The sequence below is a fragment of the Actinoplanes sp. NPDC048988 genome (assembly GCF_043197815.1).
GTDB lineage: Bacteria > Actinomycetota > Actinomycetes > Mycobacteriales > Micromonosporaceae > Actinoplanes.
In genome coordinates this window covers 168,097-225,767 of the sequence record NZ_JBICTW010000006.1, presented here as the reverse complement: position 1 = coordinate 225,767, position 57,671 = coordinate 168,097, and the positions used below count along the sequence as shown (strand labels likewise).

At 71.1% G+C, this 57,671-nt stretch carries 46 protein-coding genes and 2 pseudogenes (2 of these 48 only partly in view); 29 read left to right on the top strand and 19 right to left on the bottom strand.

Annotated elements, in window-relative coordinates; genetic code table 11:
• The 3 genes from ACGFJ7_RS21710 to ACGFJ7_RS21700 form a co-directional block, all read left to right on the top strand.
• Positions 1-715 carry the 3' portion of a M6 family metalloprotease domain-containing protein gene (locus ACGFJ7_RS21710; RefSeq protein WP_360256339.1) on the top strand. It extends 1,277 nt beyond the left edge of the window, so the window shows 715 of its 1,992 coding nt (coding positions 1,278-1,992); the start codon falls outside the window, past its left edge; it ends in the stop codon at positions 713-715.
• 129 nt (positions 716-844) lie between these two features.
• The gene (locus ACGFJ7_RS21705; RefSeq protein WP_360256336.1) at positions 845-1,216 is read left to right on the top strand and encodes a DUF1622 domain-containing protein; all 372 of its coding nucleotides are present in this window, start codon (positions 845-847) and stop codon (positions 1,214-1,216) included.
• Entirely contained in the window at positions 1,213-1,485 is a 273-nt protein-coding gene (locus tag ACGFJ7_RS21700; protein WP_392643392.1) for a hypothetical protein, read from the top strand. Before ACGFJ7_RS21705 ends, ACGFJ7_RS21700 begins: the two co-directional genes overlap by 4 nt.
• On the opposite strand, the gene ACGFJ7_RS21695 is transcribed toward ACGFJ7_RS21700, so the two are convergent.
• Positions 1,470-2,240, bottom strand: a complete 771-nt coding sequence (locus ACGFJ7_RS21695; protein WP_392643390.1) for an FkbM family methyltransferase — start codon at positions 2,238-2,240, stop codon at positions 1,470-1,472. The genes ACGFJ7_RS21700 and ACGFJ7_RS21695 overlap by 16 nt on opposite strands.
• Positions 2,241-2,305: 65 nt before the next feature.
• Between ACGFJ7_RS21695 and ACGFJ7_RS21690 the strand changes: the two genes are divergently transcribed.
• The 7 genes and pseudogenes from ACGFJ7_RS21690 (at position 2,306) to ACGFJ7_RS21660 (ending at position 12,540) form a co-directional block, all read left to right on the top strand.
• On the top strand, positions 2,306-6,571 hold the full coding sequence (locus ACGFJ7_RS21690; protein ID WP_392643388.1) for a hypothetical protein: 4,266 nt from the start codon (positions 2,306-2,308) through the stop codon (positions 6,569-6,571).
• Positions 6,472-6,684, top strand: a pseudogene (locus ACGFJ7_RS21685) (hypothetical protein); the annotation flags it as partial. The gene ACGFJ7_RS21690 and the pseudogene ACGFJ7_RS21685, both read left to right, overlap by 100 nt.
• Positions 6,685-6,798: 114 nt before the next feature.
• Complete coding sequence (locus ACGFJ7_RS21680; protein WP_360256630.1) at positions 6,799-7,065, top strand: hypothetical protein; 267 nt, start codon at positions 6,799-6,801, stop codon at positions 7,063-7,065.
• Positions 7,062-8,597, top strand: coding sequence for an MFS transporter (locus ACGFJ7_RS21675; protein WP_392643387.1), 1,536 nt, complete (start codon positions 7,062-7,064; stop codon positions 8,595-8,597). Before ACGFJ7_RS21680 ends, ACGFJ7_RS21675 begins: the two co-directional genes overlap by 4 nt.
• A 107-nt stretch (positions 8,598-8,704) precedes the next feature.
• Complete coding sequence (locus ACGFJ7_RS21670; RefSeq protein ID WP_392643385.1) at positions 8,705-9,790, top strand: CinY protein; 1,086 nt, start codon at positions 8,705-8,707, stop codon at positions 9,788-9,790.
• 34 nt (positions 9,791-9,824) lie between these two features.
• A complete protein-coding gene (locus tag ACGFJ7_RS21665; protein WP_392643384.1) occupies positions 9,825-12,041 on the top strand; it encodes a putative bifunctional diguanylate cyclase/phosphodiesterase in 2,217 nt (738 codons plus the stop codon).
• A gap of 97 nt (positions 12,042-12,138) precedes the next feature.
• A complete protein-coding gene (locus ACGFJ7_RS21660; RefSeq protein ID WP_392643382.1) occupies positions 12,139-12,540 on the top strand; it encodes a GntR family transcriptional regulator in 402 nt (133 codons plus the stop codon).
• On the opposite strand, the gene ACGFJ7_RS21655 is transcribed toward ACGFJ7_RS21660, so the two are convergent.
• The 9 genes from ACGFJ7_RS21655 to ACGFJ7_RS21615 all read right to left on the bottom strand — a co-directional run bounded on the left by ACGFJ7_RS21655 (position 12,527) and on the right by ACGFJ7_RS21615 (position 23,940).
• Positions 12,527-13,567, bottom strand: coding sequence for a sensor histidine kinase (locus ACGFJ7_RS21655; RefSeq protein ID WP_392643380.1), 1,041 nt, complete (start codon positions 13,565-13,567; stop codon positions 12,527-12,529). The two genes, ACGFJ7_RS21660 and ACGFJ7_RS21655, sit on opposite strands and share 14 nt — an antisense overlap.
• Positions 13,567-14,229 (bottom strand): response regulator transcription factor, encoded by a 663-nt coding sequence (locus ACGFJ7_RS21650; protein WP_360256314.1) that lies wholly within the window; start codon positions 14,227-14,229, stop codon positions 13,567-13,569. Before ACGFJ7_RS21650 ends, ACGFJ7_RS21655 begins: the two co-directional genes overlap by 1 nt.
• Positions 14,230-14,270: 41 nt before the next feature.
• Positions 14,271-15,449, bottom strand: a complete 1,179-nt coding sequence (locus tag ACGFJ7_RS21645) for a mannosyltransferase family protein (RefSeq protein ID WP_360256312.1) — start codon at positions 15,447-15,449, stop codon at positions 14,271-14,273.
• Positions 15,450-15,497: 48 nt separating this feature from the next.
• Positions 15,498-15,890 (bottom strand): ester cyclase, encoded by a 393-nt coding sequence (locus tag ACGFJ7_RS21640; RefSeq protein WP_392643378.1) that lies wholly within the window; start codon positions 15,888-15,890, stop codon positions 15,498-15,500.
• Between the two features lie 9 nt (positions 15,891-15,899).
• Complete coding sequence (locus tag ACGFJ7_RS21635) at positions 15,900-17,969, bottom strand: restriction endonuclease (RefSeq protein WP_392643376.1); 2,070 nt, start codon at positions 17,967-17,969, stop codon at positions 15,900-15,902.
• 157 nt (positions 17,970-18,126) lie between these two features.
• Positions 18,127-19,482 (bottom strand): glycoside hydrolase family 43 protein, encoded by a 1,356-nt coding sequence (locus tag ACGFJ7_RS21630; RefSeq protein ID WP_392643375.1) that lies wholly within the window; start codon positions 19,480-19,482, stop codon positions 18,127-18,129.
• Positions 19,479-20,720, bottom strand: coding sequence for a cellulose binding domain-containing protein (locus tag ACGFJ7_RS21625; RefSeq protein ID WP_392643373.1), 1,242 nt, complete (start codon positions 20,718-20,720; stop codon positions 19,479-19,481). The genes ACGFJ7_RS21630 and ACGFJ7_RS21625 overlap by 4 nt, the downstream gene beginning before the upstream one ends.
• Positions 20,721-20,794: 74 nt before the next feature.
• Positions 20,795-22,168, bottom strand: a complete 1,374-nt coding sequence (locus tag ACGFJ7_RS21620) for an endo-1,4-beta-xylanase (protein WP_392643371.1) — start codon at positions 22,166-22,168, stop codon at positions 20,795-20,797.
• Positions 22,169-22,314: 146 nt separating this feature from the next.
• A complete protein-coding gene (locus tag ACGFJ7_RS21615) occupies positions 22,315-23,940 on the bottom strand; it encodes a glycoside hydrolase family 27 protein (RefSeq protein WP_392643369.1) in 1,626 nt (541 codons plus the stop codon).
• Between the two features lie 204 nt (positions 23,941-24,144).
• Between ACGFJ7_RS21615 and ACGFJ7_RS21610 the strand changes: the two genes are divergently transcribed.
• Positions 24,145-26,175, top strand: coding sequence for an RICIN domain-containing protein (locus ACGFJ7_RS21610; RefSeq protein ID WP_392643367.1), 2,031 nt, complete (start codon positions 24,145-24,147; stop codon positions 26,173-26,175).
• 71 nt (positions 26,176-26,246) lie between these two features.
• Positions 26,247-27,680 carry a non-reducing end alpha-L-arabinofuranosidase family hydrolase gene (locus ACGFJ7_RS21605; protein ID WP_360256618.1) on the top strand — a complete coding sequence of 478 codons (1,434 nt, stop codon included), beginning with the start codon at positions 26,247-26,249 and terminating at the stop codon, positions 27,678-27,680.
• A gap of 27 nt (positions 27,681-27,707) precedes the next feature.
• Here the strand turns inward: ACGFJ7_RS21605 and ACGFJ7_RS21600 are convergent, their stop codons facing one another.
• On the bottom strand, positions 27,708-29,288 hold the full coding sequence (locus ACGFJ7_RS21600; RefSeq protein ID WP_392643365.1) for a sigma-70 family RNA polymerase sigma factor: 1,581 nt from the start codon (positions 29,286-29,288) through the stop codon (positions 27,708-27,710).
• 284 nt (positions 29,289-29,572) lie between these two features.
• Here ACGFJ7_RS21600 and ACGFJ7_RS21595 point away from each other — a divergent pair, with 284 nt between their 5' ends.
• Genes ACGFJ7_RS21595 through ACGFJ7_RS21575 form a run of 5 tightly spaced genes read left to right on the top strand, consistent with a single transcriptional unit; the run spans position 29,573 to position 35,811 of the window.
• Positions 29,573-31,039 carry an endo-1,4-beta-xylanase gene (locus ACGFJ7_RS21595; protein WP_392643363.1) on the top strand — a complete coding sequence of 489 codons (1,467 nt, stop codon included), beginning with the start codon at positions 29,573-29,575 and terminating at the stop codon, positions 31,037-31,039.
• Between the two features lies 1 nt (position 31,040).
• Complete coding sequence (locus ACGFJ7_RS21590; RefSeq protein ID WP_392643362.1) at positions 31,041-32,717, top strand: glycoside hydrolase family 43 protein; 1,677 nt, start codon at positions 31,041-31,043, stop codon at positions 32,715-32,717.
• Between the two features lie 12 nt (positions 32,718-32,729).
• Positions 32,730-34,016, top strand: coding sequence for an extracellular solute-binding protein (locus tag ACGFJ7_RS21585; protein ID WP_360256287.1), 1,287 nt, complete (start codon positions 32,730-32,732; stop codon positions 34,014-34,016).
• Positions 34,017-34,021: 5 nt separating this feature from the next.
• Entirely contained in the window at positions 34,022-34,993 is a 972-nt protein-coding gene (locus ACGFJ7_RS21580) for a sugar ABC transporter permease (protein ID WP_360256285.1), read from the top strand.
• A 2-nt stretch (positions 34,994-34,995) separates the two neighbouring features.
• Entirely contained in the window at positions 34,996-35,811 is an 816-nt protein-coding gene (locus ACGFJ7_RS21575; RefSeq protein ID WP_360256283.1) for a carbohydrate ABC transporter permease, read from the top strand.
• A gap of 6 nt (positions 35,812-35,817) precedes the next feature.
• Here ACGFJ7_RS21575 and ACGFJ7_RS21570 read toward each other — a convergent pair whose 3' ends face one another.
• The gene (locus tag ACGFJ7_RS21570; RefSeq protein WP_392643360.1) at positions 35,818-36,897 is read right to left on the bottom strand and encodes a polyprenyl synthetase family protein; all 1,080 of its coding nucleotides are present in this window, start codon (positions 36,895-36,897) and stop codon (positions 35,818-35,820) included.
• A gap of 59 nt (positions 36,898-36,956) precedes the next feature.
• Here ACGFJ7_RS21570 and ACGFJ7_RS21565 point away from each other — a divergent pair, with 59 nt between their 5' ends.
• The 3 genes from ACGFJ7_RS21565 to ACGFJ7_RS21555 are packed head-to-tail and all read left to right on the top strand — an operon-like array spanning position 36,957 to position 39,184.
• Positions 36,957-37,418: a MarR family transcriptional regulator gene (locus ACGFJ7_RS21565; protein ID WP_360256279.1), complete on the top strand. Its 462-nt coding sequence runs from the start codon at positions 36,957-36,959 to the stop codon at positions 37,416-37,418.
• Positions 37,419-37,421: 3 nt separating this feature from the next.
• Positions 37,422-38,123, top strand: a complete 702-nt coding sequence (locus tag ACGFJ7_RS21560; RefSeq protein ID WP_392643358.1) for a ThuA domain-containing protein — start codon at positions 37,422-37,424, stop codon at positions 38,121-38,123.
• On the top strand, positions 38,093-39,184 hold the full coding sequence (locus tag ACGFJ7_RS21555; protein WP_392643356.1) for a Gfo/Idh/MocA family protein: 1,092 nt from the start codon (positions 38,093-38,095) through the stop codon (positions 39,182-39,184). The genes ACGFJ7_RS21560 and ACGFJ7_RS21555 overlap by 31 nt, the downstream gene beginning before the upstream one ends.
• Positions 39,185-39,190: 6 nt before the next feature.
• Here the strand turns inward: ACGFJ7_RS21555 and ACGFJ7_RS21550 are convergent, their stop codons facing one another.
• The 3 genes and pseudogenes from ACGFJ7_RS21550 to ACGFJ7_RS21540 form a co-directional block, all read right to left on the bottom strand.
• Positions 39,191-39,559: a nuclear transport factor 2 family protein gene (locus ACGFJ7_RS21550; RefSeq protein ID WP_392643355.1), complete on the bottom strand. Its 369-nt coding sequence runs from the start codon at positions 39,557-39,559 to the stop codon at positions 39,191-39,193.
• Positions 39,560-39,781: 222 nt separating this feature from the next.
• A pseudogene (locus tag ACGFJ7_RS21545) lies at positions 39,782-40,053 on the bottom strand (methyltransferase).
• 238 nt (positions 40,054-40,291) lie between these two features.
• On the bottom strand, positions 40,292-40,840 hold the full coding sequence (locus tag ACGFJ7_RS21540) for an EF-hand domain-containing protein (protein WP_392643353.1): 549 nt from the start codon (positions 40,838-40,840) through the stop codon (positions 40,292-40,294).
• A gap of 43 nt (positions 40,841-40,883) precedes the next feature.
• On the opposite strand from ACGFJ7_RS21540, the gene ACGFJ7_RS21535 reads away from it, so the two are divergent.
• From ACGFJ7_RS21535 to ACGFJ7_RS21525, 3 genes are all read left to right on the top strand, one after another.
• Positions 40,884-41,345, top strand: coding sequence for a GNAT family N-acetyltransferase (locus tag ACGFJ7_RS21535; protein WP_360256268.1), 462 nt, complete (start codon positions 40,884-40,886; stop codon positions 41,343-41,345).
• A 165-nt stretch (positions 41,346-41,510) separates the two neighbouring features.
• Positions 41,511-41,684 (top strand): hypothetical protein, encoded by a 174-nt coding sequence (locus tag ACGFJ7_RS21530; RefSeq protein ID WP_392643352.1) that lies wholly within the window; start codon positions 41,511-41,513, stop codon positions 41,682-41,684.
• A 107-nt stretch (positions 41,685-41,791) separates the two neighbouring features.
• A complete protein-coding gene (locus ACGFJ7_RS21525; RefSeq protein ID WP_392643351.1) occupies positions 41,792-43,024 on the top strand; it encodes a hypothetical protein in 1,233 nt (410 codons plus the stop codon).
• A gap of 221 nt (positions 43,025-43,245) precedes the next feature.
• Here ACGFJ7_RS21525 and ACGFJ7_RS21520 read toward each other — a convergent pair whose 3' ends face one another.
• The gene (locus ACGFJ7_RS21520) at positions 43,246-43,656 is read right to left on the bottom strand and encodes a MarR family winged helix-turn-helix transcriptional regulator (RefSeq protein WP_392643349.1); all 411 of its coding nucleotides are present in this window, start codon (positions 43,654-43,656) and stop codon (positions 43,246-43,248) included.
• Between the two features lie 54 nt (positions 43,657-43,710).
• On the opposite strand from ACGFJ7_RS21520, the gene ACGFJ7_RS21515 reads away from it, so the two are divergent.
• From ACGFJ7_RS21515 to ACGFJ7_RS21505, 3 genes are all read left to right on the top strand, one after another.
• Positions 43,711-44,514: an alpha/beta fold hydrolase gene (locus ACGFJ7_RS21515; RefSeq protein ID WP_392643347.1), complete on the top strand. Its 804-nt coding sequence runs from the start codon at positions 43,711-43,713 to the stop codon at positions 44,512-44,514.
• A gap of 107 nt (positions 44,515-44,621) precedes the next feature.
• Positions 44,622-46,568, top strand: a complete 1,947-nt coding sequence (locus ACGFJ7_RS21510; RefSeq protein ID WP_360256260.1) for a translation factor GTPase family protein — start codon at positions 44,622-44,624, stop codon at positions 46,566-46,568.
• A gap of 39 nt (positions 46,569-46,607) precedes the next feature.
• Positions 46,608-48,806: an EAL domain-containing protein gene (locus tag ACGFJ7_RS21505; RefSeq protein ID WP_360256258.1), complete on the top strand. Its 2,199-nt coding sequence runs from the start codon at positions 46,608-46,610 to the stop codon at positions 48,804-48,806.
• Between the two features lie 10 nt (positions 48,807-48,816).
• On the opposite strand, the gene ACGFJ7_RS21500 is transcribed toward ACGFJ7_RS21505, so the two are convergent.
• Positions 48,817-51,189, bottom strand: coding sequence for a ricin-type beta-trefoil lectin domain protein (locus ACGFJ7_RS21500; protein WP_392643344.1), 2,373 nt, complete (start codon positions 51,187-51,189; stop codon positions 48,817-48,819).
• Positions 51,190-51,322: 133 nt separating this feature from the next.
• Between ACGFJ7_RS21500 and ACGFJ7_RS21495 the strand changes: the two genes are divergently transcribed.
• Positions 51,323-52,423 (top strand): ricin-type beta-trefoil lectin domain protein, encoded by a 1,101-nt coding sequence (locus ACGFJ7_RS21495; protein WP_360256254.1) that lies wholly within the window; start codon positions 51,323-51,325, stop codon positions 52,421-52,423.
• A 4-nt stretch (positions 52,424-52,427) separates the two neighbouring features.
• Here the strand turns inward: ACGFJ7_RS21495 and ACGFJ7_RS21490 are convergent, their stop codons facing one another.
• The gene (locus tag ACGFJ7_RS21490; RefSeq protein WP_392643343.1) at positions 52,428-54,089 is read right to left on the bottom strand and encodes a polysaccharide deacetylase family protein; all 1,662 of its coding nucleotides are present in this window, start codon (positions 54,087-54,089) and stop codon (positions 52,428-52,430) included.
• Between the two features lie 164 nt (positions 54,090-54,253).
• On the opposite strand from ACGFJ7_RS21490, the gene ACGFJ7_RS21485 reads away from it, so the two are divergent.
• Positions 54,254-55,912, top strand: coding sequence for a phosphatidylserine/phosphatidylglycerophosphate/cardiolipin synthase family protein (locus tag ACGFJ7_RS21485; RefSeq protein ID WP_392643342.1), 1,659 nt, complete (start codon positions 54,254-54,256; stop codon positions 55,910-55,912).
• Here the strand turns inward: ACGFJ7_RS21485 and ACGFJ7_RS21480 are convergent.
• The gene (locus tag ACGFJ7_RS21480) at positions 55,903-56,493 is read right to left on the bottom strand and encodes a hypothetical protein (protein WP_392643340.1); all 591 of its coding nucleotides are present in this window, start codon (positions 56,491-56,493) and stop codon (positions 55,903-55,905) included. The genes ACGFJ7_RS21485 and ACGFJ7_RS21480 overlap by 10 nt on opposite strands.
• A 141-nt stretch (positions 56,494-56,634) precedes the next feature.
• Here ACGFJ7_RS21480 and ACGFJ7_RS21475 point away from each other — a divergent pair, with 141 nt between their 5' ends.
• Positions 56,635-57,671 carry the 5' portion of a sensor histidine kinase gene (locus ACGFJ7_RS21475; RefSeq protein WP_392643338.1) on the top strand. The gene runs 79 nt beyond the window's last position, so only the first 1,037 of its 1,116 coding nucleotides appear in the window; its start codon is at positions 56,635-56,637; the stop codon falls past the right edge of the window.

The window sequence follows — 57,671 nt, the reverse complement described above, 5'->3', positions numbered from 1 at the left end:
CGACGGGGGCGACCGGTCCCCGGCCTGCGACACCGCGACCGACCCGTTCTGCGACGGCGGCGGCTACGACAACTACACCCTCGAAGTGGTCGACCGGATGGGTTTCGACTCGTTCACGCCCGACTCCGGCGTCCTGCTGGCCAAGACGAAGAACCAGGACGCCGCCCCCTTCATCTGGACGATCGACGCCAACCCGCAGGACATCGACAAGGTCGACTTCGTCCTGCCCGACGGCACCCCGCAGAAGATGACGATCGGCGACTACCGCCAGCTCTCCGACGCCCTGTTCCACGCCGGCACGAATTCCGGGAGCGCTTTCGAGTACGTCGACACGGCCAACCGCCTGCACTTCTACGTCCTGGACCGCAAGCGGAACAGCAAGGGCGTGCTTTCGTACGAGGTGGCCGTCCGCTCCCTCGACGGCGCCGGCCCGGCCGTCCGCGGCGTCCGCGCCTACCCGGACACGGCCCGCCCCGACAAGTCGGGCTGGGCTCGCTGCACCATCCCCGTCCGCAACACCGGCCGAGCCGCCGACGTCTTCCGCGTCACCGCCCCGGGCGCCTCGCTCCCCCGCACCGTGATCGGCGTCCCGGCCGGCCGCACCTCGTCGGTGGAGGTCTGGCTGAAGGACACCCGTCGCACCACGGTGGCTTTGACCTCGGAAAGCAACCCGGCCGCCCGGTCCACCACCTCCTGCACGGCCCGCCGCGGGTAGCGATCCGCCAGGCTCAGCCGACGTTGAGGCCGATGGCCGGCGTCCCGGCCGTGGTGCCGGCCGCCGGCCGCCGCCTCGAACAGGGCCAGCCTCAGGTCTTCTTGGTACACCGCGTATTACCTTGACCGCATGAACGAGATCTTCAGCGAGCGCTGGCTGTCCGAGGCCGTCGACCTGATGGTGCGTCTGGTCGAGGCGGCCGGAGCGCTGATCATCTTCGTCGGGGCCATGGTGGCCTTCGCCCGGTTCGTCGTGGTCGGCCTGCGGGAGAGGCGGGCGGAGGCCTTCGTTCCGGTACGCCTGGAGCTGGGCCGCTTCCTCGCCCTCGGCCTGGAGTTCCAGCTGGCCTCGGACATCCTGCGCACCGCTATCGCGCCGACGTTGCGGGAGATCGCCGAGCTGGCCGCGGTGGCCGCCATCCGCACCGCGCTCAACTACTTCCTGAGCCGCGAGATCAAGGAGGAACGGGCCGAACTGGCCAAGCGGGAGCCCGCACAGTGACCACGCTGATCCAGTACGCGTCCCTGATCTGCGTCACCGCCGGGCTCGTCTGCGGCGTGCTGGTCCTGGGCACCACCCGCGACCTCAGGACCGCCCTGCGGACGGCCCTGGACTTCTGGCTCGCCGCCGGCCTGCTCCGCCTGGCCCTGCCCAACTCCGCCACCCAGCTGCTGGCCATCGTGGCCATCATCGCCGTCCGGCAGCTGGTCAGCCGGGCCCTGTCGGCCCACCCACGGCCGGCCCCGGACACGGCTCAGGGCAGGCAGTAGATGTCGCCGGAGTTGGCCTCGTGCGGGAGGGCCAGCACGTGGGCGGCCATCTCCTCGCGGGACAGCCACCGGTCGAACTCGAGCGTCATCGACTCGCCCATGGCGACGTTGAAGGTGGTGAAGCCCAGCGCCGCGACCCGGTCGAGGCAGTTCACGGCCACGGCCCGTTCGATCGTCGTGAACTCGAACGACAGCGCCGGCAGGGACTGGCTCAGGCCGGCCAGGACCGAGCCTTCGAAGCCCTCGACGTCGATCTTGGTGAAGGCGGGAATGCCGTACGTCTTGATCAGGTGGTCGAGGGTGGTCGCGGGAACCTCCATCTGCTCGTCCCACACCTGGTCCTGCCAGCCGGACGCGCCGTCGGCGGCCTTGACGAAGTCGGTGGAGGCGGTCGAGACGGTGGGATTCGTCGAATTGACGTAGAACTGCAGGGTGCCCTCGGCGGGCCCGCACACCGCCTCGACCGGGATCACGTCCCGGTCACCGGCGTAGATCTCACGGATCGCGCGCACGCACAACGGCTGCGGTTCCACCGCCACCACCCGGGCACCGAGCCGGCGGAAACTGCCGATGCGGTCGCCGACGTGGGAGCCGACGTCGAAGACCAGGTCACCGGGGCGGACGAACTGGGCGTAGAAGGCGTCCAGCGCCGCGTCGTGCTCGTCGTTGCCGTAGTAGAAGCCAAGCGACCGGTGGATGGCGGACGCCGCGGGATCGACTTTCAGCGATTCGACGGCTTCACGATTGACTCCCATGCCGGGCAACACTACCGACCTTTTGTCCGGTGACCACGCCGTCGCCGTCCGCCATGATGCTTGGCGTGAGGCAAAGGCTGGCACCACCGGAGATGCGGGCGGAGCAGTACCTCGCGGATCTCGCCGTGATGGTCGAGCGCGTCTGGGCCGAAGAGGTGAGGGCGCGCGGTATCGACGATCCGTTCCCGCTCGCGATCCGCTGGTCGATGATCGTGCCGCCGTCCGGCTGGCGTGTGGAGCGCCGCGAGGGGTACGCCCGGGGCGACGAGCTCGCCGCGATGATGCGGACCGTGCCGTCGGGCCAGCTGGCCATCGTCGGCAAGCCGGGCACCGGGAAGACCGTCGCCGCCATTCTCCTGACCCTCAGCCTCTGTCGCGCGCGCGACGACGTCGATCGGGTTCCGGTCCTGCTCGCGGCCGGTTCCTGGGATCCCGGCGTGGAATCTCTGACCGACTTCGTGACGCGCCACCTCGTGGAGCGGTACGGCATGCCGCCGGCGGTCGCACGGCACCTGGTGGTGATCGGCCAGATCCTGCCGATCCTCGACGGCCTCGATGAGCAGCATGATCCGGCCCGGGCGTTGCGGTCGGTCCACGAGTACGGCGTGCACGGCTGGCCGATCGTGGTCACCTGCCGCAGGCGTGAGTACGAAGAGGCCGTCGCCCGCTCGGGACCGGTCCCCGGGTTCGTCGTCGTGGCGCTGCTGCCGCTCCGGCGTGAGGACGTCGCCGACTACCTCGCCCGCACGGTGCCCTCCTCCGACCGGCGCTGGACACCTCTGATCGACACGATCCAGACCGGAACCCGAGGGCCGCTGGCCACCGTCCTGTCCCGGCCCACCTACCTTCAGGTGCTCCGCACGATCTATTCGCGGGCGGACTCCGCGCCGAGCGAGCTGCTGGACACGGCGCGCTTCCCGACCGCCGGGGCCATCGAAGCCCACCTGCTCGACAGCTTCATCCTGTCGAGTTACGCAACGGACGATCGGATCCACGAGTCGCCCGGCTCCATTCGGTGGCTCGAGTGGCTCGCCACCTGGTTGCAGGGACGGCAATCCCCCGACATCACGCTGCCGGATCTGGCGAAGGCGGCACCGGCCTGGCTGAACGGCATCGCCGCCGCCTTCGTCGCTCTGGTCGTGGGGTGGCTCGCCGTGCCGGCGCCGGGCACGTGGCTCGCGGGAACCCTGTTCATCGCTGTCATGCTGACCGGCCTCAGTGCCGGCGAGCCGGCCCCGTTCCGCGTGATCGGACCGGGCCTGCGCCTTGCCGCGTTCATGCCGCGCCCGCTCTGGACCGGTGTCGCCGCCGCCGGCGCCGCGACCGGCGTGGGACTGGTGTTCGGGGGTTCGGCCACCTGGCCGAGCGTGGTGGCCGTCGGTCTCGGTGTCGCGGTCATGACGGCGCTGAAGGCGGCGACCGGGATTCCGGTCGACGATCGCCGGGCGACCTCACCCCGGGCGGTCAGTCGCGGGGACGCCAGTTACACCGCACTTGCCGCGCTGCTGTGCACGGCGGTCGGCGCCTTCGCCGCGGCCGACACGGGCAGCTGGAGCGCCATCGCGGCGGTGGCGCTGGCCGGCGCGTTCGTCGGCGTGACCGGCACCGGCACGTACCGCCTGTTCCTGAGCCGCCTCTGGCTGGCGGGGCGCGGCCACGCACCGTTCCGCCTGTTGCGATTCCTCGACGACGCGTACCGGCGCGGCGTGCTGCGCCAGGCCGGGGGCGCCTACCAGTTCCGCAACCTGACCCTGCAGCAGTATCTGGCCGATCGGGGCGAAGTGGTCGACGTGGTCCGCGCGCCCGGGCAGACGCCGGCCGGCACCGCGATCACCCATCTCCGGGCCGTTCTCGTGGAACGGGCCTTCGAGCAGACCTCGGTCCGCCAGCTGGTCGAGGCCGATCGGGTCGGCCGGCTTCGCGACGAGATCGGGGCGGAACTGCGCAACAGCAACGAGATCGTGGCCGCCGCCGCGACCGCGCAGTGGGACCGGCTGGCCGACGCCCGCGCCCGCTACACGGCCCAGGTCGGCGTCCCGCGCCTGGCCCGCGTCTCCGCCGCCTACGGGTGGGCGGCCGGCGCGGTCGCGGCCTTCGCCGTGGCGACCATGGTAAGGCGAGCGTGGAACCAGTACGACCCGAGCGTCCTGGTCGGATTTGTCGGCCTCATCATCGTCGGCTCCGTCACCCTGTCTCATCTGGAAACCGCACGGCGGGATCTCCTGGCCCGGATCGCCGCCCACGAGGCGGAGCAGGAGGCGGAACCGGACGAGGCCGAGGCACGAGAGTGGGTCCGTCGGCGCCGGCTCGGGCGCCTCCTGCGGGTCCCGATCTTCCCGCCGGGGTGGTCACGGTGGATCCCCGTCGCCGCACGATGCCTCCTTGTCCTCATTGTCGCCGGGGTCACAGCCTCACTGGCGACGACCCCGCTCGTGGCCTCGGCGATCCCGGGCGACGACGACACGTACCAGCTGATGGCGCCCCGGATCGCCGGTGCCGTCGCGGTGGTGCTGGGGGTGCTCTGGTGGTGGTCGCGGCCGTGGTTCCGGCGCCTTCAGGGCCTCCGGTCGGTCGACATGCACCGGTGGCCGCCCGCCGACGAGACGCCGTGGGCGGCGGCGTCGCGGCGTCTGGCCGTACGGGCGTGGGAGGAGTGGGCCGCCACGGTCGTCGACCTCGGTGTGCTGCCTCTGGTCAGCGCGAAGGTCGAACCGCTGACCCGGCGCAGTTACGACACCGCGCTGCCGCCCATCTCGGTGGACCGGCTGGGCGACATCACCGAGGGCGTCCAGTTCGTCAGCACCGACGAGAGCGACCGGCTCAGCCGCATGCTCGCCTCCACCCTCACGGCGGCGATCGGGATCAGCGGCCCGCGCGGCGTCGGCAAGACCACTCTGCTGCGGCGCTTCGGCGACCAGCGCATCGGTTCCAGCGCCGACAACCTCATGCTGGTCGTGCCGGCCCCGACCAACTACAACGGCCGCGACTTCCTGGTGCACCTGTTCGCCCGGCTCTGCCTCGCGGTCCTGCCGCCCGGCGACGCCACCACCGAGCCCGGCCACGCCCGCCGCCGGATCCGGCACTGGTGGCCCTGGGTCTCGGGCGCCGCCGGGGTCGCCGTCGTCGCCACCGCCTACTGGTGGAGCACCGCCAGCGAGCTGCCGTCCTGGCTGCGCGAGCACACCCGGCCGGTGGCGATGGTGGCCGGTGGGCTGCTCGTGCTCGTTCCGCTGGCCCACGCCGGGTTCCGGCTGATCCGGCGCCGGCGGCGGCCGCAGGACACCTCGGTGGTCGACCTGGCCCGGCAGCACCTGCGCCGCCTGCGCTACCTGGAAACGCTAACGGTGACCCGCGGGACCACGCTCAAGGCGCCGCCCACGATCGACCTCACCGGCTCGATGGCCCGGGCCCGGGCGGAGCACGTCCGCACGTACCCCCAATTGGTAGGCGATTTTCGCGACTTTCTCGGCCTGGTCGCCCTGCATCTGCGCAGCCGGCCCGGGCGCTCGTACTCCCGGGTCGTGATCTGCATCGACGAACTCGACAAGATCTCCAGCGCGGAGCAGGCCGAGCAGTTCCTCAACGACATCAAGGCCGTCTTCGGTGTGGACGGCTGCGTCTTCCTGGTGGCCGTCTCCGAGGACGCCCTGTCGAGTTTCGCCCGGCGGGCGCTGTCGGCCCGGACCACTTTCGACACGGCGTTCGACGACGTTCTCACGCTGCGCCGGTTCGGCCTGGCCGACACGCGACGGCTGCTGGTGCAGCGCGTGCTGCGCCTGCCCGAACCGTACGTGTGGCTCTGTCATTGCCTTTCCGGCGGTCTCCCCCGGGATCTGAACCGGACCGTCCGCCTGCTCTACGACGTGTACGCGCATCGCGGCCCGACCGAATTCGCCGAGCTGGCCACCGAGCTGGTGCGGCAGGATCTGGAGTCGGTCGCCTACGGCCAGGCGCTGCGGCTGACCGACCGTGCCGACCAGGCGACGGCCGAGCTGGCCCGCTGGCTGATCGGCGCCCGCCGGCTCACCCTGGACGCGGCGACGGTGCGTGAGTACGCCGCGACCGCCCCCAAACACGACGCCGGCACCGGCCCGGACGTCGTGCTGTCCACCGAGCAGTTCACGGCCTACCTGGAATACCTGGCGGCGGTGCTGGACCGCTTCTGCGAGCACACTACCGAGACGATCGGCCGTCTCCGCGCGCACGACGACGACGTGACCCATCCCGCGCTGTGGCTGGCCGAGGCCCGGGCCGCGCTCTCCACCGACCCCTTCACGGCCCGGGCCGCGGTCGAGGAATTCGTCCGTACGGCGTCTCCTCCTCCGATCTGAAAGACTCTTGCAGGTTTTCCCTCGACGGGCCGGCCACGGCCTCCGCCTGCGCGCGGGCCGTCGGGGACACGCCGTCGAACTGCAGCTACCACCTCCGGGTACTGGCGGCCCACGGTCTCGTCGAGCCGGACGACTCCGGCGACGGGCGCTCCCGTCCGTGGCGGGCCACGCTCACCGGGTTCACCGTCGGCGCCGACACCCCCGACGCCGCGGCCGGCGCCGGCCGCGTGCTCGCCGCCGCCGTGGAGCTGGACCACCACCTCGCCCGCGAATACCTGCGCCGCCAGCCCGATCTGCCCGAGCCCTGGCGCGAGGTCGACTCGCACGCCAGCTTCGGCCTGGCCCTGTCGCCGGACGAACTCGCCACCGTGCTGAGCCGGATCGACGCCGTGGTACGGCCGTACCTCGCGCCCACCCGGACCGACGCCCCGGCGGACGCCGAGCACGTCCATCTGTCGCTCATGGCCTTTCCCCGGCCGGGATTCGGGCGGTGACCACGTCGGCCCTGGCGGTGCCGGCCTTCCGGCGGCTCTGGATCGCCGGGCTGGTCTCCGACGCCGGCGACTGGCTGATGTTCATCGCGCTGCCGCTGGTCGTCCTCGAGCTGACCGGATCGGCCCTGGGCACCTCGTTCGCGTTCCTGCTCGAGCTGGCGCCGGCCGTCCTGCTCGCGCCGGTCGCGGGCCGCGTCGCCGACCGGGTGCCGCGCCGGCTCGTCATGCTCGTCGCGATGCTGGCCCAGGCCGGCTCGCTGCTGCCGCTGCTCGCCGTGCACGACCGGTCCGACCTGCCGCTGCTGTACGGCGTGATCGTCGCGCACGCCACCCTCGCCGCGTTCTTCGAGCCCGCCAAGAACGCGATGTTGCCGGCGCTCGTCGGACCCGACCGCGTGGTGTCCGCGAACGCCCTGGCCGGGCTCAACAACGACCTCGGGCGGATCGTGGGTGGCCCGCTCGGCGGCGTGCTGCTCGCCGTCGCCGGGCTCGGCGGTGTCGTCCTGGCCGACGTCGCGACCTACCTGGTCGCCGCCGTGCTGGTCGCCACCCTGCCGCGAGGATCCGTGTCGCGGACGGCCGGGACGCCCGGCCCGGCCCGCGGCGGCCTGCTCGGTGTGCTGGCCGACCCGGCGAGCCGCGCGCCGATCGTGGTGGCGTTCGCCGCCGCCGTCGCCCAGGGCCTGTTCGTCCTGCTGTTCGTCTTCTTCGTGACCGACGTTCTCGGCGGGGCGGCGGCGGACGTCGGCGTCCTGCGCGGTGTGCAGGCCATCGGGGCGATCGCCGCCGGCGTCGTGCTCGGCGTGCTCGGTGCGCGCCTCGACATCTTCCGGCTCACGATCACCGGCAGCGTCGTCTTCGCCCTGCTCACCGCGCTGACATGGAACCTGTCGTTCCTGACGCACACCATCGCGGTCTACGCCGTGCTCTTCGCCGTCGTCGGCGCGCCCGGCGTACTCATGGGCGCGGGCCTGACCAGCCTGCTGCAACGGGCTTCCCGCGACGACCGCCGGGGCAGCGCCTTCGCGGCGTTCGGCCTGACCCAGGCCACCGGCCAGGCGCTCGGCCTGCTCGCCGGCGGCCTGCTGCAAGGCGCCGTCGGCACGCTGCCGTTGCTCGAGGTCCAGGCCGCCTCGTACGCCGTGGCCGCGACGCTCGCGCTGATCCTGCTCCGCAAGACCGGCCGCCCAGCGGCGAACCCGGCGTCAGCGCGCGGCGGGGTAGCCGGGAATCTGCCGGCGCTGCGTCGCGCTGGCCGCCCAGTGCCCGAGGTCGAGGATTCCCGCCACCACGACCCAGAACCACTCCCAGCCGGTGAGGCCGATGCCCGGCGTGTACAGGACGACGTAGATCAGGGTGGCGAACGGCAGGAAGACGATGCCGAGCAGCGGGAAGATCCACGTGTCGAAGGCCGCGTTGACGAACGCCGGCCGGGCGACCCAGATGATGAACAGGCCGAGCCGGGGAAAGACCCCGGCGAACAGCGCGAACAGACAGCCCATGGTCGTCCTCCTGTCGACAGCCGCACTTGATGGTCGCGGCCGCGCCGCCGGCGGGCCTCACCCGGGCCGGATGAGGACGCCGGGACCGGCGGGCCGCACGCTGTGGTGCGGCGGCCGTCATGCGGGAGGGCTGGGTGATGCGACCACGGCGATACGCGGTTCCGCTGGCTCTGCTTCTCGCGGCCTCGGTCGCGCCGACCCCGGCGGTCGCGTTCGGCACCGTCGACAGTGGTGGTCAGCACCGCGAACACGAGCGCATCACCCGCGCGGCCCTCTCCTGCACGGCTCGGGAACCGGCCTGCTTCGAGCCGGCGACGATGGACTACCTGGCCGGTCACGACCGCGAGTTCGGCGCCGTCGGCGCACCCGACAGCGATGAGATGACCAGCCCGGCCGCGCACTGCGACAACGCCGACTACCTGGCCGGCGGCTATCCACGCAGCCGGGACGTCGCCGTCGCCTCGCTGACGGACTGTGTCGAGCATCTGCGCGCGAGTTTCCAGGAGGGGCTGGACAGCGCGAAGGACCTGGTGGACGACGAGGGTGAAGTGGTCGCCGAGGAGGTCGCGGTCAGCCCGGAATGCGACCCGAGGGAAAGGACGGAGAGCCGCGCCAAGTGCGCGACGTTGGAGATGGTCGGGCGGGTGCTGCACGGGGTGCAGGACTTCTACTCGCACAGCAACTGGGCCGACCGCGCCGATCCGGGCCGGCCGATCGGCGACGACAACCCGCCCGGCCTGCACCGGCCCGGCCCGAGCCCGCTGCTCGACCTGCTGGCGACGACCGCCGCCGAGCCGCCCGGCGACTTCACCACCGGCTGCTACGTCCTGCAGGACCGGGTGCCCGGGGCCGGCGTGTGCCAGTCGCGGGTCACCCACGCCGCGCTCAACAAGGACAAGGGCCTGATCGACCCGGTCAGCGGCCGGGCCACCGAGCCGGGCACGCCCCGCGGCCAGGTGGGTGACAACTTCGTGGCCGCGGTGGCCGGGGCGATCGCCGAGAGCCGCCGCCAGTGGCAGGACTTCCGGACCGCGCTGTCGGCCCGGTACGGCGCCGACCGGTCGGCTCGCATGGTCTGCGCTCTCGTCCACGACGATCCGGTGAACCACTGCCGCGACTCACACCCGTACCTGAAGCTGATCCTCATCCCGGTCCTCGTGCTCGTCACCGGCGCGGTTCTCGCCTGGTTCCTGCGGCGCAGGATGCGGCCGTTCAGGTCTTGAACGCGACTGCCCGTGCGTGTGAGACTGCGCCCCGGTGATAAGTCAGCAGCGTCATGTGGCCCTGCTGGTCGCTCTCTGCCTCGCGGCCGGCATACCGATCTTCTTGCTGTCGGGGACGGTGGCCGCGCCGTACACGCAATTGGGCAGTAGCCTTCTGGCCTGTCTCGGGACCGTTCCCTGTCTGACCGCCGCCCGTAAGGTCGGTGGGAGCGCCCGTCTCGGCTGGCGGCTGCTCGCCGCGGGGAGCCTGAGCTGGGGTCTGGGCAACTTCTACTGGTCGTGGAACGAGCTCGTGGCCCACGCCGAGGTGCTGTTCCCCTCGCTGGCCGACATCGGCTACCTGCTCTTCCCCCTGCTGGCCACGGCCGGGCTGTGGCTGATCGCGGGCTGGACGTCGATCGGGACCCGCCTCACCGTGCTGCTCGACGGGCTGATCGTCGGATGTGCCCTGTTCGTGATCGGATGGTCGCTGACGGTCCGCGACGTCTGGGAGGCCGGCGCCGACTCGGCGCTCGCGTTCGTCGTGTCGATGGCCTACCCGGTGTGCGACATCGTGCTGGCCACGGTCGCCGTGCTGCTGGCCGCCCGGACCCGCCGGGGCAGCCGCGGCATCGGCCTGCTGCTGCTCCTGGGCCTGGCCGGGATGACCGTCAGCGACGTGCTGTTCGCCCTGGACACCTCGGCCGGCACCTACGCCACCGGGCAGAACTCGGACGCCGGCTGGTTCGTCGCGTTCTCCGCCTGCGGGGCGGCCGGGCTGCTGGCCACGCGGTGGCCGATGACGTTCGACCACACCGGGATGACGGCCCGCTGGCAGACCACCCTGCCGTACGCCCCGTTCGGGCTGGCCGCGCTCGTGGTCGCCGTGCAGACGCTGACCGGGGTCGGGGTCGACGCGCCCGAGGCGGTCCCGCTGATGATCGGGTTCCTGCTGATCCTGCTGCGTCAACTGTCCACTTTGCTGCACAACTCGACGCTCACTCGGACCCTGCGCCATCAGGCCTATCACGATCCGCTGACCGGGCTGGGCAACCGCGCGCTGTTCCTGGAGCGGCTCGAGGGCGCGCTGGGCGCCGGCCGGCCGGTCGCGGTCCTGTACCTCGACCTGGACGACTTCAAGATGATCAACGACTCGCTCGGGCACGACGCCGGCGACGTCGTGCTGCGCGTGGTCGGCGAACGGCTGCGGGCGTGCTTCGGCGAGCCGGACACCATCGCCCGGTTCGGCGGTGACGAGTTCGCCGTCCTCACCGGCCGCGTCCACGACCTGACCGGGCAGGCGCAGTGGCTGCTCGGGTTGCTGCACGAGCCGATCGAGGTGGGCGCCCGCACGGTCCGGCTGGGCGCCAGCGTGGGCCTCGCGGTCTCGGACGGCTCGACCAGTTCGGAGGACCTGCGCAAGAACGTCGACCTGGCCATGTACGCGGCCAAGGCGCAGGGCAAGAACGCGTACGCGATGTTCGCGCCGTCGATGCGGCAGGGCTTCGACCAGGAGGTGCGGTGGCGGGCCGAACTCCGGCAGGCCCTGGCCGAGAACGCCCTGCACATCGCCTTCCAGCCGATCGTCGCGCTGGGCGACCGCCGGGTGGCCGGGGTCGAGGCGCTGGCCCGCTGGCACCATCCCGAGCTCGGCGCGGTGACGCCGGACGTGTTCATCCCGGTGGCCGAGCGGGCCGGCCTGATCGGTGAGCTCGGCCTGCTGGTGCTGCGCCGGGCCTGCGTCGAGTTCGCCTCCTGGCCGGGTTCGCAGACGGCGTACCTGTCGGTCAACGTCTCGCCGTCGCAGATGATCGACGCCTCGTTCCCGTCCAAGGTCGCCGCGACGCTGTACGAGGCCGGCCTGCGACCGGGGCAGCTGGTGCTCGAGGTGACCGAGCAGGCGCTGGCCGACGAGTCCGAGGTGATCGGCACGCTGCGCCGGCTGCGCGAGTTCGGCATCCGGATCGCCATCGACGACTTCGGCACCGGGTACGCCTCGCTGCGCTATCTGCACCGGTTCCCGGCCGACATCGTCAAGATCGACCGCACGTACGTCCAGGACATCGCCCGCGACCCGGCCGCCGTCCACATTCTCGGCACGCTGTGGCAGCTGTTCGGCGCGATCGGGCTCACCGCCGTCGCCGAGGGCATCGAGGACCAGGCGCAGGCGGCGATGCTGGCCGAGCTGGGCTGTCAGGTCGGGCAGGGTTTCCTGTACGGGCGCCCGGGCCTCCTCGGCGCGATCAGCACCGAGCCGGTCACCGCCGGCTGAGAGCGTCGCGCGCGCCGGCCACGGTGTCGGCCTGGGTCATGAACAGGGCGTGGCCGCCCGGCACGTCGGTGATTTCGGCGCCGATGCGCTTGGCCATGTGCTGCAACATGACCTGGTCGTCGACGGCACCTTCCGCCCCGGGGAACAGCTCAAGGACGGCGAGATCGCCGCATGGCTCGGGGTCAGCCGCACCCCCGTGCGCGAGGCCCTGCCGCGCCTCGCCGGCAGCGGGCTGGTGGTGGCGCTACCGGGCCGCTCGACCAGGGTCAGTGCCGTCGATCCGCGGGCGGTGCGGGACGCGCGCGACGTCATCGCCGCCATGCACGGATCGGCGGTACGCCAGACGACCGGTCGCCTCGGTGCGGACGACCTCGAGCGCATGCGCGAGGCGAACCGCCGGTTCGCCGAGGCGGTGAGCGCGGGCGACATCGGCGCGGCGTCAGTGGCGTTCGACATCTGGCACACCCTGCCCGAGGACGGCCCGATCAGCGCAGAGTGACGGCGACGCGCAGGCCGCCGTCGTCCAGCGCGGTCGCGGTGATCGCGCCGTCGTGCGCCCGCACGATCGACCGGGCGATGGCCAGGCCGAGACCGCTGCCGCCGCTGTGGTCGATCCGCCCGGTGGCGAGCCGGGTGAAGGGTTCGAACAGCCGGGCCACCTCCTCGGCCGGGACCACCGGGCCGGTGTTCTCCACGGTCAGGGCGGCCCCGCCCACGCCGACCGTGACGGCGACCGTGCCGCCGGGCCGGTTGTACTTGATCGCGTTGTGGACGAGGTTGCGGATGAGCCGTTCCAGAAGCACGGCATCGCCCTCCACCGCGTACGGGGAAACCTCGCTCGTGATTTTGACGTCGGCGTCGGCGGCGGTCCGGGCGTGCGCCTCGACGACACCGGCGGCGATCCGGTCGAGGCTCTGCGGCGCGCGCGTCTTGAGACCCTGATCGGCCTGGCTGAGCACCAGCAGGCCCTCGATCAACCGCTCGTTGCGGGTGTTGGTCTCCAGCAGCTGCGTCGCCAGCAGGGCCGACTGCTCCGACGTCAGCGGCTCGGCCAGCCCCACCTCGATCAGCGTGCGCTGCAGGGCGAGCGGGGTGCGCAGCTCGTGCGAGGCGTTCGCCGCGAAACTGCGCTGCCCCTCGTATCCGGCGGCGATGCCGTCCATCATCGCGTCCAGGGCCCGGCCCAGCCGCTTGATCTCGTCGCGGCCCCGGCCCGGGCGGATCCGGTGGCCGAGGTTCTGCGGGCCCACTTGCGCGATGACGGGCAGCATCCGGCGTACGGGCGCCAGGACCCACCACACCAGCAACGGCACGATCAGCAGCGTCGCGGCCAGGACGATCCCGTACTCCGGAAGGTTCTCGATCGGGATCTTCCGGGTGATCCGGCAGGCCATGCCGTCGACCTCGTCGTAGCAGGGTGCGTAGTACGGCATACGCCAGGGCAGCTGCGGATAGACGAACATGGCCACGAAGACGAAAGTCACCGTGGCGACCACCGCGGCGGCCAACCGCGTACGCAATCCCATCAGGTCAGTCCCACGCGGTAACCGGCCCGCGGCACCGTCTGCACGACCTGCGGCTCGCCGAGCTTGCGGCGCAGCGTGGACACGGTCACCCGGACCACGTTGCTGAACGGGTCGGCGTGCTCGTCCCACACCTGCTCCAGCAGGTCCTCGGTGGTGACGGCCTGTCCCTGCGCCCGCATCAGCGAGTGCAGGACACCGAACTCCTTGTGGGTCAGCGCCAGCGGGCGGCCGTCGCGGCTCGCGGTGCGGGTCGCCACGTCCAGCTCGACGCCGTCACGCTCGAGGACCGGGGGCAGGGCCGGAGCCGTACGCCGGGCCAGCGCCTGCACCCGCGCGACCAGCTCGGCGAAGGCGAACGGCTTGGTCAGGTAGTCGTCGGCACCCATCCCGAGCCCCTCGACCCGGTCGTAGATGCCGCAGGCGGCCGTCAACAGCAGCACCCGGGTGCTCAGCCGCCGCTCGGCGATCCAGCGGCAGACGTCGTCACCGGTAGCGCCCGGCATGTCCCGGTCGAGCACCGCCACGTCGTAGCGGTTGACCTGGATCTTCTCCATCGCCTCCTCGCCGTCGTAGGCGATGTCGACAGCCATGGCCGCCCGCCGCAGGCCCACGGCGATCGTCTCGGCCAGCAACCGTTCGTCGTCCGCCACCAGAACTCGCACGGCGGCCATGCTGCCAGGACCGATATAAGATCGGCATAAACTCACGCCACCAGGAACGTCCCGGCCATGAAGATCACCAGGAACACCGCCTGCAGGGCCGCGCCGACCACCAGCACAGCACGGTCGACGACCTGGTGGGCGCCCATCCGGGCCAGCACCAGGAAGATCGCCACCGCCTCCATCGCGTAACGCGCCGCCGACTGCATCGAGCGGCCGCCGACCTCGGTCGACATCAGCAGGACGAGGGTGACCCCGCCCTGCACGACCAGATAGAGCTGGTCGCGCCGGAACTTGAACGGCCCCTTCAGGCACAGGATCAGCAGCACCACCGCGATCAGGATCGTGCCGGCGTCCAGAACGGCGCCGAGAGTGGCCTTGTCCAGCGGCGCGCCGATCTGCCGGATCGAGATGAGCCACGCCTCCCCCGGGAAGGTGTACCGCCGCCCCCACTCGTCCTGGGCGATGCTGAACTGCACCGGGCTGCCCAGTTCGATCCAGCAGTAGATGCTGTAGCCGACCACGCCCAACGGCACCAGGGCCAACCCGAGAACGTCGGTACGGATACGCCACCTGGTCTGGCGCAGATACTCGACGGCCATCGGAACGAGCAGCAGAACCCCGAACAGCCGGGTGGCCGACGAGAAAGCGCCGAGCGTGCCGGCCAGCCACCAGTGCCCGCGGCGCGCGGCATACAGCGCCCCGACGACCAGCAGCAGGAAAAGCGACTCGTTGTAGCCGATGAACAGGAAGAACCCGGTCGGGAAGACGGCGAGATACCAGGCGGCGCGCTGAGCCACCCGGGGCCCGAACTCGTAGTCGGCCAGGCGGTAGAGCAGAACCAGGGCACCGTACGCGGCGGCGTTGGCCACGAAGAGCGCGGCCGCCGGTCCGCCACCGAACAGGTGGATCAGCATCGGGTACAGCGGGAAGAACGCCGGGAAGCCGGGGCCCAGGTGGTAGCCGCTCTCGGCGATCCGCACGTAGTGGCCGGCGTCCCAGCCGTTCCAGGCGAGAACGACCGACCACAGATCGGGGGTGGGCCCGTTGCCTTTGTAGGCCAGCCAGGCGACGGCACCCACCAGAAGATGCACGACCACCGAGACCGACCACACGGCGAGCGCACCCAACAGCGCCGCCCGCCACGGCCGCCGAACCGGCGCGACCAGCCCCGGCTCGACGAGAATGCCGGGATCGGCCTCTGTCCGCACATCGATGCTCATGGCACACAGGTTGATCGACAACGGATAAAGCCGAGTTAAAGCCCGGGCTCAGCCCGCCAGTTGCCTCTCGATGGCCCGGGTGTCGAGGAGGTACCACATGTGCTCGAAGCGGCCGTCGCGGAAGTGGTAGAAGGCGTACTCGGTGAAACTGACCTCGCGGCCGGTCGGCCTCAGCCCCAACCACTCCCTCACCGGGGTGCCGGTGACGGTGAGCCGAGCCGCGACCCGGTCGCCCTCGACGACCAGATCGTCGAGGCGCCAGACGTAGTCCCGCACCGACTCCACGGCCTGCCGCATGGCGGCCACGTAGTCGTCGCGGGAGACGGATTCGCCGTTGAAGACGACGGTGTCGTGGACGAACTCGCCCATGCGATCGAACGCGCGCGCGTTGGCCGCCTCCAGGTAGGCGAGGTAGACCTTCCGCAAGTCGGTGGTGGTCATCCGTTTCCCTCAGTCGTAGTACGAGTCCAGAGAGTCCTCGGGCGAGGTCTTGTTGCCCTCCGGGTACGGTATGCCCAGCTCCTGGAAGAAGACGTGGGCCAGCAGTTCGGTGTGGTGGAAGTAGACGAGCGCCGACCGCAGCGAGGCGAAGGTGGCCGGGCGGTTCTCCAGGTTCTCCAGCGCCTGGCGCGGGTAGCGCAGCAGCCGGATGTACTGCTCGGGATACCGTTCGGCCAGTTTGGCCCGGTCATGGTCGACGTTGTTCATGGCGGCAAGCACGCGAGCGGCGAGCTCCTGCGCGTACCGCTCGACGAGGCGTTTCGGGTTCACGGACGGCGTCGTGCCGCCCGAGGTCTCGAGACTCTCGGCGGCATCGTTGACCCCGGTGACCGTGCCGTCACGCTCGATCTGGAAAAGGGCCACGCCGATCTCGTCGGCCGCGGCCAGGGCGGCGCCCGTGTATCCGGACGTCGAATAGAAAAGATGGTGGGGCAGGAGCGGGCGCGTTCCGCGCAATTGCTGTACGGGCGGAGCACCGACCGGCAGCGCCAGCATCTTCACCTGGGCGATCGCGTTCTCAGCGACGACATCGAGGCCACCGTCGCGTCCGCCGCCGGTCTTTTCGGCGTCGAGGAAACCAAGGGTACGCATGTGGGCGCAGGCGATGTCCTCCGCCACGCGCCAGTCGGTGGGCAGATGGGCCACCGGCGCGGACGGTCCGGCGTTTCCCACGCCGGCGATCAGGGCCGCGGCGTCCGGCAGGGGCGGCACGGCGCCGGACTCGGGGAGGCGGCGGATGTGGTCGCCGGCACCCTGCTCGAAAACGGTGGCGTCGACGCCCTGCGGCTCGTCGAGGAAGAGCTTGATGGTGAGCGGGACGCCGTCGGCCGTCTTGAGTTGCGTGGCCCGGCCGATGTGCGGCCAGGGCAGAGCCGGACCGCTGGGCGCGGACATGCCACCGTCCGCCCGGCCCGGCACGACGGTGACACCGGCGCCGTCGCGGTGCAGCAGAATCCAGACCCGCAGGGTCCGCACGGCGACGATCGGGCAGACGCCCGGCCGCTCCCACTTGGCGGCGTCGAGAAGCCTGTCACCGCGCCCGGCCACCGCGTCGAGAATCAGCTCGACATGGTCACCCGGCTCGATGGCGGAGAGCAGCCGCTCCCCCATCGCGGCGTCGATACCGGCGGGTTGCCGCTGCCCGAGATAGCGGCGGTAGGCCCAGGCGGTACGCGCGTCACTCCGCAGAAATTCCGCGGCCACCGCAACCGCGGCCGCACCTTCGGCGACCGACGCCCCACCCGTGGGCGGCTCGCTCCTGGACGGCTCAATCCTGGACGGCTCACTCGCCAGCGGCTCAGCCATCGGCGACACGGCCGCGACCATCGGCGGTGGCCCCGCCTGCGCCGGGACAAAAGCCGGCGGTCCCAGAGGTTCCACGACAGCCGAGGGCGTGCGGACCGGTTGTTCCGCGGCTGCCGGCGAGGAACTGGGCGCCGACGACGCGGGCACCGGAGATGCCGGGGCAAAACAGACGGAAGGAGTGGCCGAGGAAGAAGAGGGTGGCACAGGAGGCACCGGGGTGAACGGCGCGGACGCCGCGGGAGTCGGAGTGAACGGCGTGGGTGTCGGAGAAACCGGCGTGGAAGGGGCGGGTGTCAACGGTGTGGCGGGTGCGGAGCGCTTGGCGGGCTTTGGTGGTGGGAGCTTGCCGCGGGCGAAGTCGCGGGCCAGGCCGACACTGATGGCCAGCAGGAGGGTGCCGATGAGGCCGGCGCCGATGATCAGGCCCCAGTGGCCGGCGAAGCTGCCCGCCCACAGGCTGTCGAGTGTCGTGTCGACGGCCGCGAAGGCGCAGAACGTTCCGATGAACGCCGGGAGCAGCGCCACGCCGGGCGGCCCGGGCAGTTTCCCGCCCGAGCCGGAGCGCAGCACGACGCGGCGCCGGTGCCACCAGCGGATCAGCGTGAGGCCGCCGCCGCCGAACACCACCACCTCCAGGCCGTACGAGATGGGGTTGGCTATCTTCCCGATCGTCAGGTGCGACACCATCAGGATCAGGAAGAAGATTCCTGCCACGAGGCGTAGTCCGTTGGCGTCGGTGGTGTTCGGCGATGGCGAGGGTGACGTGGTCAAGGCGGCCTTCCCGGTCGAGCGCTCCCGTGGATCTTGATCATGCGAGGAGTTCTTCCGGTCTCGGGGTATGCCGCTGTGACCTGCGTCTACCGCAGCGGTCCTACGTGGTGAACTGCCACCAGTTCAGGTTCAGCAGGTAGCCGGTGCCGCCGGTGAAGCGCAGGTACAGGTCGTGTGTGCCGGTGGCGCCGCTGACCGGGCAGGTCACCGACGTCCAGGTCTGCCAGCCGCCGGTGCCGGGGGCCGTGCAGGTGCCGGCCAGGGCGCCGGTCGGGCTGTCGAGGCGCAACTCCACCCTTCCGCCGCTCGTGGCCGAGGCGGTTCGGGCGGTGAAGGACCGGGCGCCGTTGCCGAACGCGACGCCCTTCACCTTCAGGTAGTCACCGTTCTCGATGAAGCCGACGTTCATGCCGCCCTCCGAGGCGCGTTCTGTCTCGACGCCGGAGGCCCAGGCCACGGTTTCGGCCTCCTGCCGGATGTACGGGTCGAGGGTGCCGACCTGGGGCACTCCGGCCGTCGTCATGGTGATCGTCGGGATGGTGCCGTCGGAGCGGTAGGCGAACCTCTCGACCGCCACCGAGCGGGTGAAACCGCCGCCGCCGGGCAGCGCGCCGTTGTGATAGAAGAAGTACGACGCGCCGTTGAAGTCGACGACCCCGGCGTGGTTGGTGAAGCTGCTCCCCTGTGTCGGCATGATCGTGCCGCGGTAGGTCCACGGTCCGGTCGGCCCGGGCGCGGTGGAGTAGGCGATGAACTCCGAGCAGCATTTCGCGGCGAAGACCAGGTAGTACAGGCCGTTGCGTTTGTAGACCCACGGGCCTTCCTCGAACAGGGTGGGCCGGGTGGCGTCGCCGGTCCGCGTGCCGAAGCCGGCCGTGGTCAGCGGAATCTTCGTGGGGCTTCCCGCGTACGAGGTCATGTCCGCGTTGAGCTTGACGTACCAGAGGTCGGGGTTGCCCCAGTACAGGTACGCCTGCCCGTCGTCGTCCACGAACACCGTGGGGTCGATCTGGCCGTTGCTGACCAGCGGGCGCCCGATGGCGTCGGTGAACGGGCCGGTGGGGCTGGACGAGACGGCCACGCCGATGCCCATCTGCCCGGTGGCGCGCACGGTCATCGGCACGTACCAGTAGAACTTGCCGTTGCGGTAGATGGTCTGCCCGGCCCACGCGTTGGCGCTGGCCCAGCTGAAACTGGCCAGGTTCAGCGGCGAGCCGTGGTCGGTCCAGTTGACCATGTCGGCGGTCGAGTAGACCCGCCACTCCTTCATCGTGAACCACGTCGAGTTGTCCTCGTCGTGGCCGGTGTAGAGGTAGACGCGGCCGTTGTGCACCAGCGGGGCCGGGTCGGCGGTGTAGATGGTCTGCACGATCGGGTTGTCGGCCCGGGCCGTCCCCGGCACGAGGCCGAGGACGGTCAGCGCCGTCAGGAGCGCGGCGAGCAGGCGGCGTCTCATGCCGGCTCGCAGGTGGTCGTGGGCACGGTGTTGGCGCCGTTGGCGGTGCCGAGGAAGCCGAAGGTGGCCGACGCGCCCGCGGCGAGGGTGCCGTTCCAGGTCTCGTTGGTGACGGTCTGCGCGCTGCCGCTCGACGTGACGCGGCCGCCCCAGCTCTGGGTGATGGTCTGGCCGTCGGCGAAGGCCCAGCGGACCCGCCATCCGGTCAGCGCGGTGGCGCCGGCCGTCACGGCGACCTCGGCCTGGAAGCCGCCCTGCCATTGACCGGTGATGCGATAGGTGGCGGTGCAGGCGCCGGGAAGCGGCGGAGCGGGCGTGGTCGGGGTCGGCGTGGTCGGGGTGGGGGTGGCCGGGGAGCTGGGCGTGGTGCTGGTCAACTGCGAGAAGAACCGCCAGACCTCGCCGCCCACCCACGTCAGGGCGCCGCTCGTCGAGGTGCTTCCGTCGACGGGTTCCGGGGTGTGGTCGCCGTCGAACGCGGCCCACCGGACCGGATAGCCGGCGCGACAGCCGGCGTACGTGGTCGTGATGTGGGTCAGGCTGCCCCGGGCCGGTTCCGGCGGATTCTGCGCCGTGCAGCCGTTGTTGCGGACGAAGGTGTCGCGGATGGATCGGCCGAGCGAGATGTTCAGCACGCTGTCGTGGGTGCCGTGGATGCCGAAGTAGGCGACCGGCTGGGTGCCCGGGGAGCAGCCGCTCAGGTTGGCTCCGGACAGGACCGCGACCGCCCGGAAGACGGCCGGCCGGGCGCAGGCGACGGCGTAGCTCATCGAGCCGCCGTAACTCCAGCCCAGCGCGAAGAGCTGGGTGGTGTCGACGCACAGGTCACCCTGGATCAGCGAGACCAGGTTGTCGACCAGGGTGAGGTCGCGGTTACCGGTGTTGGCCCAGCCGTTGTCGATGCCCTGCGGGGCGACCAGGATCGCCGAATTGTTCGACTGACCCTGCAGACCGTAGTAGCCACCGCCGGCCACGTTGCCCGCGGTTCCGTTCAGCCAGTGAAAGGCGAAGATCAGTTTGTACGGCTTGTTGCGGTCGTAGTTGTCCGGCACCCGCAGGATGTACGAGCGGTTCTGGCCGCCGCTGGAGATGGTGCGGGTGCCGCTGGTCAGGGTGGGCGCCTTCCCGCAGCCGGCGGTGACGGCGGCGCCGGCCGGGGCCGCCGTCACGACCGCCAGCGTCGCGGCCGTGGCCAGCAGGGTGGCCAGCACCCCACCGGCGAGTTTTCTCATCGACATCGCGGTTCCTCTTTTCGGGGGACGGCTCTCCGGCCGAGGGGAGCCCGGCCGGAGAGCACGGAGAGGACAGCCGGCTAGCCGGCCGCGCAGGTGGGAGTGGCGGTGGGACCGGCGCCGGTTCCCTGGAAACCGAACTCGGTGGCGCCGCCGGCCGGGACCTGACCGTTGTAGGCGACGTTGCGGAAGCTCACGGCGCCGGCGCTGCCGGTGTTGGTGGCGCTCCAGACGCCGGTGATCGCGCTGCCGGACGGCAGGGACAGGCTGACCGTCCAGCCCGAGATCGCCGCCGCCCCGGCCGTGACCCGCACCGTGGCCACGTAGCCGCCGTTCCAGGAGTTCAGCGACACCGTGGCGGCGCAGGCGCCGGTGGGCGGCGAGGTCGGGGGTGAGGTGGGCGGGGAGGTCGGCGGGGAGGTCGGCGGGGACGTGGGCGGGTTGGTGGTGCCGCCGGCGTTGAGGGCGTTCAGGACCGAGGTGTACGCCGCCTTCTTGTTGCCGGAGTTGTCGAACAGCAGCGGGTTCTCGCCGGTGCGCCACGAGTCGCTGTCCCGGATGCCCCAGACCGTGATGCCCGTGCACCGGGACACGGCCATGCAGGCGCGGGTGACCCCGGCGTACACATTGGCCTGATTGCCGCCCTGGGCCACGTCGAGCTCGGTGATCTGCACGTCGACGCCGAGGTCGGCGAAACGCTGGAGGTTGGACTGGTAGTCGCCCGGCAGGCCGGTGCCCAGGTGGGACTGGAAGCCGACGCAGTCGATGGGCACGCCGCGGGACTTGAAGTCGCGGACCATGTTGTAGACGCCGGTGCTCTTCGCGTTGACGCCGTCGGTGTTGTAGTCGTTGTAGCAGAGCTTGGCGGCCGGGTCGGCCGCGCGGGCGGCCCGGAAGGCGGCCTCGATCCAGTCGTTGCCGGTGCGCTGCAGGTTGGAGTCGCGCCGGGCGCCGCTGCCACCGTCGGCGAAGGCCTCGTTCACCACGTCCCAGGCGTAGATCTTGCCCTTGTAGTGGGTGGCGACCTGGGTGACGTGGTTGATGGCGGCGGTGCGCAGCGCCGAGCCGGACAGCGACTGCGCCCACCCCGGCTGCTGCTGGTGCCAGAGCAGGGCGTGGCCGCGAACCTTGGCGCCCATCGCGATGCCCTGGTTGAGGATGCGGTCGCCGTTGGTGTAAGTGAACCGGCCCTGTGACGGTTCGGTGGCGTCCCACTTCATCTCGTTCTCGGGCGTGACCGAGTTGAATTCGGTGGTCAGGATCCGGGTGTACGTGGCGTCGCCGAGCCGGCCGGCCGCGATGGCCGCGCCGTAGTAGCGGCCGCTCTGCGCGGCCGAGGCGCCCAGCGTGGAGGCCGCGTCAGCGGTGCCGATGACGGCGACGCTCGCCGCGAGGACGACGCCCGTAGCCGCGGCTGCGAGCAGCGCCGACCGGCCATGTCGGGGGAGGGACATGAGCACGGATACCTTTCTGTGGGGAATGTTCCGGGGATGGAAAAACGGTACGGGAGCGCTCCCATACATTCAAGTTGGTCTTTGTCATGATGATTCATAACAGTTTTTCGCCAACGATTTCTGGCGCATTCTGAAAGGCGCTCACCTCACGAGCGCGACCACCGCTGGTTGACCGCCGCGGTGCAGGTCCACAGCAGCGTGAGCGTGCCGTTGGCGGTGAGGTTGTGGTCGACGTCGAGGCACAGCCCGGACTGGTTGCCGCGGATCGTGCCGTCGGCGTTGAAGGTCCACTGCTGGTTGGCGCCGCCGTTGCAGTCCCACAACTGGACCTTGGCCCCGGCCGTGGCCCCGGCCGGGGCGTCCAGGCACTTGCCGAGCGCGCGCAGGGACGAGCCGGACACGGTCCACTGCTGGTTCGCGTTCCGGTTGCAGTCCCAGATGACCGGCTGGGTCCCGTTGGCGGTGTTGCTGTTCGGCACGTCCAGGCAGCGGCCGGAGGACGCGCTGACCAGGGCGGTCGCCGTCGGCACGGGCGGGTTGCCGGTGGTGCCGCCGCTCACCCGGTAGACGGCGGTGCCGTGCGCGGGCACGCTGGCGCTGATCGTGCCGCCGGTGGTCGTCGTGGCGCCGGTCCAAGCGTCGGTGAGGGTGAACGACGATCCGGTCTTGCCGATCGCGGCGGCCGTGGTGGTGATCGTCCGGGTCGAGCCCGACTGGTTGAACAGGGCCACCGCGATGTCGTCGCCGGCCAGCCGCTTGGCCAGCACCCGCTGGTTGGCGTCGCCCGCGACCTGCACCCCCTGGCGGCCGAGGGTGTCCTGGTTGATGGCGATGAGCCGGGGGTTCTTCAGGATCGTCTGGGTCGCGCCGGACATGGACCGGAGGTCGTTGCCGGCGATCAGCGGAGCGGCCATCATCGCCCACATGGCGAAGTGCGAACGCTGCTCGGTGTCGGTCAGCGTGCCCCGGCCGACCTCCATCATGTCGGGGTCGTTGAAGCCGCCCGGCTCGGCGTAGCCGGCCAGTGGCACGTTGACGTCGATGATGTTCTGCACGCCCATCGGGTAACCGTTCAGCTGGTCGGTCTTCCACACCAGCTGGATGTCCTCGGTGGTGCGCCAGATGTTCGCCACGTCGCCCCAGTCGCGCTGCGGCCCGGTCTTGGAGTGGATGCTGTTGGAGTTGATGCTGTACAGGATCGGCCGGCCGGTGGCGGCCAGCGCGTCGCGCATCCTGGCGAACGTGGTGACCTGCTGGTCGATGGTGCCGGTGGGCGAGCACCAGTCGTACTTCAGATAATCCACGCCCCAGGCGGCGAACTGGCGGGCGTCCTGGGTCTCGTGACCCTGGCTGCCGGTGGCGCCCGGGTAGGAGCCGAAGTACTGCGCGCACGTCTTGTCCAGCGGGGCCTGATAGATGCCGAACTTCAGGCCCTTGCCGTGGATGTAGTCGCCGAGCGCCTTCATGCCGCTGGGGAAGCGGCCCGGATCGGCCTGCAGGTTGCCGCTCGAGTCGCGGTTCGGGTTCATCCAGCAGTCGTCGACCACCACGTACTGGTAGCCGGCGTCGCGCATGCCGGTGCTGACCATGCTGTCGGCCATGCCGCGGATCAGCGACTCGCTGATCGAGCAGCCGAACGTGTTCCAGCTGTTCCAGCCCATCGGCGGGGTGCGGCCCACACCGTTGTCGTGCGCCTGGGCGGCCGACGACGGGACGGCCGCCAGGGCCCCGATCAGCAATCCGGTCACCAGCGCGGCCCGCAGACGTTTCATGGCTGTCGCCCTTCGTGATGAGAACGTTAACAGCAGAGGCTGCCACGCGCTATCTGGCGAAACAAGCGGCAATAAGTGTTATGCGCGTCCTCCCCCTTTAGTCGCCGTTGCGAAGCTGCGTAACGCCGTAGCAACATCGATGAAATCGAATGCCAGGCCCCATGCGCGTACGCGATGTTAACGTTCACTTGCCCTGGAGGATCCATGCGGCTCACCCTGCGGTGGCTGATCGCCGCGGCCCTGCTGGCCGGACTCGTGCTGGCCGCACCGGCCGCGTCGGCCGCCACCATCGACACGAACACCTGGTACGTGCTGGTCAACCGCAACAGCGGTAAGGCCCTGGACGTCTACAACCTGGCCACCAACGACGGCGCCCGGATCACCCAATGGGCGCGCAACGACGGCAACCAGCAGCAGTGGCAGTTCACCGACTCCGGCAACGGCTACTACCGCCTCAAATCGCGGCTGTCCGGCAAGGTCCTGGACGTCAGCGGCGGCTCCACCGCGGACGGCGCCGCGGTCGTGCAGTGGACCGACAACAACGCGGCCAACCAGCAGTTCAGCGTCCAGGACATCGACGGGTACATCCAGCTGATCAACCGCAACAGCGGCAAGGCCCTCGAAGTGCAGGGCGCCTCCACCGCCGACGGCGGCAACATCGTCCAGTACGCCGACTGGAACGGCACCAACCAGCAGTGGCAGCTCGTCCCCATCGGCACGACGCCGCCCCCGGCGACCGGCACCTTCACCAACCCGGTGGTCTGGCAGGACTTCGCCGACGGGGACATCATCCGGGTCGGCGACGCGTACTACTACTCCGCCTCGACCATGCACTACTCGCCGGGCGCGCCCATCCTGCGCTCCTACGACCTGGTCAACTGGGAGTACGCGGGTCACTCGGTACCCCGGCTCGACTTCGACTCGGCCGCCTACGACCTGAACGGCTCACGGGCGTACGTCAAAGGGATCTGGGCCTCCGCCTTCAACTACCGGCCGAGCGACTCGACCTATTACTGGCTGGGGTGCACCGAGTTCAACCGCACCTACGTCTACACCTCGGCGACGATCGGCAGCGGCTGGAACAAGCGGGCCCGGATCAACAAGTGCTACTACGACGCCGGCCTGCTGTTCGACGGCGCGACCCCGTACGTCGCCTACGGCAACGGCACCATCAGCGTCGCCCAGCTCTCGGCCGACCTGAGTTCCGAGGTGCGGTCGCAGACCGTCTACCAGACGCCGTCGAGCATCGGCACGCTCGAGGGCTCCCGGATGTACAAGCGGGGCAACTACTACTACATCTGGCTGACCCGCCCGGCCAACGGGCAGTACGTGCTGCGCTCGACCAGCCCGTGGGGTCCGTACGAGCAACGCCAGGTCCTTCTGAACCTGCCCGGCCCGATCTCCGGTGGCGGTGTCCCGCACCAGGGCGGCCTCGTGCAGACCCAGAACGGCGACTGGTGGTACATGGCGTTCACCGACGCCTACCCGGGCGGCCGGATGCCGACGCTGGCCCCGATCAGCTGGAGTGGTGACGGCTGGCCGGTGTTGCAGACCGTCAACGGCCGCTGGGGCGCCACGTACCCGAAGCCGGCCATCAGCACGACCAAGACCGTACAGTCGATGATCGGGCCGGACACGTTCACCGATGCGGCGCTGTCGCACCGCTGGGAGTGGAACCACAACCCCGACACGTCGAAGTTCGCCGTCGGCAACGGGCTGCGCCTGTCCACCGCGACCGTCACGAACGACCTCTACAACGCCCGGAACACGCTGACCCACCGGATCCAGGGCCCCACCTCGACGGCCACGATCCAGCTGAACTACGCGTCGATGGCCGACGGCGACCGGGCCGGGCTGGCCATGCTGCGCGACCAGTCGGCGTGGATCGGCGTCCGCAAGGACAACGGCGTCACCCGGGTCTCGATGACGAACGGCCTGAGCATGTCCACCAGCGGATGGACCACGACCGGCACCGGCACGGAAGCCGCCGGCGCCACCGTCTCCGGCGGCACGATCTGGCTGCGGGTCACCGCGAACATCCAGCCCGGATCCGGCCGTACGGCGACGTTCTCGTACAGCACGAACGGCAGCACCTTCACCCCGCTCGGGCCGGCGTTCGTGATGAACAACGACTGGCAGTTCTTCATGGGCTACCGGTTCGGCCTGTTCAACTACGCCACGAGAGCCCTCGGCGGCGCCGTCACCGTGAACCGGTTCGACCTGACGGCACCGTGAGTCCCCGTTTCCCCACCCCCTAAGGAATCCACGTGAGAAAATCCCGATGGCTGGCCGTGTGCACAGCCGCCATGACCGCGCTCGCCGGTGGCCTGCTGGCCGTGGTGAACGCCGCACCCGCCTCGGCGGCGACGATCGACACCACCGCCTGGTACGTGCTGGTCAACCGCAACAGCGGTAAGGCCCTGGACGTCTACAACCTGGCCACCAACGACGGCGCCCGGATCACCCAGTGGACGCGCAACGACGGCAACCAGCAGCAGTGGCAGTTCGTCGACTCGGGCGGTGGCAACTACCGGCTCAAGTCGCGGCTGTCGGGCAAGGTGCTCGACGTCTACAACTTCTCCACCGCCGACGGCGGCTCGATCGTCCAGTGGACCGACAACAACACCACCAACCAGCAGTTCAGCGTCCAGGACATCGACGGGTACATCCAGCTGATCAACCGCAACAGCGGCAAGGCCCTCGAGGTGCAGGGCGCCTCCACCGCCGACGGCGGCAACATCGTCCAGTACGCCGACTGGAACGGCACCAACCAGCAGTGGCAGCTGGCCCGGGTCGGCGCCTCGAACCCGACCACCCCGCCGCCGACCGGATCGTGCACGCTGCCCTCGTCGTACCGCTGGACCTCGACCGGCGCGCTGGCCCAGCCGCGGTCGGGCTGGGTGTCGCTGAAGGACTTCACCACCGTCCCCTACAACGGACGGCAGCTGGTGTACGCGACCACGCACGACACGGGATCGTCGTGGGGCTCGATGAACTTCGGGCTCTTCACCAACTGGTCCGACATGGGCTCGGCGTCGCAGAACGCGATGTCGTCGGCCACCGTGGCGCCCACGCTGTTCTACTTCGCCCCGAAGAGCATCTGGGTCCTCGCCTACCAGTGGGGTGGCAGCGCCTTCTCGTACCGCACGTCCAGTGACCCCACCAACCCCAACGGCTGGTCGGCGGCGCAGACCCTGTTCACCGGCAGCATCACCGGCTCCGGCACCGGCCCGATCGACCAGACCCTGATCGCCGACGGCCAGAACATGTACCTCTTCTTCGCCGGCGACAACGGCAAGATCTACCGGGCGTCGATGCCGATCGGGAACTTCCCCGGCAACTTCGGCTCCTCGTACACCACGATCATGAGCGACTCGACGAACAACCTGTTCGAGGCCCCGCAGGTCTACAAGGTCCAGGGCCAGAACCAGTACCTCATGATCGTCGAGGCGATCGGCGCGAACGGCCGCTACTTCCGCTCGTTCACCGCCACCAGCCTGAACGGCTCGTGGACGCCGAACGCCGCGACCGAGAGCAACCCGTTCGCGGGCAAGGCCAACAGCGGCGCCACCTGGACCAACGACATCAGCCACGGTGAGCTGGTGCGGGTCAGCGCCGACCAGACGATGACCGTCGACCCGTGCAACCTGCAACTGCTCTACCAGGGCCGCTCCCCCAGCTCGGGCGGCGACTACGGCCTGCTGCCGTACCGGCCGGGCCTGCTGACCCGCCAGCGCTGACCGTTTCCCGTCCCGCCCTGTCCGCCGTCATCCGGTGGCCAGGGCGGGACGCACGAAGAACGAGCTTGCGGTGCGGAATTCGGCGGTGTCCTTGAGGTAGCCGATGCCGAACACCGAGCCCGTCCACCGCAGGCGGAATTCGCGATAGTTGAACGATTGCAGAGCCACCGAGCCCGCGACCGGGCCGGGCAGGGGGCAGTACGTGGCGTCCTCGCGGAAGATCTGGCTGTCGTCGAGCGGGGCGACGTACCCGCGCAGCTCGTAGTGCCGCAGGTAGCGGCCGTCACCGGCGCGGAACGAGAAGCAGCGTGGATCGGCCAGGCCGGTGACGGCGGTGAAGGTGGCGCGGCGGCGGTTCTCGGCGCCGCTACCGCGGTCGACGGCCGCGACGGCCACCGCGTCGGTGTTCACGCCCAGGCTGAGATAGCCGCCGCCGGCCCATTCGAGGGAGAGCGCGCCCAAGGGCACGGCCGTGGGCGGCGCCGACGGGCGCTGGGTGGTACGGCTGGGTGTGGGGGCCGGGGTGCTGAAGCGCGCCGGCGAGGTGGTGGGTGCCGGCGCGGCGATCACCCCCGGGCCGCCCGGTCCGGGCGCGGGATCGTCGGGCCGAACCAGCGGAACGGTGACGGCCACGGCGGCGACACCGGCGACGATCCCGGCGATCACCTTCCCCGCGACCGCCGACGCCCCCGCCGCCCCGGTCACCGACGCCGTCACCGCTCCGGCAGCCGTAGCCCCGGCAGCCGTAGCCCCGGCAGCCGCCGCTCCGGTGGCCGCTGCTCCGGTGGCCGCTGCTCCGGCGCCGGCGCTGATCGGGCCCAGGACGGCGTGCGCCAGGCCGGCCGGTACCACGAGGGCCGGCAGGTTCTCCAGCAACTTGTCGGCCGGCAACAGGCCCTCGGTGGCCGCCGTGCAGGTGCGGCAGCCGCGGACGTGCCGGGCGATGCGCTTGCGCCAGAGCGGGCTCGGCCGCCCGTCCCAGTCGGCCGTCTCCGCGGCCAGGCGGGAGCAGAGCGGCCGCGCCGCGAGCGCCGCCACGACGGCCCGCGCCAGGTCGAGCTGTTCCCGGGTGCGCTGCACGCGGACGCCCGCGTGGGCGACGGTGATCCCGGCCGCCTCGGCGAGCTCGGCCCGGGTCAGCCGGCCGGCGACCTCCTGCCACCACAGCGACAGCAGCCGCTGATCGTCGGGGTCCAGCCATCGCGTCGCCTCGGCGACCTGGCGCCGCTGTCCACTGAGGCGGCTGCGAAGCGCGGTCACCTCTTCGAGCTCCGCCTGCGGGTCCGCCTGGCCGGCGGCCTCCTCGAGCGGCCGGATCCGGCGGCCGGCGGCCAGCCGCTGCTGCCGATGGGTGCCGACCTGACGGACCGCGATCACCGCCAGCCAGGCCCGGAAACTTCCCGGGGTGCGCAGCCCCGGCAGCTCGCGCACGGCCCGCAGCATCGTGTCCTGCACGACGTCGTCGACCTCCGCCGGGTCCTCCATCGCCGCGCTGACGAGGTTGTAGACCAGCGGCAGATGATCGGCGATCAGCCGTTGCAGAGCCCGGCTGTCACCGTTGCGGGCGGCGGTGACGAGCTCGGCCACATTCGCACTCGTCAGATCCATAGCGACGACACCCTATGCCGCTCGGCCCGGGAAAGAAACCGAGCGGAAAGGTGTTATCCGATCTCCTCTTCATTGGTCGCAGCATCCGAAACTTTCGGGCCTCGCCATGCCGCCAAGAGCCACTGTCGGCACCGGTCAGCAGAATAATGGCGCATACGCCCAGGTAGAACGTTTCAAGCTGCGGATCAACTTCCGGAAGACTTCCGGAAACTATTGTTTCCGCGGCGTTTCCCATGTCAGCATGACCCGACATCGAGGTTCTTCGTTTCCTGGAAGGAGCCACTGTGACCGCCAGTCCCCCAGTCCCCCACCGGCGCCGATCGCCCCGGATCCGGCTGCTCATCGGCGCCGCCGTCGGTGCCGTCACGGCCGCGGGCGTGGTGATGGTGATGCCGAACGCCAACGCGGCGGAAAGCACCCTGGGCGCCGCGGCCGCGCAGTCCGGCCGGTACTTCGGCACGGCCATCGCGGCGAGCCGCCTCAGCAACTCGACCTACTCCACCATCGCCGGTCGTGAGTTCAACATGATCACGGCTGAGAACGAGATGAAGCCGGACGCGACCGAGCCCCAGCGCGGCCAGTTCAACTTCAGCGCCGGCGACCAGATCTACAACTGGGCCACCCAGCGCGGCCTGAAGGTCCGCGGCCACACCCTGGCCTGGCACGCCCAGCAGCCCAGCTGGTGGGGCGGGCTCAGCGGCAGCGGCCTGCGCCAGGCGATGATCGACCACATCAACGGCGTGATGGCCCACTACAAGGGCAAACTCGCCGCCTGGGACGTCGTCAACGAGGCCTTCAACGAGGACGGCAGCCGCCGCCAGTCCAACCTGCAAGCCACCGGCAACGACTGGATCGAGGCAGCCTTCCGCGCCGCCCGCACCGCCGACCCGTCGGTCAAGCTCTGCTACAACGACTACAACATCGAGAACTGGTCCTACGGCAAGACGCAGGGCGTCTACAACATGATCCGCGACTTCAAGTCCCGCGGCGTGCCCATCGACTGCGTCGGCCTGCAGACCCACTTCACCGGCGGCAGCTCGCTACCGGGCAACTTCCAGACCACCCTGTCGAGCTTCGCGGCGCTGGGCGTGGACGTGGCACTGACCGAGGTCGACGTCACCAACTCCTCCACGTCGCAGTACGCCGGGCTCACCCAGGCCTGCCTCAACGTCCCCCGCTGCATCGGCATCACCGTCTGGGGCGTCCGCGACAGCGACTCCTGGCGCTCCAACGAGAGCCCGCTGCTGTTCGACAGCAACGGCAACAAGAAGGCCGCGTACACCTCGGTGCTCAACGCGCTCAACTCGGCCGGGCCGACGACCCCGCCCACCACGACGCCGCCCACCACTCCGCCCACCACGACGCCCCCGCCCACCGGGTCCAACCGGATCGTCGGCGCGCAGTCGGGCCGATGCCTCGACGTGCCGGGCTCCTCGCAGAACAACGGCACCCGGGTACAGCTCTACGACTGCAACGGCCAGGCCAACCAGACCTGGACGCTCACCTCGAGCAAACAACTGACCGTGTACGGATCCCGCTGCCTCGACGCCGCCGGCTCCGGCAACGGCTCGGCCGTACAGATCTACAGCTGCAACGGCCAGGCCAACCAACAGTGGAACGTCAACTCCAACGGCACCATCACCGGCGTCCAGTCCGGACGCTGCCTGGACGTGTGGGGCACCGGCAACGGCCAGCAGGTCCAGATCTACGACTGCAACGGTCAGGCCAACCAGCGGTTCGCGCTGAGCTGACATGACGATTGCCAAGTCCGCTGCCGCCACCTCCGGTGGCGGCAGCGCGGACCACCAAGTGATCCGGAACCCGGTGCTGCCCGGGTTCCACCCCGACCCGTCCATCCTCCGGGTCGGTTCCGACTACTACATCGCCACGTCGACGTTCGAGTGGTACCCGGGCGTCCGGGTGCACCACTCGACCGACCTCGTCCACTGGGAGCCGCTCGGCGGGGTGCTGACCGAGCGGCGGCTGCTCGACCTCACCGGCGCCGCGGACTCGTGCGGCATCTGGGCGCCCAACCTGACGTACGCCAATGGCCTGTTCCACCTGCTCTACACCGACGTGGCGACGTTCGCCGGCGGGTACTGGGACCCGCAGAACTATCTGGTGACCGCGCCCAGCATCACCGGCCCGTGGTCCGACCCGGTCGTCCTGCACGGCCGGGGGTTCGACGCGTCGCTGTTCCACGACGAGGACGGCACCACCTGGATGCTCTCCATGCGGGCCGACTGGCGGCCCGGCCACAACCGCTTCGCCGGCATCGAGATCCAGCGGTACGACCATCACGAGCGCCGCCTGACCGGACCGGCCCGGCTGATTTTCACCGGCACCGGCGCCGGGCTGACCGAGGCGCCCCTCGTCTACCGCCGGGACGGCTGGTACTACCTGGTCACCGCCGAGGGCGGCACCAGCTGGGCCCACCAGGTCACCGTCGCCCGGTCCCGGCAGCTGTTCGGCGAGTACGAGGTGGACCCGGCCGGTCCCCTGCTGACCTCGGCCGGGCGCCCGGAGCTGACCCTGCAGAAAGCCGGCCACGGCAGCCTCGTGGAGACCCCGTCCGGCGAGTGGTACCTGGCCCACCTCGTCGCGCGGCCCTACACGCCGTACGGCCGCTGCGTCCTGGGCCGCGAGACCGCCCTGACCAAGGTGGAATGGCCGGCCGGCGCGTGGCCCCGCGTCCGCGACGGCGTGCCGGCCGAGCGGACCCCGGCCCCCGCCGGCACGGCGGCGACCACGCGGCCGCCCTCCTCCGAACAGTTCGAGGACGACCACTTCGACGCCCCGGCGCTCGGCCCCAACTGGTCGACCCTGCGCCGCCCGGCCACCGCCGACTGGATCGACCTGACGGCCCGGCCGTCACACCTGCGGATCCGGGGCGGCCGCTCCCCGATGGGACGGCACCAGCCGAGCCTGGTCGCCCGCCGGGTGACGGCCCAGCGGTGCACGTTCGAGGCGATCGGCGAGTTCGCGCCCGGCAACACCCGCCAGCTGGCCGGTGTCACGGCGTACTACAACTCCCGCAACTGGTACTACCTGCACCTGACCGCCACGGACGACGGCACGCCCGTGCTCGGGGTGCTCCGCTGCGACAGCGGGCGCGTGACGGTCGTGCCGGGCGCTTCGGCCCCGCTCGACGGCGTGCGGCGGGTGGGCCTGCGCCTGCGCCTGGACGGGCCGGCCCTGACCTTCGCCTACACGACGGCCCCGGACACCGGGAACGGCTGGCGCGACCTCGGCCTCTGCTTCGACGCCACCACGCTGTCCGACGAGTACGCCGCCACCATCGTGCCCGGCGAGCCCGAGGCCTGGGGATTCACCGGCGCCATGGTCGGGCTCTGGGTCCAGGACCTGGGCGCCGAGGGCGCGTACGCCGACTTCGACCGCGCTGTGTACCGCACCGAACCCGACACATGAAAGGTGATCGCCTTGGCAGCTAAAAGGATTCTCACTGTGGCGGCCGTGCTCGCCCTGAGCGCCGCCGGCCTGGCCGCCTGCGGAGGTGACGACGACGGCTCGGACTCGGGCGGCGACGTCACGATGCAGTTCTGGCACAACGCCACGACCGGTCCCGGTAAGGCCTTCTGGGACAAGACGGTGGCCGACTTCCAGAACGCCCACCCCAACGTCAAAATCAAGATCCAGTCGGTCCAGAACGAGGACCTGGACGGCAAACTGCAGACCTCGCTGAACTCCGGCTCCGCGCCGGACATCTTCCTGCAGCGCGGCGGCGGGAAGATGGCCGCGATGGTCGAGGCGGGCCAGCTCAAGGACATCACCGGCGACATCACCGCCGAGACGAAGCAGGCCGTGGGCGACGCCGCGCTCAAGACCGGGCAGGTCGAGGGCAAGTCGTACGCCATCCCGGTGTCCATTCTTCCCGGCGGTTTCTGGTACAGCAAAGACCTGTTCCAGAAGGCCGGCATCACCGCGCCGCCGACCACGCTGGAGGAGCTGAACACCGTCGCCGGCAAGCTCAAGGCGAACGGGACGCCGATCGCGCTCGGCGGCAAGGACGCCTGGCCGGCCGCGCACTGGTACTACTTCTTCGCCCTGCGCGCCTGCAGCCAGGCCTCGCTCGACGCCGCGGCCAAGGACAAGAACTTCGGCGACCCCTGCTGGACGAAGGCCGGCAAGGACCTCGAGACCTTCGCCGCCAGCAAACCCTTCAACGACGGTTTCCTGACCACCTCGGCCCAGCAGGGCGCGGGCAGCTCGGCCGGCCTGGTGGCCAACCACAAGGCCGGCATGGAACTGATGGGTTCCTGGGACCCGGGGGTCATCGCCTCCCTCACCAAGGACGCCAAGCCCCTGCCCGATCTCGGCTTCTTCCCGTTCCCGGCGGTCTCCGGCGGCCAGGGCGACCCGAGCGCGATCATGGGCGGCGCGGACGGCTACTCCTGCTCGGCGAAGGCGCCGAAGGAGTGTGCCGACTTCCTCAACTACATCCTCACCAAGGACGTCCAGGAGGGCTACTACAAGGCCTTCAACTCGATCCCGGTCAGCAAGCAGGCTCAGGGCGCCGTCACCGAGGACTACCTCAAGGCGGTCCTCGAGGCCTACAACAAGGCGCCGTACGTGTCGCAGTGGCTCGACACGGTGTACGGCCAGAACGTCGGCAACGCCCTGAACATCGGGGTGGTGAACCTGCTCGCCGGCAAGGGCGACGTCGCCGGCATCATCCAGGCCGTCAACGACGCGGCCAAGAAGGGCTGAGCAGCGTGACGGTCACCGAGGTACGGGCCGGTGGTGGCGTGCAGGCGCCGCCGCCGGTCCGGCCCCGCCGGCGCGGTATCGGCTGGGCCCAGCGGCTGGAGATCGTGGCCCTGTCCGGCCCGGCGATCCTGATGTTCACCGGCTTCGTGATCTTCCCGGTCCTGATGGCCGCCTACTACGGCTTCTACCGCTGGAAGGGCTTCGGGCGGCCCACCGACTTCGTCGGCCTCGACAACTACCGGACCATCCTGCAGGACAGCGCGTTCCACGAGGCGCTGTGGCACAACGGGCAGATCGTCGTCCTGTCGCTGGTCCTGCAGGGCCCGATCGCTCTCGGCCTCGCCCTGCTGCTCAACCAGCGGATCCGCGGCCGGTCGGCGATCCGGGTGCTCATCTTCGTCCCGTACGTCATCGCCGAGGTCATCGTCGGCACCGCCTGGGCGCTGCTGCTGCAGACCAACGGCGCGGTGAACGACGTCCTGAAGTCGATCGGCCTGGGCGGGCTGGCCGCGGACTGGCTGGCGAACCCGGGTCTGGCCATCTGGACGCTGATGATGATCCTGACCTGGAAGTACGTCGGGTTCGCGGTGATCCTGTTCCTGGCCGGCATGCAGAACATCCCGGGTGAGCTGGCCGAGGCGGCCGCCGTCGACGGCGCGTCCTACTGGCAGGTCCAGCGGCACATCACGCTGCCCCTGCTCGGCCCGACGATCCGGATCTGGGCGTTCCTGTCGATCATCGGCGCTCTGCAGCTCTTCGATCTCGTCTACATCATCTGGGGCCAGTACGTGGCCTCCACCGCCGGCACCTCGACGATGGCGACCTACATGGTCACCGAGGGCCGCAACGCCGGCAACTACGGCTACGGCAACGCGGTGGCGGTCGTGCTCTTCATCATCTCCATGGTCATCGCGCTGGTGTACCAGCGTTTCGTCCTGCGCCGCGACACCGAGGGCGCGCTCACCGGAGGGCGGTAGCCATGAGCAACCGCAACCTGGCCGTCTACGCCGCGGCGCTCGCGCTGATCGGTCTCATGCTCGGCCCGGTCGTGTACATCATCCTCGGCGGCTTCCGCACCAACTCGCAGATCACCGTCGACCCGGCGGGCCTGCCCGACCCCTGGGAGCTCGGCAACTACACCGGAGTGCTGACCAGCGACACCTTCTGGCGCCAGGTCGGCAACTCGACCATCGTGGCCGTGGTCACCACCGTCGGCGTGGTCACGCTGGGCGTCATGGCCAGCTACGTCCTGGCCCGCTACCGGTTCCGCGGCCGGGGTGCGATGTACGCCCTGTTCGCGGCGGGCCTGATGTTCCCGGCCACCGTGGCCATCACGCCGCTGTACATCCTGGTGAAGAACCTGGGCCTGGTGAACACCCTGCCCGGCGTCATCCTCCCGCAGATCGCCTTCGGCCTGCCCACCACGATCATCATCCTGGTCCCGTTCCTGCGGGCGATACCCCAGGAGATCGAGGAGGCCGCGGCCATCGACCGGTGCGGCCGGCTCGGGTTCTTCTGGCGGATGGTGCTCCCGCTCTCGGTGCCGGGCCTGATCACCACCGGGATCCTGGCCTTCATCGGCAGCTGGAACAGCTACCTGCTGCCGCTGTTCATCCTCAACGACCAGGACACCTTCACCCTGCCGCTGGGCGTGCAGGCGTTCTCCTCGGTGTACTCGGTCGACACCGCGAAGGTGCTCGCCTTCACGTCCCTGTCGATGATTCCGGCCCTGGTGTTCTTCAGCCTCTTCGAACGCCGCATCGTCGGCGGCCTGACCGGCGCCGTCAAGGGCTGACCGGGGTCAGGAGACCCGATCGGTGGCCGCCCGGGCCAGGCCGGTCAGCACCGATCGGCTCGCCTCGTCGATCGGCGCGGCGGCCAGGGCGGCCAGGGACCGCTCCAGCCGATCGGCGATCATGCCCTCGACGGCGCCGAGCGCTCCCGTGTCCACGATGATCCCGCGCAGCGTGTCGAGGCCCGCGTCGTCGAGGGCGGGCGCGCCGAGGAGCGCGTCGGCCTGGGCTCGGCGCGGCCCACCGGCGCGCTCGAGGGCCAGCGCGATCAGGACCGTGCGCTTGCCCTCGCGCAGGTCGTCCCCGGCCGGCTTGCCGGTGCGGGCCGGGTCGCCGAACACGCCCAGGATGTCGTCGCGCAGCTGGAACGCCTCGCCCAGGGGCAGGCCGTACGCGGACAGGCGGCCCAGCAGCTCGTCGCCGGCCCCGGCCAGCCGGGCGCCGAGCAGCAGCGGGTGCTCGACCGTGTATTTCGCGCTCTTGTACCGCACGACCCGGTGGGCCCGTTCCAGGGCGCCCTCCCGCCGGCCGCCGGCGATCGCCTGCTCCAGCAGGTCGAGATATTGGCCGCCCATCACCTGCGTACGCATGCTGTTGAAGACCGTGCGTCCCCGGGCCAGCGTGAGCGGGTTCAGGCCGCTGTCCGTGTAGAGCTCGTCGCTCCAGGCCAGGCACAGGTCGCCGGCGAGGACGGCCGCCGACTCGCCGAAGCGGCCGGCGTCGCCGCGCCAGCCGTGCTCGTGATGCAGGGCGGCGAACCGGCGGTGGATGGCCGGGGCGCCCCGGCGGGTCTCCGAGGCGTCCATGACGTCGTCGTGGATCAGGGCCGCGGCCTGGAAGAACTCGAGCGCCGCGGACGCGCGGACGATGCCCGGCCCGTCGGCGCCGCCGGCGGCCCGCCAGGCCCAGTAACAGAAGGCGGCCCGCAGCCGCTTGCCGCCGTTCAGGAAGCCGGTGAGATAGCGCACGATCGGGGCACAGTCGGCGCTGACGTCGGCCAGGATCGTCGCCTGCGCCGTCAGGAAGTCGTCGACCTCCCGCTGCACGCGCGAAGCCAGGTCCAGCTGCGCGCCTATCTCACTTGTCATGATTCTCGTTATACAAGTAGTTAGAAATTCTCGCTACATGATAGCCGTATGATGTCGGCGTGACCACGCCCCCACAGCCGCTCCGCAGCGCGCTGGCCCGCGCGGTCCGCGAGGTTCTGCAGGCCAACGGTGAGGCGTCACACAGCCTGGCCCGCCGGCTCGGTGTCGGCATCACCGACGCCGTGGCCCTCGACCACCTGCTGAGCAGCCCCGACGGGCTCGGGCCGACCGAGCTCGGGCAGCGCCTCGGCATTCGTTCGGCCTCGGCCACCACCGTCGTCGACCGGCTGGACGCGGCCGGGCACGCGCGCCGGGTCCCCCACCCGTCCGACCGGCGCCGGCAGACCGTGGTCGCGACCGGCCACGCGTACGCCGAAGTCCTCGACGCGCTGACCCCGCTGCTGAACCGGATCGAGGAGGCGGCCGCCCGGCTCACCCCCGAACAGGCGGCCGCCGCGACCGGATTCCTGCACGAGGTCGCCGCGGCTATGCACGACTACGCCGAATCTGATAGTCGTTGATGAATGAGAGCTTTGGTGGTTCGCGGCGGATGGGAAGGGCACCAGCCGGTCGCGGCCACCGAGCTCTTCCTGCCGTTCCTCGCGTCCAGCGGTTTCGAGGTCCGGGTCTGCGACACGACGGCCGTCTACGCTGACGCGCCGGTGATGGCCGAGACCGACCTGATCGTGCAGTGCGTCACCATGTCGTCCATCGAACGCGACGAGGTCGCCGGGCTACGGGCGGCCGTCGCGGCCGGCACCGGGTTCACCGGCTGGCACGGCGGCATCGCCGACTCGTTCCGGGCCTCGTCCGACTACCTGCAACTGGTCGGCGGCCAGTTCGCCACCCATCCGGGCAAGGAACCCGGCGCCCGCGGCGGCGACGAGACCGACAACTTCCTGCCCCACCGCATCGAGCTCACCGCGCTGGGCCGGGAACACCCGATCACGGCCGGGCTCGGCGACTTCGAGCTCACCACCGAGCAGTACTGGGTGCTGCACGACGACCTGAACGACGTGCTCGCCACCACCACCCATCCGGTCCGGCCGTGGCATCCGTGGCGCCGGCCCATCGTCTCCCCGGCCGTCTGGACCCGGCAGTGGGGCGACGGCCGGGTCGTGGTCAGCACGCCCGGCCACAGCCCCGACGTGCTGCGGGACGAGAACGTGCGCACCATCGTCGAGAGGGGAATGCTGTGGGCCGCCCGCACCGCGTCGGCATCGTAGGCACCGGGTACATCTCCGGGGCGTACCTGTCGACACTGGCCGGGCATCCGGCCGTACGGATCGCCGCGGTCGCCGACCTCGACACCGCGCGGGCCGCGTCGGTCGCCGACGGCCTCGACGGATGCCGGGCCCTGGAGGTCGGGCAACTGCTGCGGGACGAGCACGTCGACACGGTCCTCAACCTCACGACGCCCGCCGCGCACGCCTCGGTCGCGCTGGGTGCCATCGGTCACCGCAAGCAGGTGTACGGCGAGAAGCCGCTCGCCGCCGATCTGCCGGCCGCCCGCTCGGTGCTCGACCGGGCGGCCGCCGCCGGCGTGGCGGTGGGCTGTGCCCCCGACACGGTGCTCGGCACAGGAGTGCAGACCGCGCGGGCCGCCGTGGACGCCGGGATGATCGGCCGCCCGCTGTCGGCGGTGGCCGTGATGGCGACGCCCGGCCACGAGCGCTGGCACCCGAACCCCGACTTCTACTACCGGCCCGGCGGCGGCCCGCTGCTCGACATGGGCCCCTACTACCTCTCGGCCCTGGTCCACATGCTCGGCCCGATCGTGGCGGTGACCGGCGCCGCCTCCCGGCTGCGCGACACCCGGATGATCGGCTCGGGCCCACGCGCCGGCGAGCGGATCGAAGTGGCGGTCGACACCCACGTGACCGGCGTCCTGCACCACGCCGGCGGCGCCCTGTCGACCATCACCACGAGCTTCGACGCGGTCCGGACCACGGCCGCACCCATCGAGGTCCACGGCGAGACCGGCTCCCTGGCCGTCCCCGACCCCAACCACTTCGACGGCGAGGTCCGCCTCTTCGAGCTGGGCGCCGGCGACTGGCGCACGCTCAGCCCGTCGGCCGGTTACGCCGGCGCGGCCCGAGGCATCGGCCTGCTCGACATGCTCACCACCGGCTTGCCCCGAGCCGGCGGCGACCTCGCCCTGCACATCCTCGACGCGATGACATCCCTGCTCGACTCGGCCGAGCGGGGCCGTCGCGTCGATCTCACCACCACCGCCCAGCGCCCCGAACCCGTGCCACTGACCGCACCGGAGACGTGGCGGGCCTGAGCCGCCCTATCGGGACGTCGCCCGGCCCACAGTGATCTTGCCGTACACGTCCTTCGCGGCGATCCGGCCATCGCGCACTCGATAGACGTCGAGCCCGCACAGAACCGTGCCGTCGTCGGCCGGGGGCCACCGCCACTCGCAGACCACTCGATCCCCGGCCGCCCAGACCGGCCCGAGGACCGGCCCCTCGCCGGGACCGAGCTGCTCAGCGAACACCTTGCTGACTTCGTCCCGGCCGTGAACGGCGCCGGCCGGCCCGTCCCAGGCGTTCGGGCAGTACATCACGTCGTCGGCGAGCAGCGCTGACACCGCCGCCAGGTCGCCGAGCTCCCAAGCGGCGTTGAAGCGCTCGATCAGTCCCCGTGCATCCACCATGTCGAGCACGATAGATGGGTCACCGGGCAAGGCCGCACATCGGCGGGCCGGCTTGGCGGCGTCGAACCACGACGTCAGGCCGGGGCGGCCACGATGAGGCCGGCGGGCGGTGGCAGCTCGCGCAGGCCGGCGAACTGCCAACCCGTGGCGCTGAGCCAGTCGGCGACCTCGTCCACCTGGTACAGGTCGCCGCGCCGACGGGTGCGGTGCCACGTCGGTGCGTCACCAGTCGACCAGCAGCAGGCGCCCGCCGGGGCCGACAGCCGCGCGTGCCCGGCGGAACAGCTCGGCGATCCGCTCGGGCGGAAACAGGTGCACCACGTTGGCGACCAGGACGGCGTCATGCCCGCCGGGCAGCGGCGCGGCGAAGATGTCCTGCCCCACGGCGGTGAGGCGGCCGCCGACGCCACCTCGGGCAGATCGACCAGGGTGGCGCTGAGATCGGGGTACGCGGTGAGGATCGGCTTGACGAACGTGCCGTAGCCGCCGCCCACGTCGAGCAGCCGCCGGCGCGGGCCTAAGTCGTAGCCGCGGGCCAGGTCGGCGACGGTCTCGGCGGTGACCAGCGCGACGGCCGCCGTCGCGCACCAGCAAGCCCGCGTCGGCCAGCAGGTCGGCCATCGCGCGGGCGCTGCGCTCGGGAACGGAGCATCGCTCGGCCAGTTCGGCCCGGCCGCGGCGCCATCGGCCTGCTCGGTGGTCGCGTCACCTCCGTTGCCGAGGTTCGGCGATCTAGCGTTCGATGTGGCCGAAGAAGAGGCTGGCCGGGGAGTCGAGCTCGGGTGACGTGAAGAAATCCCGGATGGCGCCGATGAATTCGCCGCGGCTGATCCGGCCGTCGTCGTCGGTGTCCAACTCGAGGAAGACGTTCAGCGCCTCGAGGTCCGACACCCCCCACGCCTCCAGGAACACCTTGTACTCCGGCTTGCTGATGGCGTCGTCCGCGTCGGTGTCCATCACGTCGAAGATCGCCTGCGGGACCACCTCGGCCATGGCGAACTGGCTCCGGTCGGCACCCGCGGCGCGGTTCGCGGCCACGAACTGCTCCTGGGACAGCCGGTCGACGCCGTTCACGTGCCGCAGCAGCTCCGACCAGTACGTCTGGTAGGCGGCCCGCAGCGCGTGCGCCCGGCGGTCCTCCGCCGGGATGCCGTATCCGTTCAGGTAGCGGCCGATCAGGCGCTCATAGTCGCTCCAGTCGACGAATCCGTCCCCGTCGGTGTCGCTCGCCTTGAACAGATGCCCCAGCTTCACGGCGAGCGGATCAGCGCCATCGGTCATGTTGCCCGGCCTCCACATGATTGGTTTGCTCCATTATGTTGGAGTGACTGATGTAGCTGTGTGGCCCCTCACCATCCGGGATCGGCGGCCGGAGGACCTCGACCGGTGCGTGGACGTTCTGCGTCAGGTGCGACTGGCCAACGGCTATCCGGCGAAGTGGCCCTCGGATCCGAGAGCCTGGCTGGACCGGGGAGAGTTCGACCAGTCGTGGGTGGCCGAGAGCATGCCTGGTCTCATCGTCGGGCACGTGGCCGTCCAGAACGGCCGGGAGGTCACGCGGTTGTTCGTGGCGCCCGCGGCCCGGCGCCTGGGTGTCGCCGGCGCCATGCTCGACCACGTGAGCATCTGGGCCGGCGGCCGGCTCATCCTCAACGTCGTGGACAAGCCGGACTCGGCCGCGGTCGCGTTCTACGAGGGCACGGGGTGGCGGTACACGCGTACGACGACTGCTGATTGGACTGGTCCGCGCGGGGAGGCGGTGCGGTTGCGGCACTACGTCCGATAGACCGCGCGCAAGGCTTAGGGCTCGGTGGCTGGGCGCCGGCGCGCAGAGGTGTCGAGGGACGTGCGCCGAGTTTCAGCGCGCGACTATCGGGAATCGATGATCGCGAGTGGAAGGGGATGATGTCCAATGGAGAGGGATGGTCCAGGGCCGTACAGCAAACGAACGATGCGGATGCTGGCCGTAACGGGGCCGATCCTCGGCATCCTCGTGTTGGGCTGGGGAATCAGGGACGCTGTCGCGGGTGATCCGGATGCGCCTTTGATGCTTGGCATCGGGATGGCGTGCGTGGCCGTTTTCGCGGTAGGCATCCCGCTGGCCCGGCGCCGCGGGCGCATGTAGCTGCCACGGTTGCGGAGCGGTTCAAGGCTGAGGTACAGCCTGCTGTACCCGAGATCGGGTAGCTGGCCGGATCGATGTCGGGGCCCGCGGAAAATAGCGTTTCCGCTATGACTACTTCCGCTACGTCAAAGACGAAGAACCGCCGCCGGCTGGCGGTTGCGCTGACCGCCGCCGCCGTTCTGGCCGGCAGTGTGGGAGTCGCGCACGCCGAGCCGGCCGCCGGCCCGGCCCTCGCCGCCGCCGCGCAGCCGGTGGGCTGGGCCGGGATCGTTCGTGAGCAGGTGCGCATCGACTTCGGTAAGGGCTGGGTCACCCAGGCCGAGCTCACCTATCCGCGGGGCGCCCGCGGCCGGCTGCCGCTGGTCGTCATGCTGCACGGCAGCGGGCACAACGACATGAACCAGACGCTGCCGGAGGGCAAGGGCGCGACCTTCGTACCGCTGGCCCAGGCCGCGTCCCGGGAGGGTTTCGCCACGCTGCGGTTCAACAAGCGGGGCGTGACCGGGGTCGGCCCGGTCGAGAGCACCGACCCGGCCCAGCTCAACCCGAAGAACCCGTACGCCCAGATCCAGCGGGACGCCGCGTCGGCGATCCGCTTCGGCGCCGCGTCGCCGAAGGTCGACCCGTCGCGGATCTTCCTGCTCGGGCACAGCGAGGGCACCAATGTGGCCGCCAACCTGGCCGCCGACCCGAAGGCGTACGGCATTCCCAAGCCGGCCGGCGTGATCGCGATGGGCGTCGTCGGGCAGGACATCAAGGAACTGCTGACCCTGCAGCTGTTCGGCCGGATGTTGCTGCAGCTGCACGACGAGTTCGACGTCGACGCCGACGGCAGCCTGACCGCCACCGAGGCGGCCGACGGCCTGATCGGCCAGCCCACCGAGGTCGCCGCCCAGATCCGGCCGGTCCTGCTCGACGGCCGTAAGGTGCGGGCGAGCACCGACACCAACGGCGACGGGCGGATCGCCATCGACGCCGAGGCCGGCACCGTGCTGCGTAAGGCCACCGGCATCGACAACTACCCGGACGTGCCGGGCCTGGAAGGGCTGCGGGACTACGTCGAGGACATCGCCCGCTTCCCGACGGTGACCGAGGCCCTGCCCCGGTTCACCGGGCCGACGCTGCTGCTCAACGGCGAGAACGACCTGCAGACCCCGGCCCGGGTGGCCCGGACGGCCGACGCCGCGGTGGCCGCGGCCGGCAACAAGGACCACAAGATCATCGTCTACCCGGGCATGGCGCACACCATGAACATCACCCCGAAGTTCGTCCCCGAGTTCGGCGACCCGGACCGCCAGGTCGTCACCGACATCCGCGCCTGGCTCCGGTCCCACCACTGAGGCGGTGACCGGCGTCACCGCCCGCCCGGGAGTACCGGCGGTCGCCGGCCGGTTGCACAGGGAGCCGGTGTGGCCAGTGTCCCAGGGCCTCACCCCATAGCCTTCGCGGAATACCGTTCGGCCGGAGCCGCGTCGCGCCACTCGCCTTCAGGCGACCTCCACACCGGCTCAGCTCGGCGAAAGCCCGGCGCCCACCAGGCGCCGGGCTTTTCCGTGCGCGGTCACCGCTGCCGGGGAACGAGCTTTTCCATCAGCTCGCCGAAGGTCGCCAGCTCCGCCGCGTCCAGCACACCGAAGGACTCCTTCAGGACGCCCTCCAGGATCACGCCGGCCTCGACCCGGAGCTCGTCGCCCTTGCCGGTGAGCCGATGCCGGGCCGCGCGGCCGGGGCCGGGCACCCGCTCGATCAGGCCGCGGTCGACCATGCGGGCGGCCAGGGCGCCGAACGACTGGTCGGTCTGGAAGGTCAGCTGCGCCAGGTCGTGCAGCGAGGCCCCGGGGTTCTCGTGCAGGTGGCGCAGCGCGTCCCACTGCACGAGCGTGACGCCGAGCGGGGCCAGGCGCTCGTCGGCGGTGCGGTGGTGCCGCGCCTGCAGGCGCTTGACGGACAACCCGAGCTCAGCCAGTTCCATGGCGGCCACCATACCAGGTTGCTTATATAAGCATGCTTAGTTAATGTCGATCGTATGGAGACGATCAGCTACACCTCGATCGGGGACGGGCGCCCGTTCCTGCTTCTGCACGGCGGCGGCGGGCCGCAGACAGTGGCCGGCTTCGCCGAGTTGCTGGCGGAGAAGCCGGCCCGGGTGATCACCCCGGTGCATCCGGGCTTCGGCGGGACGCCCCGCCCGGATGATCTGACCCGGCCCGGGCAGCTCGCGGCCGCGTACGACAAGCTCCTGACCGATCTTGACCTCGACGGCGTCACCGTCGTCGGCAACTCGCTCGGCGGCTGGATCGCGGCCGAGATGGCCCTGCTGAACAGTCCCCGGATCGCCGCGGTGATCCTCATCGACGCGGTCGGGATCGAGGTGCCCGGCCAGCCGATCGCCGACTTCTTCGCGCTCAGCTTCGCCGAGATCGCCCAGCACAGTTACCACGAGCCGGCGAAGTTCCGGATCGATCCGGCCGCGTTCACGCCGGAGCAGCAGGCGGCGATGGCCGGCAACCGGGCCGCCCTGGCCGTGTACTCCGGGAACGGCCGGATGTTCGACCCGGCACTGCGGGAGCGCCTGGCCGGTGTCACCACGCCGGTCCGGGTGATCTGGGGCGAGGCCGACCGCATCGCCGGCCCCGACTACGGGCGCGCCCTGGCCCAGGCCATCCCCGGCGCCGCGTTCGTGCTGCTCGACCGGACCGGTCACCTGCCACAGATCGAGACTCCGGAACGTCTGCTGGCCGAGGTCTGGGCCGCCCTGCCGCCGGCGCGGGGAAAAGCGGCGGCGCGGGGAAAAGCGGCGGCGCGGGGAAAAGCGGTGGCGCGGGGATGAGTGTCGTGCGACGGTGGTGGCCCGACCACGAACAGGAGTGACCATGCGAGCAGCTTCCACGCTCCGGACCCTGACCCGTCCTACCGTGGAGATCTGCTTTGGCCTTGGTGAACCTCGGGATCGTCGCCCATGTTGACGCCGGCAAGACCAGCCTGACCGAGCGCCTGCTCTTCGAGGCGGGCGCGGTCGACCGGCCCGGCAGTGTCGACGCCGGCACCACCCGCACCGACTCGATGGAGCTGGAGCGACGGCGCGGCATCACCATCCGGTCCGCCGTCACCTCGATCCGGCTCGGCGACCTCACCGTCAACCTGCTCGACACGCCCGGCCACCCCGACTTCATCGCCGAGGTCGAGCGGTCGCTGGCCGTGCTCGACGCCGCCGTCCTGGTCGTGTCGAGTGTCGAGGGCGTGCAACCGCAGACCGTCGCCATCTGGCGGGCCCTGCGCCGCATCGGCGTGCCGACGATGTTCTTCCTCAACAAGGTGGACCGCACCGGCGCCGACGTCGAACGCGTGGTGACCCAGTTGCGGGAGCGGCTGGCGGCGCGCCCGCTCGTGCTGACCACGGTCGACGGAACCGGCGGCCGCGACGCCCGGGTGCGGGCCGTCGACCTCGGCGCCGAGCCCGTCGTGGAGGCGGTCGCCGACGTCGACGACGCCCTGGCCGCTCGGTGGCTCACCGGCAAGCCGGTCGGCGTGCGGCACGTACGCCGGGCGGTCCGGCTGGCCGTGCGCGGGAACCGGCTCTTCCCGGTGGCGTGCGGCTCGGCCATCACCGGGGCCGGCGTCCCCCAGCTGCGGCGCTTGCTGGCCGAGCTGATCCCCCGCGGCGCTCAGGGCGACGGCCCGCTGGCCGGCACGGTGTTCGCCGTCGACCGCGACGACCACGGCCGGCGGGCCTGGCTGCGGTTGTGGTCGGGACAGTTGCGCGTACGGGACCGGGTGCAGTTGGCCGGGGACCGGCCGCGGCGGGTCACCCAGATCGCCGTCAGCGAGCCCGGCGGCGTGCACGTGCGGCCGTCGGCGTCGGCCGGGCAGATCGCGGCGGTACGGGGGTTGCCGGCCCGGATCGGCCAGCACGTCGGCGACCCGCCGCGCCGGCACCTCTACCGCTTTCCCCCGGCGACCCGGCAGGCGCTGGTCGAGGCGGTGGATCCGGCCCAGCGGCTGGCCCTGTTCGCCGGTCTGGCCGAGCTCGCCGACGAGGACCCGCTGGTCGACCTGCGGCTCGACGAGCACGAGGCGCAGGCGGTGATCCGCCTGCACGGCGAGGTTCAGAAGGAGGTCATCGCCGCCCTGCTGGCGGACCGGTACGGCGTCCGGGCCCGCTTCTCGGGCACGCTGACCGCCTGCATCGAGCGCGTGACGGGCACCGGCGACGGCGAGGACCGGATCAAGGAGCGCGGCAACCCGTACCTGGCCGGCGTCGGCCTGCGTATCGAGGCGGCCCCGGCCGGGCACGGCGTCGAGGTTCGCCCCGGCGTCGAGCCGGGCCGCCTGCCGCCGGCTTTCGTCGCGGCGACCGAGGAGGGGGTGCGCGCCGCCCTGCGCCAGGGCCGGCACGGGTGGCCGGTCACCGACTGCGTGGTCACCATGACGTCCTCGCAGTACTGGCCGCGGCAGAGCCGGCCGCATCAGAAGTTCGACAAGTCGATCTCGAGCGTGGCCGCCGACTTCCGCAATCTGGCCCCGGTCGTGGTGGCCGCGGCCCTGCGCCGGGCCGGCACCCGGGTCTGCCAGCCGATCGAGCGCTTCGACGTGAACCTGCCCCACGAGACGTTCGACGCGGTCGCGGCGCTGCTGGGCCGGCTCGGCGCGGTCATCGACGACACCACCACGGCCGGCGGATATCTGGAGGTGAGCGGCACCCTCCCGTCGTCCCGCGTTCCCGAGGTGGTCGCCGCCCTGCCCGACCTGACGGGCGGCGAGGCCGTCCTGACCACACACTTCGACCATTACGCGCCGGTCGCCGGCGACCACCCGCCCGCGCTGCGCCGGCGCGGCCCCGACCCGGCCGACCGGGAGGAGTGGTTCCGCGCCGTCCCCCGCTGACCGGCTCATACCCGGGCCCGGCCTGCCGATGGGATGCTCATGCCGCTGCACCTCGACGATCACGGGGCCGACTACTGGGCGCGCCAGATCCGGGTGGGCTCGGTCATCGCCATGCTCGCCACGCTTCTCGGCGCGGCCCAGGTGATGTACGTCTGGGAGGGTGACCGGCGCTGGTGGGCGCTGCCGCTGGTGGTGGCGGGCGTCGGCCAGGGAGTCCTGGCGGGAATGCCGTGGGGGCGGTGGGTGCGGCGCCCGCGCGTACGCTCGGCCCTGGTCCTGTGGTGGGTGGTCGAGCTGCCCGTCCTGGCCGCGCTGGCCTACTTCGACCCGTACGGCGTCGTCTTCTATCTGCCGTACGCCATGTTGATCGTCATTCTCGCCACCGCGCTCTTCTCGGCGCCCGTCGTGGCCGGCCTGGGCACCCTGGCCATGGCGGGTTTCCTGGCGCTGCTCGGCGGCCATCCCGGCACGAGCGCGGTGCTGGTCATCGGCCTGGTGGCGGTGATGGCCTGCGTGGTGCTGATCAGCACGATCATCGCGCACAACCGCCGGCGGCTGGACGAACGGCGGCGGGCGGCCGAACGGCGTACCGGCGCCCTGCTGCAGAACTCGCCCGAGGTGGTCGTCGCCATCGGGCCGGACGGTGCCGTCCGCTACGCCACGCCGTCGCTCCAGACCGTGCTCGGGTACGCGCCGCCGGAGGTCACCAGCACGCTGCTGGCCGCCCTGGTCCACCCCGACGACCTCCCCCGGCTGCGCAGCTGGATGGCGGCGCTGCGGGCCTCGGCGCCGGGCGCGACCGCCGAGATCGAGACGCGGCTGCGCCGGGCCGACGGGTCGTGGGCCGTGCTGGACGCCATCGGCACGAACTGCCTGCGCGACCCCGACCTGGAGGCCGTCGTGCTGAGCGTGCGCGACGTCGGCGCCCGCAAGGCCCTCGAGGAGCAGCTGAGCCGGCAGGCGTTCACCGACTCGCTGACCGGCCTGTCCAACCGGGCGCTGTTCCGCGACCGCCTCCAGCACGCCACCTCGCGCCGGGAAGCCGAGGTGACGGTCCTGCTCATCGACCTGGACGACTTCAAGGACGTCAACGACAACCTCGGGCACAGCGCCGGCGACGAGCTGCTGACCACGCTGGCGGCCCGGCTGCGCGAGAACGTCCGCCCCGGCGACACCCTGGCCCGTCTCGGCGGCGACGAGTTCGCCGTGCTCATCGAGGACCTTGACGGCCGGGACGCCGGCGCGCTGGCCGAGCGGCTGCTGCACGAGCTGCGCCAGCCGGTGCCGGTGGCCGGCCGCGACCTGCGCTGCACCGCCAGCATCGGCGTGGCCGACGGTCACGGGCTCACCGGCGACGAGTTGCTGCGCAACGCGGACCTGGCCATGTACGCGGCCAAACGGCACAGCCGCAACGCGTACGCCCTGTTCGACGAGGCCATGTACGCCAGCGTGGTCAACGAGGCCCAGCTGCGCCAGGAGATGGAGCAGGCCCTGGCCACCGACCAGTTCCTCGTCCTCTACCAGCCCGTCGTCGACATGCCCACGCAGCGGCTGACCGGTGTCGAGGCGCTGGTCCGCTGGCAGCACCCCGTGCACGGCCTGCTCGGCCCGCAGCATTTCATCGACAACGCCGAGGAGAGCGGACTGATCGTCCCGCTGGGCCGGTGGGTGCTGCGCGAGTCCTGCCACCAACTGGCCGGCTGGGGCCGCCCCGGCCTGCGGATGAACGTCAACCTGTCGGCCCGCCAGTTCCAGTACGCGGGCCTGGTCGACGACGTCCGCGCGGCCATCGCCGACTCCGGCATCGACCCCGCCTGCCTCACCCTGGAGCTCACCGAGTCGATGCTCCTGCAGGACATCGACACTGCCTCGGAGACCTTGCAGGCTCTGCGGCGGCTCGGCGTCCGGCTGGCCATCGACGATTTCGGTACGGGGTACTCCTCGCTCAACTACCTCAAGCGGCTCCCGGTCGACATCCTCAAGATCGACCGGGCCTTCGTCAGCCAGGTCGCCACCGACCCCGAGGACAAAGCCCTGGTCGACGCCGTGGTCAGCCTGGGGCAGGCGTTGCAGCTGAGCACGGTGGCCGAGGGCATCGAGACCGACGACCAGTGGGCCACCCTGCAGAGTCTCGGCTGCGACTACGGACAGGGCTTCCTGTTCGGCCGCCCGTCGGATCCGGCGGCCATCGAACGCCTGCTCGCCGCCGAACCGGCCGCGCGGGCCGGCGCCGCCTGAGCGCCGCCCGTCACGACCGGGTCCATCGCTGGTTGCTGCCGCCGTTGCAGGACCACAGGACGACGGCCGTGCCGTTGGCCGTGCCCTGCCCGGTGACGTCCAGGCAGAGTCCGGACTGGACGCCGGTGATGGTGCCGTCGGCGTTGATCCGCCACTGCTGGTTGCCGCCGCCGTTGCACGTGAGGATCTGCACCCGGGTGCCGGCGGACGAGCTCGGAGCGTCCAGGCACTTGGTCCCGTACACGGTCAATTGATTGCTCGAGGTGGCCGTCCATCGCTGGTTGGCGCCGCCGTTGCAGTCCCAGATCTGCACGGCCGCCCCGTCGGCCTGACTCTGCCCGTTGACGTCGAGGCAGCGGTTCGAGCCGGCGCCGCGGATCTCGCCGGTGGGGCTCGTGCCGCCGCCGAGCGGGGTGATGGTCAGGTTGTCGAACTGGGCCGTCACGCCCTGCCCGGTGGCGTAGCCGACCTGGCCCGCCACCCAGGCCGAGTCCGAGGCGCTGCCGACCGTGACGCCGTCGATGGCCGCGGTCACCGTGGCGCCGTTGAGGGTCAGGGCCAGCTTGTGCCAGCGGCCGGTGCCCAGCGCCGTCGTCGTGCCGCTGGCCAGGGTCCGCTGGTTGCCGCTGGTGTTGTTGCTGCGCAGCGACCACTGCCCGTTGTCGGCCACCCGCAGGTAGTACGCGTTGAGGTTCTGCGGGCCGTCGTGGTTGTAGTTGCCGGCCCGGCCGACGAGCTGGACGTAGCCGGACTTCTCGAGCAGGACGTCGGAGGAGACGGTGTAGTTGCGCCAGTTGACGTCGCCCAGCAGCGTGAACGGCTCGGCGTGGCCGGAGGTCCAGAAGATCGGCGCCTGCTCGGACATCTGCCGTACGCACTGGCCGGTGCGGCCGGCGGCGCACGGGGTCACCTCGAAGGAGCCCTGGTGGTCCGACAGGTATTTCGCCTGCCGCCCGCTCGCGTAGCTGTCGAAGTCGTCGGCGTACGGCAGGGCGAGAGCGCCCTGGGCCGGGCTGACCGCGGTGCCCTTGCCCTGCCCGGTGGTGGTGGTGAGGCTGTAGACGTGGCCGGGCTGCACGGTCAGCGAGAACGACCCGTTGGACGGGGTGATGTCGGCGCGCCGGACGAAATGGTCGGCCGGGTTGCTCGACCTGACGTCGGTGGACCACACGTGCACGGTCCCGGCCGACAGGCCGCCGGTGACGGAGAACTGGAGGTCCTGGGCCGAGCCGGCGTCGATCGTCTCGATGACGGTGCTGTAGTCGCTGCCGTTCGGCGCCTTCAGGGAGACGTAGCTGCCGTTGTTGCGGTTGCCGCCGAGGTAGCCGGTGGAGCTGTCCAGGTAGCGCCACCCGGGTGCGGTGAACTGGGTGGTGTGGCCCATCACCCAGGTGTTCTTGCCGATCGAGTAGTAGCCGGACCAGGGTTGCGGCGCCACCGCCACCCCCGTCGTCGCCCACGGGACGTTCGGGGTGATCGCCGCGATGACCGGCCAGTTCAGGTACGCGGTCATCTTCCCGTCGATGTAGTCCCGGTTGATCCCCCGGGCCAGCGCCGGCGCGCCCCCGTTGTAGTCGTCCGAGCCGTTCTCGCTGGCCCACAGCGTCTTTCCCGAGTTCACCGCGGTGGTCGTGCTCGGGCAGTTCGTCTGCGCGCTGCGGTAGCCGCAGACGTAGTGGCTGCCGAACACCGACACGGCGTTCGCGAACGCCGGGTCCCGCTGCGCGTCGTCGGCCGAGCCCCAGCCGAAGTCGTCCGAGGCCACGATCTTCACGCCGGCGTACCCGCGGGAGTTCAGCGCCGCGCGCAGGTTCTTGTACCAGGTCAGGTCGCGGCCGCGCTCGTTCCAGCCGCCGAGGTAGTCGATCGTCAGCCCGTGCGAGGTGGCGCAGCCGAGCCAGGCGATCAGGTAGTCGATCGAGTCGTTCGACCAGAAGTTGCCGTTGCCGATCCAGCCCGGGGCGCCCCACGACAGCCCGACGAGCTTGATGTTCGGGTTGCGGGCCTTGGCCTGGGCCATCATCCACCACTCGTACCCGCGGTCGCAGTTGACCGCGCCCCGGGTGTGCTCGTGACTGGGCTCGGCCCCGGAGGTCGAGTTGGTGTCCCCGCCGATCTCGACCTTCATGATCTGCATCGCCGCGCCGTAGCCGGGCTTGAACAGGTAGTCGAGGATCTGCGTGCGCTGCGGCTCCGGATAGTCGAACAACAGCCGGCTGTTGCCGCCCCCGCCGCTGATCGCCCCGACCCCGTCGAACACCCGCCCGCCGGAGGAGCCGTTGATGGTGATGGCCGTCGCGGCCTGCGCCGGGGACGGGCCGATCACCAGCGCGCCGGTGATCATCAGCAGCAACAGCGTGGCCACACGGATCAGAGCAGTCATGCCCTGAAGTTAACGTTCACAACGATGGCGGTCAATGAAACCTGGTCGTAACAATTTTTCCCGAGATCGATTCGCCAAATCGTGCGAATCGGCCCCGTTGAATTGATGGATGTGAATGTTAACATCCGAAACCATGCGTAAACGACAAGGCTGGCTCCACGCCGCTCTCGCCCTGGGTCTCTGCCTCACCGGCGCTCTCGCCCCGGCCGGCGCCGCGCACGCGGCCGAGAGCAACGGCGGGGTCCGCGTCATGCCCCTGGGCGACTCGATCACCGAGGGCACCCAGGTCCCCGGCGGCTACCGCATCGGCCTCTGGCAGCGGCTGGCCGGCGCCGGCTACCGCGTCGACTTCGTCGGCTCGCAGGTCAACGGGCCCGCCAACCTCGGCGACCACGACCACGAAGGCCACCCGGGCTGGCGGATCGACCAGATCGACGCCAACATCACCCGCTGGCTGCAAGCCACGACCCCCCGCACCGTGCTGCTGCACATCGGCACCAACGACGTTCTCCAGAACTACAACGTCGCGTCCGCGCCGAGCCGGCTCTCCACCCTGATCGACCACATCACCGCGGCCGCGCCCGCCGCCGACGTCTTCGTGGCCACGATCATCCCGCTGGCCTCGGCCGGCCAGGAGGCGGCCGGCCGCACCTTCAACGCCGCCCTCCCCGGCATCGTGCAGAGCAAAGTGGCCGCCGGCAAACGCGTCCACCTGGTCGACATGCACGCCGCCCTGACGACCGCCGACCTCATCGACGGCGTCCACCCCACGGCCGGCGGGTACGACAAGATGGCCGCGACCTGGTACGCCGCGCTGCGCTCGGTGCCCGGCGCCATCGGCGACCCCGGCACCCCGTCCGGCCCGGCACTGGTCAGCGCCGCCTCCGGCCGCTGCCTGGACGTGCCGAACGGCAGCACCACCAACGGCACCCAGCCGATCATCTGGGATTGCAGCGGCGCCGCCAACCAGCAGTGGACCGCGTCCGGGTCGACCCTGCGCTCGGTCGGCAAATGCCTCGACTCGCCGACCAACGCCACCGCCGGGGCCAAGGCGCAGCTCTGGGACTGCACCGGCGGCGTCAATCAGCAGTGGACGACGGGCAGCGACGGCACCATCCGCAACAACCAGTCCGGGCTCTGCCTCGACGTCCGGAGCAACCAGACCGCCAACGGCACGCCGGTCGTGCTGTGGACCTGCACCGGCGCGGCCAACCAGCGCTGGACCCGGCGCTGACGGGTCAGCTCTGCAGCTCCACGAACCGCAGGCCCCGCGCCTGCAGGGCGGGGATGACGACACTGAGGGCCTTGTACGTCTGGGACCGGTCGCCGCCGCCGTCATGACACAGCAGGATCTGGCCCGGGCGGGCGGCCATCAGGCGATGCTCGATCGTGGGGACGCCCGGACGGGACCAGTCGCGCGGGTCGACCGTCCAGTCCAGCGGAAGCAGTCCGGCCTGGGCGACCGAACGCAGAAGCTGCGGCGACCAGTCACCGCCGGGCGAGCGGAACAGCTTGGGAGTGTTGCCGGTCGTGTTCTGGATCTTCGCCTGCGCCTTGCGGATCTCCTTGCGCACGAGCGCGTCGGGCCGCCCGGCCAGTTTGGTGGGATGACTCCAGGTGTGATTGGCCAGCTGGTGCCCGGCCCGGGTGACGGTCTTCGCGACGGACTCGTGGCCGAGCACCTGGTTGCCGATCATGCAGAACACGGCCGGGACGTGAAATTTGGCGAGCAGCCCCAGGATCTTCGGCGTCCACACCGGGTGCGGGCCGTCGTCGATGGTCAGCGCGATGGCGTCGGCCGGGAAGGCGGCGGCGCCGGTCGCCTGCCGGTACTCGGCGAGCGTCGAGATCGCCCGATGCTGCACGGGCGCCGGCGGCGTGGTGGCGGTCGTGGCCTCGGGCGTCCGCGGCCTGGTCGTGGCGGGAGAGACGGCGGTGACGGGGTTCTTCTCACCATCGGATCCACCGGCGGCGGCAACGGCGACGGCGCCACCGACGACAGCGACCCCGGTCACGCCGGAGAGCCCGAGAAGAAATTGCCGCCGGGTCAGAGCCCTCCGGGCAGGCGCGGCCGTACGCCCATCGGCCGCACCGGGGAGCATCACGGTCGCTTCCCCGCCCGCCGCTCCCATCGGCGTCGCGGCATCGCGCACCGCCCGAGCCGACATCGCAACCGTCGGCTCAGCCCCGGCACCCCTCGCCACCGTCACGTCATCCGGACCGGCCCCGGCGGCCATCGCCACAGTCGCCTCATCCGGAACAACCGCGGCGGGCATCGCCACGGTCGCCTCATCCGGACTGGTCCCGGCGGCCATCGCGACCGTCGCCTCATCCCGAACAACGGCGGCGGGCATCGCCACGGTCGCCTCATCCGGGACAACTGCGGCGCGCATCGCGACCGTCGCCTCATCCGGACTGGTCCCGGCGGCCATCGCGACCGTCGCCTCGTCCGGACTCGCGGCATCCGGCAGCGCGGCGGTTGATTCGCGCGCCTTTTCCGTTTCGTCCGTGGGCGGAGGTGGGGTAATCGCGACGGTAGGCTCGCCAGCCGGGCCGATATTGGCGGTGGGCTCGTCGGCCGTGGTGGGCTCGTCCGCAGGGGTGGTCACCGCGGTCGGCTCGCCCTCCGACGTGATCGCCGCGGTCGGCTCGCCCTCCGACGTGATCGCCGCGGTCGGCTCGCCGTCCGACGTGATCGTGGTCGTCGGCTCCTCGGCCGGAGTGATCGTCGCGGTGGGCTCGTCGGCCGAGGTGATCCTGGTCGTCGGCTCCTCGGCCGGGGTGACCGTCGCGGTGGGCTCGTCCGCTGGGGGGATCGCGGTGGTGGGCTCGTCGGCCCGGGTGCCGGTGGGGTCGGATGGGGTGCCGGCGGGATCGGCCGGGGTGGGTTCGGCGGGCATCGGGCACCTCCGCTTCGTCGACGCTGTCCACGTGCCGGGCGGGTGCCGGGCTACGTAGATCATCTTCAGCGGGCGACGGTAGCACTCGGTGCCCAGCACCCGGGCCGCCGCGGTACGGGGGCCGGGCGTCGACGCGCCCACCGCTTTCCGATGTAATCACGGGCATGCCGCACGCGTCGCCACTGACTGATCTGATCGGCCGGTACCTGCCACCGGCCACCGAGGCGTGCCCGGTCTTCGCCGAGAACTCGCACTTCGAGCCGATCATCGACGGCGTCGCCTACTTCACCGAGCTGGACGGCCACATGCGCGCCCTCGGCCCCGGCGACGCCGTCTACATCGCCAGCTACCAGGCCGATCCCCACCTCGACCTCACCGGGCGGGTCGCCGGCGAGACCGGCTACCGGCCGTTCACCGACGTTCTCGCCGAAAAGGCCGCGACCGGCACCGACGTACGGATCGTGCTCAGCGCCGCCGAGTTCTCCGGCGGCGTGCCCTGGCTGCCGGTCGGGCCGTTCCGGGCCAACACCATCGCGGCCCGGGTCATCCGGGCCTGGAAGCCGTCGTCCCACGATGTCCTGACGCCGCTGGAGGACCGGGTCCTGCTCGACTGGTCCGGGCCGCTGATCGGCTCCAACCACCAGAAGCTCGTCGTGTTCCGCCACGGTGGCGTCCTCACCGCGTACGTCGGCGGCCTTGACCTTTATCCCAACCGCTTCGACCACAACCCGCACCATCGGCTGAAGCTCGGCCACCGCCGGTGGGGATGGCACGACGCCGCCGCCCGCCTGCGCGGCCCGGCCGCCGTCCGGGTGTGGGAGACGTTCCGGTTCCGCTGGCAGAACACGGCCGACCTGCCACCCCGGTACATCACCAAGAACCTGCCGGCCGAGTATTTCCACCTGCCCGGCGGCGGTCTCACCTGGATCAACCCGGTGAAACCACCGCGTGACCTGCCCCCGGTGCCGGACCAGCCGGAGCATCCGGCCTACGGGACCGCGGTGCAGGTGGTGCGCTCCTACCGGCCGTGGTCGCTGTACCGCCACCGCGGCCTGCGCCGGATGCGCCGGGCCAACGTCGTCCGGGCCGGCATCCAGGAGATCTACCACTCGATGATCACCGCGATCGGGGCCGCCGAGCGCTACATCTATCTCGAGGACCAGTACTTCCACGAGTCACCGGGCGGCGACCCTCGGTTTCAGCTGTACGGGCAGTTGCGCGCGGCGGCCGAGCGCGGCGTCAAGATCATCCTGGTCGGTTCGGGCCGCCGCGACCCGGCCGACGGCGGCGACAGCACGGTACGCCCGGTGATCACCCGCGATCTGCGGTGGCGGGTCCTGGCCAAGCTGCCGGTGGAGTGCCGGCGCAACGTGGTCATGTACCGGGTCGACAACCTGACCGTCCACACGAAGCTGATGCTCGTCGACGACGTGTTCGCCAGCATCGGCTCGGCGAACTTCTTCAGCCGCTCGATGGTCGGCACCGACAGCGAGATCACGTCCACCTTCGTCACCACCGGCCCGCTGGTCCGCGACCTGCGCACCCGGTTGTGGGCCGAGCACCTGCGCACACCCCTCGACGACCGGCTGACGCCGGCCCTGGCCGACCTGGACACCGCCCTGGGCATCTGGCGCCGCGAGTGGCTGCCGGCCGGCCACCCACCGGACACGTGGCGCCGCCCGGGTCTGCCGGCCGGCTTCGCCCCGGCCGAGCGCGCGCTGACCCCGGCCCGCTGGTCGGCCGCCATCTGGCGCCGGGAAAAAGCGCGCCGGGAAAAGGCGCGCTGGGAGAAAGCACGCCGGGAGAGGCGATCTCAGCCATAGATCACGGTCAGGGTCAGCGGGGCGAGCGCGCCTTCGGTGTTGCCGATGACCATCAGCATCAGGAGCACGCAGCCGGCGGCCGACAGGACGCCGGCGCCCACCAGCAGCCGGCGTCCGGCGGACCGGCGCAGGAGTGACCGCCACAGGAGCACGGTGAGCGTCACCAAGCCCACGAGCAGGACCGCACAGATGACGGCCTTGGGCCGCTGCCAGGCGAGCCGCTCGTCGATCGCCCGCTGGAGCGCCGGTGAGAGCTCGGCCCGCCCGGCCTCGAGCCACCGCCGGCCGACCGGCGAGAAGGCCGTTCCGGACAGCGTCCGCCGGGGGTCGACGACGCTGGTCACGTTGGCCCAGACGGCCACGGCCATGACCAGGCCGAGGACCAGGCTCGTCACCCCGAAGCCGAGGTAGGCCCGCCGTTCGAAGGTGTGGCGGCGGGCCCGCCGGAACCGTACCCACGAGAACACGCAGAACAGCAGCAGGAGAACGGTGAAAAGGCCGCCGACGACGAGGAACACGATGTGGTAGTTCCGGTCGTCGGCCAGGACACGGTCGTACGCGGGACTGGTCTCGAAGGACATGGATCCGACCGTAGGAAGCACCGGGCGCCGAATCCTCGGACCTCGTGATGGTCTTCCTCCCGGGCTCTACGACCAAAGGATGAGGCGAAGCTCGGCACGGGGTCGGACGCGGCCGGGCCGCCCGGTACCTAGGCTGGGCGCATGAGGCAGGTGGCGGCCGGCGTGGCGCCGGCGGTGGTCGTGGCGGCCGTGACGGTGCCCCAGCTCTCGTATCACGCCACGCACGCCGACCCGCGCCTCGGCGCGTACGTCCTGTTCAGTGTTCTGCTCGTGGTTCCCCTCGTCTGGCGTCGGCGGTTCCCGCTCGGGACGTTCGCCTTCGCCGCGACCGTGGCGCTGGCCCAGTGGGTGGCCGACGTGCGCGTGGCGGCCGATCTGGTCCTGCTGATCTACCTCTACACGGTGGCGAGCCGCTGCCGGGCGCGGGTGGCGATCGCCGCCGCCGGCGTGGTCGGGGTGGGCGCCTTGCTGGCGGCCGTCCGCTGGCCGGAGACCGGGTCGTGGGCCGGGACCGGGTCCTGGACCGAGACGTTCCTGCTGCTGTCCGGCCCGGTGGTCACCGTGCTGTTGCTGGGTGTGAACGCGCGGCAGCGGCGCGACGCGCTGCGCGCCGCCGTCGAGCAGGCCGCCGTGGCCGAGCGCACGCGTATCGCCGCGGAGATGCACGACGTGATCGCCCACAGCCTGGCCGTCATGGTGACCCTGTCCGAGGGCGCCGCCCGCAAGCAGGCCAAGGATCCGCAGCGGGCCGGTGACGCCATGCGCCAGGTGGCGGAGACCGGCCGCCAGGCGCTGACCGAGACCCGCCGGCTGCTCGGCATAGTGCACGGCGAGCGCGAGGAGGAAGGCAATCGGCGGCCCCAGCCCGGCCTGGCCCAGCTCGGCGACCTGTTCGAGCGCGTGCGGTCGACCGGCCTGACCGTCGAGTCGGCCGTCACCGCCGTTCCGTCCGGCATGCCGCCGGGAGCCGAGCTGACGGTCTACCGCATCGTGCAGGAGGCCCTGACCAATACGCTCAAGCACGCCACAGCGGCCCGCCGGGTCAGCGTCGCCGTCACTCCCGGGCCTGGGTCGGTAACCGTCGACGTGCACGACGACGGGACGCCGGCCCCGGGCCGTACGGACGCCGGCCACGGACTCGCCGGCATGCGGGAAAGGGCCGCGGTCTACGCCGGTAC

Bases quoted from the DNA above. Each gene is read 5' to 3' on its own strand.
- ACGFJ7_RS21705 (WP_360256336.1), top strand. From the start codon at position 845: ATGAACGAGATCTTCAGCGAGCGCTGGCTGTCCGAGGCCGTCGACCTG.
- ACGFJ7_RS21695 (WP_392643390.1), bottom strand. From the start codon at position 2,240: ATGGGAGTCAATCGTGAAGCCGTCGAATCGCTGAAAGTCGATCCCGCG.
- ACGFJ7_RS21670 (WP_392643385.1), top strand. From the start codon at position 8,705: ATGCGACCACGGCGATACGCGGTTCCGCTGGCTCTGCTTCTCGCGGCC.
- ACGFJ7_RS21655 (WP_392643380.1), bottom strand. From the start codon at position 13,567: ATGGGATTGCGTACGCGGTTGGCCGCCGCGGTGGTCGCCACGGTGACT.
- ACGFJ7_RS21645 (WP_360256312.1), bottom strand. From the start codon at position 15,449: ATGAGCATCGATGTGCGGACAGAGGCCGATCCCGGCATTCTCGTCGAG.
- ACGFJ7_RS21640 (WP_392643378.1), bottom strand. From the start codon at position 15,890: ATGACCACCACCGACTTGCGGAAGGTCTACCTCGCCTACCTGGAGGCG.
- ACGFJ7_RS21630 (WP_392643375.1), bottom strand. From the start codon at position 19,482: ATGAGACGCCGCCTGCTCGCCGCGCTCCTGACGGCGCTGACCGTCCTC.
- ACGFJ7_RS21625 (WP_392643373.1), bottom strand. From the start codon at position 20,720: ATGTCGATGAGAAAACTCGCCGGTGGGGTGCTGGCCACCCTGCTGGCC.
- ACGFJ7_RS21620 (WP_392643371.1), bottom strand. From the start codon at position 22,168: ATGTCCCTCCCCCGACATGGCCGGTCGGCGCTGCTCGCAGCCGCGGCT.
- ACGFJ7_RS21615 (WP_392643369.1), bottom strand. From the start codon at position 23,940: ATGAAACGTCTGCGGGCCGCGCTGGTGACCGGATTGCTGATCGGGGCC.
- ACGFJ7_RS21610 (WP_392643367.1), top strand. From the start codon at position 24,145: ATGCGGCTCACCCTGCGGTGGCTGATCGCCGCGGCCCTGCTGGCCGGA.
- ACGFJ7_RS21605 (WP_360256618.1), top strand. From the start codon at position 26,247: ATGACCGCGCTCGCCGGTGGCCTGCTGGCCGTGGTGAACGCCGCACCC.
- ACGFJ7_RS21600 (WP_392643365.1), bottom strand. From the start codon at position 29,288: ATGGATCTGACGAGTGCGAATGTGGCCGAGCTCGTCACCGCCGCCCGC.
- ACGFJ7_RS21590 (WP_392643362.1), top strand. From the start codon at position 31,041: ATGACGATTGCCAAGTCCGCTGCCGCCACCTCCGGTGGCGGCAGCGCG.
- ACGFJ7_RS21575 (WP_360256283.1), top strand. From the start codon at position 34,996: ATGAGCAACCGCAACCTGGCCGTCTACGCCGCGGCGCTCGCGCTGATC.
- ACGFJ7_RS21570 (WP_392643360.1), bottom strand. From the start codon at position 36,897: ATGACAAGTGAGATAGGCGCGCAGCTGGACCTGGCTTCGCGCGTGCAG.
- ACGFJ7_RS21560 (WP_392643358.1), top strand. From the start codon at position 37,422: ATGAGAGCTTTGGTGGTTCGCGGCGGATGGGAAGGGCACCAGCCGGTC.
- ACGFJ7_RS21550 (WP_392643355.1), bottom strand. From the start codon at position 39,559: ATGGTGGATGCACGGGGACTGATCGAGCGCTTCAACGCCGCTTGGGAG.
- ACGFJ7_RS21540 (WP_392643353.1), bottom strand. From the start codon at position 40,840: ATGACCGATGGCGCTGATCCGCTCGCCGTGAAGCTGGGGCATCTGTTC.
- ACGFJ7_RS21530 (WP_392643352.1), top strand. From the start codon at position 41,511: ATGCGGATGCTGGCCGTAACGGGGCCGATCCTCGGCATCCTCGTGTTG.
- ACGFJ7_RS21525 (WP_392643351.1), top strand. From the start codon at position 41,792: ATGACTACTTCCGCTACGTCAAAGACGAAGAACCGCCGCCGGCTGGCG.
- ACGFJ7_RS21520 (WP_392643349.1), bottom strand. From the start codon at position 43,656: ATGGAACTGGCTGAGCTCGGGTTGTCCGTCAAGCGCCTGCAGGCGCGG.
- ACGFJ7_RS21515 (WP_392643347.1), top strand. From the start codon at position 43,711: ATGGAGACGATCAGCTACACCTCGATCGGGGACGGGCGCCCGTTCCTG.
- ACGFJ7_RS21505 (WP_360256258.1), top strand. From the start codon at position 46,608: ATGCCGCTGCACCTCGACGATCACGGGGCCGACTACTGGGCGCGCCAG.
- ACGFJ7_RS21500 (WP_392643344.1), bottom strand. From the start codon at position 51,189: ATGACTGCTCTGATCCGTGTGGCCACGCTGTTGCTGCTGATGATCACC.
- ACGFJ7_RS21495 (WP_360256254.1), top strand. From the start codon at position 51,323: ATGCGTAAACGACAAGGCTGGCTCCACGCCGCTCTCGCCCTGGGTCTC.
- ACGFJ7_RS21490 (WP_392643343.1), bottom strand. From the start codon at position 54,089: ATGCCCGCCGAACCCACCCCGGCCGATCCCGCCGGCACCCCATCCGAC.
- ACGFJ7_RS21485 (WP_392643342.1), top strand. From the start codon at position 54,254: ATGCCGCACGCGTCGCCACTGACTGATCTGATCGGCCGGTACCTGCCA.
- ACGFJ7_RS21480 (WP_392643340.1), bottom strand. From the start codon at position 56,493: ATGTCCTTCGAGACCAGTCCCGCGTACGACCGTGTCCTGGCCGACGAC.